General features: G+C 65.9%; 56 protein-coding genes and 1 pseudogene. 32 read left to right on the forward strand and 25 right to left on the reverse strand.

Translation table 11 applies throughout. The features are described from left to right. Positions 1-105: MCE family protein (locus tag A5764_RS27210; RefSeq protein ID WP_156664517.1), on the forward strand; the 105-nt coding region annotated here is incomplete at its 5' end. Positions 106-130: 25 nt separating this feature from the next. On the opposite strand, the gene A5764_RS05625 is transcribed toward A5764_RS27210, so the two are convergent. The 4 genes and pseudogenes from A5764_RS05625 to A5764_RS05640 all read right to left on the reverse strand — a co-directional run bounded on the left by A5764_RS05625 (position 131) and on the right by A5764_RS05640 (position 3,396). Beyond that, positions 131-460 (reverse strand): GNAT family N-acetyltransferase, encoded by a 330-nt coding sequence (locus A5764_RS05625; protein WP_067109866.1) that lies wholly within the window; start codon positions 458-460, stop codon positions 131-133. After that, positions 450-1,443, reverse strand: a pseudogene (locus A5764_RS05630) (pirin family protein); the annotation flags it as partial. The pseudogene A5764_RS05630 and the gene A5764_RS05625, both read right to left, overlap by 11 nt. Positions 1,444-1,501: 58 nt before the next feature. Next, a complete protein-coding gene (locus tag A5764_RS05635; RefSeq protein ID WP_067109871.1) occupies positions 1,502-2,884 on the reverse strand; it encodes an acyl-CoA dehydrogenase family protein in 1,383 nt (460 codons plus the stop codon). A 95-nt stretch (positions 2,885-2,979) separates the two neighbouring features. Next, positions 2,980-3,396 carry a WhiB family transcriptional regulator gene (locus A5764_RS05640; RefSeq protein WP_067109873.1) on the reverse strand — a complete coding sequence of 139 codons (417 nt, stop codon included), beginning with the start codon at positions 3,394-3,396 and terminating at the stop codon, positions 2,980-2,982. Between the two features lie 142 nt (positions 3,397-3,538). Here A5764_RS05640 and A5764_RS05645 point away from each other — a divergent pair, with 142 nt between their 5' ends. The 6 genes from A5764_RS05645 (at position 3,539) to A5764_RS05670 (ending at position 7,775) form a co-directional block, all read left to right on the forward strand. After that, positions 3,539-4,327 carry a helix-turn-helix domain-containing protein gene (locus tag A5764_RS05645; RefSeq protein ID WP_067109876.1) on the forward strand — a complete coding sequence of 263 codons (789 nt, stop codon included), beginning with the start codon at positions 3,539-3,541 and terminating at the stop codon, positions 4,325-4,327. Next, positions 4,324-5,145 carry a C40 family peptidase gene (locus A5764_RS05650; protein WP_067109878.1) on the forward strand — a complete coding sequence of 274 codons (822 nt, stop codon included), beginning with the start codon at positions 4,324-4,326 and terminating at the stop codon, positions 5,143-5,145. Before A5764_RS05645 ends, A5764_RS05650 begins: the two co-directional genes overlap by 4 nt. After that, positions 5,142-5,504 carry a DUF4226 domain-containing protein gene (locus A5764_RS05655; protein ID WP_067109881.1) on the forward strand — a complete coding sequence of 121 codons (363 nt, stop codon included), beginning with the start codon at positions 5,142-5,144 and terminating at the stop codon, positions 5,502-5,504. The genes A5764_RS05650 and A5764_RS05655 overlap by 4 nt, the downstream gene beginning before the upstream one ends. 147 nt (positions 5,505-5,651) lie before the next feature. Beyond that, positions 5,652-7,115, forward strand: a complete 1,464-nt coding sequence (locus A5764_RS05660) for a DUF4226 domain-containing protein (RefSeq protein ID WP_067109883.1) — start codon at positions 5,652-5,654, stop codon at positions 7,113-7,115. Positions 7,116-7,161: 46 nt separating this feature from the next. Continuing rightward, positions 7,162-7,479: an ESX-1 secretion-associated protein gene (locus A5764_RS05665; protein WP_067109886.1), complete on the forward strand. Its 318-nt coding sequence runs from the start codon at positions 7,162-7,164 to the stop codon at positions 7,477-7,479. Beyond that, a complete protein-coding gene (locus A5764_RS05670) occupies positions 7,476-7,775 on the forward strand; it encodes a DUF2694 family protein (RefSeq protein ID WP_067109889.1) in 300 nt (99 codons plus the stop codon). The genes A5764_RS05665 and A5764_RS05670 overlap by 4 nt, the downstream gene beginning before the upstream one ends. On the opposite strand, the gene A5764_RS28745 is transcribed toward A5764_RS05670, so the two are convergent. After that, positions 7,772-7,915: a hypothetical protein gene (locus A5764_RS28745; RefSeq protein WP_169924623.1), complete on the reverse strand. Its 144-nt coding sequence runs from the start codon at positions 7,913-7,915 to the stop codon at positions 7,772-7,774. The two genes, A5764_RS05670 and A5764_RS28745, sit on opposite strands and share 4 nt — an antisense overlap. Positions 7,916-8,103: 188 nt before the next feature. Here A5764_RS28745 and A5764_RS05675 point away from each other — a divergent pair, with 188 nt between their 5' ends. After that, positions 8,104-9,300, forward strand: coding sequence for a DUF5631 domain-containing protein (locus A5764_RS05675; RefSeq protein ID WP_369807278.1), 1,197 nt, complete (start codon positions 8,104-8,106; stop codon positions 9,298-9,300). 165 nt (positions 9,301-9,465) lie between these two features. Here A5764_RS05675 and A5764_RS05685 read toward each other — a convergent pair whose 3' ends face one another. Next, positions 9,466-10,221 (reverse strand): TIGR03084 family metal-binding protein, encoded by a 756-nt coding sequence (locus A5764_RS05685; protein ID WP_067109898.1) that lies wholly within the window; start codon positions 10,219-10,221, stop codon positions 9,466-9,468. Between the two features lie 33 nt (positions 10,222-10,254). Then, positions 10,255-11,574 carry an MFS transporter gene (locus tag A5764_RS05690; protein ID WP_369807280.1) on the reverse strand — a complete coding sequence of 440 codons (1,320 nt, stop codon included), beginning with the start codon at positions 11,572-11,574 and terminating at the stop codon, positions 10,255-10,257. An 87-nt stretch (positions 11,575-11,661) separates the two neighbouring features. On the opposite strand from A5764_RS05690, the gene A5764_RS05695 reads away from it, so the two are divergent. After that, complete coding sequence (locus A5764_RS05695; protein WP_067109900.1) at positions 11,662-12,291, forward strand: YqgE/AlgH family protein; 630 nt, start codon at positions 11,662-11,664, stop codon at positions 12,289-12,291. On the opposite strand, the gene A5764_RS05700 is transcribed toward A5764_RS05695, so the two are convergent. Genes A5764_RS05700 through A5764_RS05710 form a run of 3 tightly spaced genes read right to left on the reverse strand, consistent with a single transcriptional unit; the run spans position 12,288 to position 14,912 of the window. Then, a complete protein-coding gene (locus tag A5764_RS05700; protein WP_067110206.1) occupies positions 12,288-13,307 on the reverse strand; it encodes a bile acid:sodium symporter family protein in 1,020 nt (339 codons plus the stop codon). The two genes, A5764_RS05695 and A5764_RS05700, sit on opposite strands and share 4 nt — an antisense overlap. Before the next feature lie 25 nt (positions 13,308-13,332). Next, positions 13,333-13,674: a hypothetical protein gene (locus A5764_RS05705; protein ID WP_067109904.1), complete on the reverse strand. Its 342-nt coding sequence runs from the start codon at positions 13,672-13,674 to the stop codon at positions 13,333-13,335. A gap of 56 nt (positions 13,675-13,730) precedes the next feature. Further along, the gene (locus A5764_RS05710; protein WP_067109907.1) at positions 13,731-14,912 is read right to left on the reverse strand and encodes an LpqN/LpqT family lipoprotein; all 1,182 of its coding nucleotides are present in this window, start codon (positions 14,910-14,912) and stop codon (positions 13,731-13,733) included. Positions 14,913-15,097: 185 nt separating this feature from the next. On the opposite strand from A5764_RS05710, the gene leuS reads away from it, so the two are divergent. Continuing rightward, positions 15,098-18,010, forward strand: a complete 2,913-nt coding sequence (leuS, locus tag A5764_RS05715; protein WP_067110209.1) for a leucine--tRNA ligase — start codon at positions 15,098-15,100, stop codon at positions 18,008-18,010. A 156-nt stretch (positions 18,011-18,166) separates the two neighbouring features. Here leuS and A5764_RS05720 read toward each other — a convergent pair whose 3' ends face one another. The 9 genes from A5764_RS05720 to A5764_RS05760 form a co-directional block, all read right to left on the reverse strand. Beyond that, positions 18,167-18,841 (reverse strand): SDR family oxidoreductase, encoded by a 675-nt coding sequence (locus A5764_RS05720; RefSeq protein WP_067109910.1) that lies wholly within the window; start codon positions 18,839-18,841, stop codon positions 18,167-18,169. Positions 18,842-18,889: 48 nt separating this feature from the next. Further along, complete coding sequence (locus A5764_RS05725) at positions 18,890-19,393, reverse strand: MarR family winged helix-turn-helix transcriptional regulator (protein ID WP_067109913.1); 504 nt, start codon at positions 19,391-19,393, stop codon at positions 18,890-18,892. A 64-nt stretch (positions 19,394-19,457) separates the two neighbouring features. Next, positions 19,458-20,201, reverse strand: coding sequence for an amino acid ABC transporter ATP-binding protein (locus A5764_RS05730; RefSeq protein ID WP_067109914.1), 744 nt, complete (start codon positions 20,199-20,201; stop codon positions 19,458-19,460). Then, a complete protein-coding gene (locus A5764_RS05735) occupies positions 20,198-22,012 on the reverse strand; it encodes an ABC transporter substrate-binding protein/permease (protein WP_067110212.1) in 1,815 nt (604 codons plus the stop codon). Before A5764_RS05735 ends, A5764_RS05730 begins: the two co-directional genes overlap by 4 nt. A 37-nt stretch (positions 22,013-22,049) precedes the next feature. Beyond that, positions 22,050-22,790: a GntR family transcriptional regulator gene (locus A5764_RS05740; RefSeq protein ID WP_067109917.1), complete on the reverse strand. Its 741-nt coding sequence runs from the start codon at positions 22,788-22,790 to the stop codon at positions 22,050-22,052. 121 nt (positions 22,791-22,911) lie between these two features. Beyond that, positions 22,912-23,706, reverse strand: coding sequence for an LLM class F420-dependent oxidoreductase (locus A5764_RS05745; protein ID WP_067109919.1), 795 nt, complete (start codon positions 23,704-23,706; stop codon positions 22,912-22,914). 18 nt (positions 23,707-23,724) lie between these two features. Next, positions 23,725-24,651, reverse strand: a complete 927-nt coding sequence (locus A5764_RS05750; protein WP_067109922.1) for an alpha/beta fold hydrolase — start codon at positions 24,649-24,651, stop codon at positions 23,725-23,727. A gap of 90 nt (positions 24,652-24,741) precedes the next feature. Further along, positions 24,742-25,845, reverse strand: coding sequence for an inositol-3-phosphate synthase (locus A5764_RS05755; protein WP_067109925.1), 1,104 nt, complete (start codon positions 25,843-25,845; stop codon positions 24,742-24,744). A 62-nt stretch (positions 25,846-25,907) separates the two neighbouring features. Further along, positions 25,908-26,450, reverse strand: a complete 543-nt coding sequence (locus tag A5764_RS05760; protein WP_067109929.1) for a PadR family transcriptional regulator — start codon at positions 26,448-26,450, stop codon at positions 25,908-25,910. A 294-nt stretch (positions 26,451-26,744) separates the two neighbouring features. Here A5764_RS05760 and A5764_RS05765 point away from each other — a divergent pair, with 294 nt between their 5' ends. From A5764_RS05765 to A5764_RS05805, 9 genes are all read left to right on the forward strand, one after another. After that, positions 26,745-27,188, forward strand: a complete 444-nt coding sequence (locus A5764_RS05765) for a DUF5318 family protein (protein WP_067109932.1) — start codon at positions 26,745-26,747, stop codon at positions 27,186-27,188. A gap of 59 nt (positions 27,189-27,247) precedes the next feature. Further along, complete coding sequence (locus A5764_RS05770) at positions 27,248-29,833, forward strand: transglycosylase domain-containing protein (RefSeq protein WP_369807279.1); 2,586 nt, start codon at positions 27,248-27,250, stop codon at positions 29,831-29,833. Further along, a complete protein-coding gene (locus tag A5764_RS05775) occupies positions 29,830-31,494 on the forward strand; it encodes a glycosyltransferase family 87 protein (RefSeq protein WP_067109935.1) in 1,665 nt (554 codons plus the stop codon). Before A5764_RS05770 ends, A5764_RS05775 begins: the two co-directional genes overlap by 4 nt. Further along, entirely contained in the window at positions 31,491-32,132 is a 642-nt protein-coding gene (locus tag A5764_RS05780; RefSeq protein ID WP_197501213.1) for a DJ-1/PfpI family protein, read from the forward strand. The genes A5764_RS05775 and A5764_RS05780 overlap by 4 nt, the downstream gene beginning before the upstream one ends. Positions 32,133-32,248: 116 nt before the next feature. Then, positions 32,249-32,539, forward strand: a complete 291-nt coding sequence (gene rpsF, locus A5764_RS05785) for a 30S ribosomal protein S6 (protein ID WP_067109940.1) — start codon at positions 32,249-32,251, stop codon at positions 32,537-32,539. 84 nt (positions 32,540-32,623) lie between these two features. Beyond that, positions 32,624-33,145: a single-stranded DNA-binding protein gene (locus tag A5764_RS05790; RefSeq protein ID WP_067109943.1), complete on the forward strand. Its 522-nt coding sequence runs from the start codon at positions 32,624-32,626 to the stop codon at positions 33,143-33,145. 42 nt (positions 33,146-33,187) lie between these two features. Beyond that, positions 33,188-33,442: a 30S ribosomal protein S18 gene (gene rpsR / locus A5764_RS05795; RefSeq protein ID WP_067109947.1), complete on the forward strand. Its 255-nt coding sequence runs from the start codon at positions 33,188-33,190 to the stop codon at positions 33,440-33,442. 30 nt (positions 33,443-33,472) lie between these two features. Further along, positions 33,473-33,931: a 50S ribosomal protein L9 gene (gene rplI / locus A5764_RS05800; RefSeq protein WP_067109949.1), complete on the forward strand. Its 459-nt coding sequence runs from the start codon at positions 33,473-33,475 to the stop codon at positions 33,929-33,931. A gap of 528 nt (positions 33,932-34,459) precedes the next feature. Continuing rightward, positions 34,460-37,546 (forward strand): replicative DNA helicase, encoded by a 3,087-nt coding sequence (locus A5764_RS05805; protein ID WP_082951514.1) that lies wholly within the window; start codon positions 34,460-34,462, stop codon positions 37,544-37,546. Positions 37,547-37,779: 233 nt separating this feature from the next. On the opposite strand, the gene A5764_RS27215 is transcribed toward A5764_RS05805, so the two are convergent. The 4 genes from A5764_RS27215 to A5764_RS30005 form a co-directional block, all read right to left on the reverse strand. After that, positions 37,780-38,259 (reverse strand): Rieske (2Fe-2S) protein, encoded by a 480-nt coding sequence (locus A5764_RS27215; RefSeq protein WP_082951515.1) that lies wholly within the window; start codon positions 38,257-38,259, stop codon positions 37,780-37,782. A 24-nt stretch (positions 38,260-38,283) separates the two neighbouring features. Further along, positions 38,284-38,898, reverse strand: a complete 615-nt coding sequence (locus A5764_RS05810) for a DUF6529 family protein (RefSeq protein WP_067109952.1) — start codon at positions 38,896-38,898, stop codon at positions 38,284-38,286. A gap of 103 nt (positions 38,899-39,001) precedes the next feature. After that, complete coding sequence (locus A5764_RS05815; RefSeq protein WP_067109956.1) at positions 39,002-39,661, reverse strand: hypothetical protein; 660 nt, start codon at positions 39,659-39,661, stop codon at positions 39,002-39,004. 304 nt (positions 39,662-39,965) lie between these two features. Next, a complete protein-coding gene (locus tag A5764_RS30005; RefSeq protein WP_197501214.1) occupies positions 39,966-40,121 on the reverse strand; it encodes a helix-turn-helix transcriptional regulator in 156 nt (51 codons plus the stop codon). Between the two features lie 194 nt (positions 40,122-40,315). Here A5764_RS30005 and A5764_RS05820 point away from each other — a divergent pair, with 194 nt between their 5' ends. From A5764_RS05820 to A5764_RS05850, 7 genes are all read left to right on the forward strand, one after another. After that, positions 40,316-40,903 carry a TetR/AcrR family transcriptional regulator gene (locus tag A5764_RS05820; RefSeq protein ID WP_067109959.1) on the forward strand — a complete coding sequence of 196 codons (588 nt, stop codon included), beginning with the start codon at positions 40,316-40,318 and terminating at the stop codon, positions 40,901-40,903. Beyond that, entirely contained in the window at positions 40,900-41,409 is a 510-nt protein-coding gene (locus A5764_RS05825) for a nuclear transport factor 2 family protein (protein WP_156664520.1), read from the forward strand. Before A5764_RS05820 ends, A5764_RS05825 begins: the two co-directional genes overlap by 4 nt. A 498-nt stretch (positions 41,410-41,907) precedes the next feature. Then, the gene (locus A5764_RS05830) at positions 41,908-42,831 is read left to right on the forward strand and encodes an alpha/beta hydrolase (protein WP_067109964.1); all 924 of its coding nucleotides are present in this window, start codon (positions 41,908-41,910) and stop codon (positions 42,829-42,831) included. 4 nt (positions 42,832-42,835) lie between these two features. Next, complete coding sequence (locus A5764_RS05835) at positions 42,836-43,045, forward strand: hypothetical protein (RefSeq protein ID WP_067109966.1); 210 nt, start codon at positions 42,836-42,838, stop codon at positions 43,043-43,045. After that, positions 43,042-43,938, forward strand: coding sequence for an NmrA family NAD(P)-binding protein (locus tag A5764_RS05840; protein WP_067109969.1), 897 nt, complete (start codon positions 43,042-43,044; stop codon positions 43,936-43,938). Before A5764_RS05835 ends, A5764_RS05840 begins: the two co-directional genes overlap by 4 nt. A gap of 299 nt (positions 43,939-44,237) precedes the next feature. After that, a complete protein-coding gene (locus tag A5764_RS05845) occupies positions 44,238-45,791 on the forward strand; it encodes a GMC family oxidoreductase (RefSeq protein WP_156664521.1) in 1,554 nt (517 codons plus the stop codon). 69 nt (positions 45,792-45,860) lie between these two features. Then, the gene (locus A5764_RS05850) at positions 45,861-46,649 is read left to right on the forward strand and encodes an alpha/beta hydrolase (RefSeq protein ID WP_067109972.1); all 789 of its coding nucleotides are present in this window, start codon (positions 45,861-45,863) and stop codon (positions 46,647-46,649) included. A 226-nt stretch (positions 46,650-46,875) separates the two neighbouring features. Here A5764_RS05850 and A5764_RS05855 read toward each other — a convergent pair whose 3' ends face one another. Next, positions 46,876-47,682 (reverse strand): TetR/AcrR family transcriptional regulator, encoded by an 807-nt coding sequence (locus A5764_RS05855; RefSeq protein ID WP_067109975.1) that lies wholly within the window; start codon positions 47,680-47,682, stop codon positions 46,876-46,878. A gap of 342 nt (positions 47,683-48,024) precedes the next feature. On the opposite strand from A5764_RS05855, the gene A5764_RS05860 reads away from it, so the two are divergent. From A5764_RS05860 to A5764_RS05885, 6 genes are all read left to right on the forward strand, one after another. Continuing rightward, complete coding sequence (locus A5764_RS05860; RefSeq protein ID WP_197501215.1) at positions 48,025-49,578, forward strand: NAD(P)/FAD-dependent oxidoreductase; 1,554 nt, start codon at positions 48,025-48,027, stop codon at positions 49,576-49,578. Between the two features lie 43 nt (positions 49,579-49,621). After that, positions 49,622-50,473 (forward strand): SDR family oxidoreductase, encoded by an 852-nt coding sequence (locus tag A5764_RS05865; protein WP_067109978.1) that lies wholly within the window; start codon positions 49,622-49,624, stop codon positions 50,471-50,473. Between the two features lie 126 nt (positions 50,474-50,599). After that, entirely contained in the window at positions 50,600-52,384 is a 1,785-nt protein-coding gene (locus A5764_RS05870; RefSeq protein WP_067110224.1) for a hypothetical protein, read from the forward strand. Positions 52,385-52,816: 432 nt separating this feature from the next. Next, entirely contained in the window at positions 52,817-53,314 is a 498-nt protein-coding gene (locus tag A5764_RS28755; RefSeq protein ID WP_067109981.1) for a hypothetical protein, read from the forward strand. A gap of 34 nt (positions 53,315-53,348) precedes the next feature. Next, positions 53,349-54,455 carry a phosphotransferase gene (locus A5764_RS05880; RefSeq protein WP_067109984.1) on the forward strand — a complete coding sequence of 369 codons (1,107 nt, stop codon included), beginning with the start codon at positions 53,349-53,351 and terminating at the stop codon, positions 54,453-54,455. Continuing rightward, positions 54,455-56,752: a lanthionine synthetase LanC family protein gene (locus A5764_RS05885; protein WP_067109986.1), complete on the forward strand. Its 2,298-nt coding sequence runs from the start codon at positions 54,455-54,457 to the stop codon at positions 56,750-56,752. The genes A5764_RS05880 and A5764_RS05885 overlap by 1 nt, the downstream gene beginning before the upstream one ends. Before the next feature lie 74 nt (positions 56,753-56,826). Here the strand turns inward: A5764_RS05885 and A5764_RS05890 are convergent, their stop codons facing one another. Continuing rightward, entirely contained in the window at positions 56,827-57,189 is a 363-nt protein-coding gene (locus A5764_RS05890) for a DUF4383 domain-containing protein (RefSeq protein WP_067109989.1), read from the reverse strand. Positions 57,190-57,671 lie beyond the last annotated feature (482 nt).

Raw genomic sequence — 57,671 nt, forward strand, 5'->3', positions numbered from 1 at the left:
TCGGGCAACAGCATCGCGCCGTACAACCACCTAGAAACCGGGTCGCCGTACGCGATGGAGTACGTCTGGGGCCGCCAGGTCGGCGATAACACGATCAACCCGTAACTCGAACAGTCCCGTCGCGGGTCGCCTAACCCTGCACCCATCGCAGGACATCGGAAGTAACCGGATCGGTGATGTCGTCGAATTCGGGATGCTTCTTGAGCACCGTGACAACCATCGAGCACACCGGGACGATGCGCTTGCCCTCGTCCCGGGTCGCGGTCAGCGCCTCCTCGATGAGGATGCTCGCCAGGCCACGTCCGCCGTACGCCGGATCGACCTCGGTGTGGTAGAAGACGCGCTGATCGTCGCGATCGGCGAAATCAGCGAGCCCGACCGCTTTGCCCTCGACGGCAATGGTGTAGCGGCCCTCTTCCTCGGCGACGGTGGTCTGTGCGCCGGTCTTGTCGACAGTCATTCGTGCTCTCCCTTTCTTTCCGGTGTCGGTCGCGGCCGCAGCCGGGTGGTCGGCAGCGGCGGGGCGGGCAGTCGGGTGACCGATCCGCTATACCCCTGGACGGCGCCAAAGCGGTCGTCGCCGCCCTCCCACTGTCGGCGGTAGCCGACGATGTCGCTGTGGCTGCGCCCGACGAAGTTCCACCACATCACCAGTTGTTCGGTAAACGGCGTCCCGCCCAGCAGCAGTACGCGCGCGGGCCGGTCGCCAAGGTTCCGTAAATGCAGCGACGAAAAGCCGGGGCCTTGGTATCCGAGGTCTGCGACAACGAGGGTGGTCTCCCCCATCGCTACGGGCCCCACATCGCAAAGCACGCCATGCTCGAATGACGGATCCACGGCGACGTCCAGTTCAGCATTGACGTCGATATCGATCTGCGCGCCCAGTAGCGGGGTGAACGTACGCACCGGCGAACGGTGGCCTTCCAGCTCCCCGAGCAAAACCCGCCCCACCGCGCCGGGCAGCGAAAAAGGTGTGGGCACATAGTGGGTGAAGTCGCGGCCGGCGTCGCGATCGGAATCGGGCAGTGCCACCCACAACTGCGCGCCGTGCAACACTGCGGCAGGTTCCACGGAGACCTCGGAGTGACATATGCCCGCGCCCGCCGTCATCAGGTTCAGCTCGCCCGGCCGTATCAGGGCATGAACGCCGGCGCTATCGCGATGCTCCACGCCCCCGCTAAACAACCAACTGACCGTTTGTAATCCGGTATGGGGGTGGGGCGGGACGTCCATGCTCGCGGAGACCGGGCCGTAGTGGTCGATGAAACACCATGCGCCGACCAGTGAGCGCTTTCGTTGCGGAAGGGTGCGCTGTACTCGCAGCGCCCTCGGCCCGCCCAGCGGAACCTCGCGTGGCGGCAGCACTTCAACTGTCGGCAACGCGCCCCCAAATTGCGAACCGCCGTACTCGAGTTCGGCGGGGACGGCCTCCAGGTTGCTCATCATCCCCCCGTCGCGGCCGCGATTCAGCGCCGATACCGCGACAGTACCCCTGGCCCGCCTACCTGCCCGGCGGCCGCAGGACCTTCATGGCCAGCCGCATGACCGGTTCGGGCACGCGATCCTGCATCGACAACGCCGCGTCGGCGGCGCGGGACCGCAGTGGGGTGCCGCGACCGAAGACCCGGTTCAACGGTCCCCCGGTCGGTTCGATCACAACGTGCAGCGGCGGGGTCCCGACGGCGGCGCCCAGCGCGTTGGAGATGACCATCCGCTGAATCTCGCTGGTGCCTTCAAAGATGGTGTACAGCTTGGCATCCCGATACCACTTCTCAACCGGGTGATCGGTGATGTAGCCCCAGCCGCCCATGGTCTGGATGGCGCGTTCGGTGGCCTTGACGGCAACCTCGCTGGCCGCAAGCTTCGACATCGAGCCCTCGCCCCGCTCGAAGGGCACCCCATTGGCCGCCATCCACGAGGCACGCCAGGTCAGCAGCCGCGCACCGTCGATCTGGGTGGCCAGGTCCGCCAGCGGAAAAGCGATCCCCTGGTTGTCGATGATCGGGCCGCCGAACGCCTCGCGCTCGGTGGCGTACCAGGTCGCGTATTCCACGGCGGCTCGCGCAATCCCGATCGCCTGAGCCGCCACCATCGGGCGGGTCTGCTCGAAGGTGCCCAACGTGGCCGAACCGGAGCGCTGCCCGCCGGCCACAACCTCGCGGGCCTTGGCCAGCTTGTGTTCGAGCTTCTCTTGTCCCCCAAGCAGATTCGCTGCGGGAACCCGCACGCCTTCGAGCAGCAGCTCGGCGGTATGGGACGCCCGGCAACCAAGCTTGTCGAGTTTGCGCAACATCTTGAGGCCCGGTGTTCCGCCCGGCACCACGAACAGCGCCTGGCCGCGGTGCCCGAGCTCCTCGTCGACCACCGCGTTGACGACGTGCACGTTGGCGATGCCGCCGTTGCCGATCCACATTTTGTGGCCGTCGATGATCCAGTCGTCACCGTCGCGGCGCGCGTGAGTGCGAAGATTCCGTACGTCGCTGCCGCCCTCGGGCTCGGAGATCGCCAGCGCCGCAAGCTTGAGATCGCCTGGTGTGCCGAAACATTCGGGCGCCCACTGCAGCATCTGCTCGGGAGACGCCGCCTGGCCGATGGCCGACAGCGCCAGCGCCGGCATGACGATCGCCAAACCGATTCCGGCGCAGCCCCAAAACAGCTCCTCCATGAACATCGGCAGCGACAGACCGGTCGGATCACCGATCAGGTCCCGGTAAAACAGCGGGCTGTAGAAGCCGCGTTGGGCCGCCTCCTCAAGCACCGGCCACGGAAACTCCTGCCGCTGGTCGTAATCGAGCGCCACCGGGCGGACCACTTCCTCGGCAAACTCGTGGGTGCGCCGCGCCAAGTCATGCTGTGCCGCCGTCGGTGTCAGGTCGAACGTCATGGATGCGCCTTCGGGTCGATAGACTCGGTCGTGCCGAAGCCCGTCTACCCCGTCGGCTGGCTCAGCAAACTGCCCGCCAAAGCGCCGATGGGGTGTCAGGCGGCCGTGCGGGGCCCCACCTGCGCGGTCGGTAGATGCAGCACCACCGCGGAGACCGGGACGGCTTCGTGTTCATGGCGTGCCAGCAGGGCCGCGTTGTCGGCAAGCTGTCGCGAGTTGATCTCGCCGGTGGCGATGCGGCGCAAAACGTCGTGGGCCCGGGCGAGCTGTTCGCGCTTGCGGTACTGGCCGCCGGGCAGCTTGACGCCGGCCCAGACGCCGTATTCCTCGCGGTGGGCGATGGCGTGCTGGGCGCACCGGCGTTGCTGTGCCAAGGGACAGCGGCGCAGGCATTGGATCCGTGCCTCGGTGGCGGACCGCTCATAGGCGCGCGCCTTAGCCGCGCCGTCACCACCGTCGTCGTCGGGATAGCCGAACCATAATTCCGGGTTGGTTGCGCAGGGGTGTCCCATGTCGGTCTCCTTGTCACGGTGAAACGTAGGTGAAAGCGTATACGCGTATATGGTCCCTGCGCAAGAGAAACGTGACAGAAACGTATATCCGCTGGAGCGCGGCGTTGCGTGTGTAATATCCGGCCTATGGCCGGAGCGCGCGGTGAGCCGTGAATCTGCCGGTGCGGCCATTCGCGCATTGCGCGAGTCACGCGACTGGTCGTTAGCAGACCTCGCTGCCGAGACCGGCGTCAGCATCATGGGCCTGAGCTTTTTGGAGCGAGGTGCCCGCAAGCCACACAAAGGCACAGTTCAGAAGGTCGAGAACGGGCTCGGCCTGCCGCCCGGCACCTATTCGCGGTTACTGGTGGCCGCCGATCCGGAGGCGGAGCTGGCCCGGCTGCTGGCCGCGCAGCCGCCCGCCACCGCGTCCGCGATGCCTACCGGCAGCGTGGTGGTGGACCGTCACAGCGACACGGAAGTGCTGGAAGGCTACGCCGAAGCGCAGCTCGATGCACTCAAATCCGTCATCGATCGGCTGCCGGCGACGACATCAAACGAATACGAGACGTATATTCTGTCTGTGATCGCGCAATGCGTGAAGGCGGAGATGCTGGCCGCGAGCTCCTGGCGAGTGGCCGTGAACGCCGGCGCCGATTCGACGGACCGGCTCATGGGTCATCTGCAGGCGCTCGAGGCGACGCGCAGGGCTCTGCTCAAACGGATGCCCGCCAGCTTGAGCGCGCGGTTCGATCGGGCATGCGTGCGGTCGGAGTTGCCGGAGACGGTCATCGCGGCACTCGTCGGCGTGGGCACCGACGAAATGTGGGACATCCGCAACCGGGGGGTCATCCCGCCCGGAGCGCTCCCCCGCGTTCGCGCATTTGCCGAAGCGGTCGAGTCGACGAGTCAGGACAAGGCGCAACAGGACAGCGGCGAGGGGGAACAGTGATCGACAGCGAAGTCGAGGTGTTGAGCCGCGCTCATCAGCTGTTCACCGGCAGCACGTCGCACCCGGCGCTCGACGCCGGCACCGTGCGACGCGACCCAGCGCTGCAGCGGGCGGCCAGCCTGAATAGCGGTGTGGCACAAGGCGGTTACCCGCTCGCGGTCGAGCAGGCCCGGCAACGGCTGCTGTCGGCGGCCCGCACGGATGCCGCGGCGGTGGGCGTCATCGCCGACGCGCACCGGGACCGCGCACAGGCGCAGGAGCTCACGAAAGGCGTCCTCGACGAGGCGCGCGCCGATGCCGCGGTCGCCCCGGTTACGCCGATGGCCCAGCGTGAGGCGATGCGCCGGCGCATGGCGCGACTGCGCGCGCAACGGCAACATGTACTGGCGGCGCGCCTGCGGGCCCGGCAGCACGCCACGACCCTGCGGTCCCTGCAGTACCTGATGGCGCACCATCGTGATCGGCGATTGGCGGCATCAAACGCCCGCGCTGCAGTCGCGGTGCGGGCCGCGCTATCGCGGCTGGGCCGGCCCTATGTCTGGGGTGCGACCGGGCCCGACCAATTCGACTGTTCCGGGCTGGTGCAGTGGTCCTACGCGCGGGCCGGTATTCACCTGGGCCGCACCACGTATCAGCAAATCAATGACGGCATCCCGGTGGCCCGATCCCAAGTCCGGCCCGGCGATCTCGTCTTCCCACACGCCGGGCACGTGCAAATGGCGATCGGCAACAACCTGGTCGTCGAGGCGCCCTACTCGGGTGCTGTGGTGCGAATCAGTCCAATCGGCAACAACGTTACGATTCGGCGGCCGCTATGACGAGCAACGAACCCATGTCGGTAGGCGCCATCCAATCGAAGCAGTCGGCGCTGGCAAGCCAACACGGGGCGGTCGCCGACGCCGACCGCGTGCTGGCAGAGGTGGTCGCCAGCGCCCACGCCGCGACGCGAGAAAGCCTCAGGCGACTGGACGTGATCGCCGGGGAGATCGATCGCGCCGCCACCGGCCGCGCCGGTCTTGCCGTCGATACCCCCATCGGCGCGCGCGAATTCCAGAAGTTTCTCGTCACCAAGCAGCGCGAGATCGCGGCGGTGGTGGCCGATGCCCATGCCCTCAGTCACGCGAAAAGGGCTGTGCTGGAAAGCCTGCGGGCGCAGTACGCCTCCCCCGCGGGCTAGCCGGTCCCCGCTCGCGATGGTCCGCTCACAGACGCCCCCGGGTGAATTGTCGGCGCGAACGCGCCTCGGTACTGTCGCCCGGCATGGAAGGGTCGCGACCTCTCGCAGCAGGGCCCATCATGGGGCGCGGCGCCGTTGGCATAGACGATGTCGGCGTATGACGACCTGATCGACGCGATCAGATATCTCCAGGACCGCACCGGCGATGCGAACGCATGGCAGGCAGGCCTCGCGCCGGGCGAGGTGGTCGCCGTCGTCACCCCCACAACGCGGCCCGATCAGCTCGATGCGATCTTGCGCAAGATCCGCCAGCAGCATCCGGTCCTGTTCGGCGCCGTGGCACCGGGCGCATCGGCCGCAAGCCCGCCATCGGCGGGATCCGATCCCTCATCGGACCGAGAGCAGGGCGAAGCCGCCGAAGCCATGGCTGGCGCCGAAGCCGCTCTAGCACACCAGAATTCGGCAAGCTCGCAGCTCGACATGCAAGTGGTGGCGGCCATCCTGAATGCGCACCAGAAGGCTGTGGAGGGCAGGGATGCGCTGACCAAGCTGCAACGAGACATCGAAGCCGCGGTGTTGGGGCGATCCGACCTCGACACCCCCGCGGGAGCCCGGGATTTCCAGCGGTTCCTGATCGGCAAGCTCAAGGACATTCGCGCGGTGGTCCTCAATGCGAGTCTGGATGACACGTCGAAATCGGCCCTTATGGCCGCATGGACATCGCTGTACAACGCGTCAAAGAATGATCCCCCCGACCCCCCGCAGGCGGCGGCGGTTCCCGTCGCCCCAGCCGCGGGCACCACCGACCCAGGACTGGTCGAGGATCCCGCGATGGAGGGCGACCCGTTGCTGGATTCGATGTTCACCGACGACCCGGGACTACCGCCCGGAGACTCATCGGAGCCTGCACCGCCCGGGGCCGCCGCGGCACCGGTTTCGCCGCCAGCGCCGCTGATCCCACCCATTCCCAACCTTGGCGCCGGATCGGGGCCGGGGCTCGGCACGGCACCGGGCTCCTTGGCCGGCTGGAGCGCGCCCGGCGGGCTGCCGTTGCCGGAGCCGCGGGAGGGCAGCAGAACCGATGCGGCGCTGGATGATCCAAATGACGAGGGGCGGCCGGGATCGGATGACCCGGACGCGAGCGACGACGCTGACGGCCATGACGGCCACGAAGAGGTCTCGGCGGACAAGCCCGAGTCGCCGGCCGCCGGTCCGACACCGGTGACCTTGCCCGACGGCGATACCGTGACGGCTGCCAGCCCACAGCTCGCGGCGGCCATCCAAGCCGCGGTCGGAGGAGCGCCGATCGCAGATGCGTTCCATCGACAGGGAATCACCATCCCCACACCGGGAACGGCTGTTGCCAACCCGATCGAGCCCCTGCAGGCCGCGCCGGGAGACGTCGGCATCTTCACCGACCGACACGCGCTTGCGCTCGGCCACGAAAAAGCCCTTCTCGACGGCCAGATTCAACGCATCGCCACCGTGGGCGGGCCGACCTTTCTAGGCTGGGAGCATCCACCGGCGGCGACGGCCCCCGCGACGGCGCCTGCCAAGACCGACACACCGACACCCACCCGGCCGGCGGCGACGTCGACCACCCGACAATAGTGAATTCGCCGGCGCAATCCGGCGGCGCGTGAACAGGAGAAAGCAGATGGCAGACCAGATCCGTGTGGTGCCCGCGCACTTGCGTGAAGCCGCTGCGCATCACCAGGAGACCTCCGACTACTTGCGCACCGTGCCGTCGTCGCATGAGGCGATCCAAGGCAGCCTCGATTCGCTGGGGCCCATTTTCGGTGAACTGCGCGATGCCGGACGTGAACTGCTAGAGCGCAGGCGCCAGTGCTACGAGCAGCAGGCGGACGACCACGCCGATATGGCGGCGAAACTGACCGTGTCGGCGACGACGTGGGAGCAGCATGAGCACGGCGCGGCGCGAGATTTTCGCGGCCTCATTGACGGCGGTCGATGACGGACCCCAATCCCGCGTTCGACACCGTCCACCCGAGTGGGCACATCCTGGTCCGCTCCTGCCGCGGCGGATACATGCACAGCGTCGCCCTGAGTGATGAGGCGATGGAAACCGACGCCGAAACCCTGGCGCAGGGCATTTTGTTGACCGCCGACGTGTCCTGCCTCAAGGCATTGTTGGAAGTTCGCAACGAAATCGTGACTGCCGGGCACACGCCGTCCACCGAGGTGCCCACTCCCCGTGATCTTGATGCGGCGATCGAAAAGCTACTGGCGCACAAACTTCGGCGCCGCTAAAGCAGCCACCTCTTGGCGCTATCGGGATCGGGCGCGATATCAGTGGGTGGTTCGATCGGATTGGGGCCGAACAACTCTCGCGCGCGAGCCAGCAGGGCACGCACCTCGTCGAGTTGCTGCTGCAGCGCAGAATCAGCCATGGCCTCACGCTACCGAGGCCATCGCAGCTGCACAATTCACTTACTGAATAGACCACCCGGTACATCCCGGTAGGCTTAGCCAAGTGGCGATCTTCGGTCGGATGACGGCGCGTCAGCGCCTCCGGAGAGCTACCCGGGAATCACTGGCGATTCCGGCCTTCAGCTCTCCTGTCGATTGCACCCCGTGGGTGACAGGCGGGCTCTGGCCTGCCGAACTGTCGACGGTCACCGCCGAAACCGCCACGCTCGCAGAGTATCTGAGGGCAGACCTGCAGCGGATCACCCGGAGCGCCAACGACGAGCTGAAGATGATCAAGCTGGCGGGAATGCCGGACGTCGTCCGGCAGGCAGAAGAAGCCAGGGTTATCGACGAGGCGCGGGCCCTCGCCGTGCGACGGGTCGAATCGACGATGCGTCAGTTGGACGCGGTCAAGGCCGCGGCGCGCGCCGAACACCTGCGCCCGCCAGATTCCGAAAGTCAAGCCGTGGCCGATCTCGACGCGACGCAGATCATCCCCGCCGTCGAACCCGTCGAACCCCTCGCCGATGCCCCCACCGAGAGCGTTGCGCTTCCCGAAGAAGTCTTGGACCACGAACGCAACCATGCGCCGGTGGCTGACGCGGTCGCCGGCCCGGTAGTGGCTGAAGAGCGCGAGCCGGAGACTCCCGAGGGCCGGCATCGAGCCGGTGACGCCGAGAACACCGACGACGTAGCCTTCCCGGAGGCGCTGCAGGCCGTCGAACCCGCCGTCGCGAGCGAATCCGACGAGGAGCGGTTGTGGCGGCTGCTCGCGTTCGTGGTTCGTCAAGAGCCGCGGGTGAACTGGGCGATCGCCGACCGCAACGATGGGACCACCATTTTGGTCACCGACCTCGCGCACGGTTGGATACCGTCGGACATCGCGCTTCCGGCGGGCGTGCGGTTGCTGGAACCCGAGCGGCGCAGCGGAAAGGTATCCGCGCTGGTCGGCGCCAGCACTCGCATTGTGACCTACGCACCCGGGGATTCACTGGGCTGGCTGGACGACTTCGCCGGTGCGACAGCGTCAGTCCAGCCCCGCGAGCTGCCCCCGGTGGCCGACGTGGGCTGGGAGTTAAGCCAGGCCACGCACTGGCGCGACGGGCTGCCGCGGATGGTGCACACGTTGGCCCGGGCGGCCGCCGCCGGGACTGGCGTGGCCGAAGAAGAGATCGACTTGCTGCGAGTGCATCGCGATACCGCGCGCTATCAGCTCCTCATGCAGTATCCCAACGTCAACACCGCGCTCTTGCTCAACTGCCTGTTGTTGGCCGCCACCGAGGGCGCCGTTACCGGAGATTCGACATCGGCGAACTACCACTTGGCCTGGTTTCAGAAACTCAGTGGAGCGGCAGCCAGCCCTTAACGCGCTTCGCGCTCATCGCCCCGCGCTCGGTTTGATGGCCCCGGCTCTCTTCGCGCTTTGCACTCATCGCCCCGGGCTCGGGCTGGTGGCCCCGGCTCTCTTCGCGCTTTGCGCTCATCGCCCGGGGCTCGGTCTGGTGGCCCCGGCTCTCTTCGCGCTCCGCGCTCATCGCCCCGCGCCGGGCGGTCCCGCGAAGGCCTGCGCGATCCCCAACCAGCGCTCCGCGTCGGGACCCTGCGCCACGATGTCCAAGGAGCTCAGCGGGCGTCGCTGCGTCACCAGAAAGCAGAAGTCCTCGGCGGAACCGGTCACGCGCTGGGCTGCGTCCGAGGGTCCCCAGGACCACGTGTCGCCGCCGGGCGCGCGAAGCTCCACCCGGAACGGTTCACTCGGCGGCGCCAGATTGTTGACGATAAAGGCGTAATCGCGGGTGCGGACGCCGATGTGCGCGATCGACCGAAGTCGCTCGGTGGCGGGCCGTTCGACGGCCAGGGCGTCGGCGACGTCTAGGCCGTGGGCCCAGGTCTCCATCAACCGCGCGGTGGCCATCGACGCCGCGCTCATCGGCGGCCCGAACCACGGCAGCTTGCGGCCGTCGGGCACCGCCAGCAGCGCCTCGTGCAACCGCCCGCGGGTGCCCCGCCACTCGGCCAGCAGCTCGGCAGGCGCCAGCGCCGCCAGCTCCTCGGCGCCCGCGTCGACGAAGCCGGTCGGGTCGGCTTGCGCGGCTTTCAGCGCCTCGGCGAAGCCGGCCTCGTCGGCCACCGCGGTCAGGGCGACGCGGTCGGTCCACAACAGGTGTCCGATCTGATGGGCGATGGACCAGCCCGGCGCGGGCGTCGGCTCGGCCCAGCGGTTTGCCGGAAGTGGCGCCACCAACGCGTCGAGGTCGTCGCTTTCGGCGCTTAAGTCGGCCACCATCGGCGCGGCAGTCGGGGAAGCCACGTATGTACCTTAGCCATCGTTCGGTAGCCGGCCCCGGCGGCCGACGAAGCTGTGGACGGCCAGCCCAATCAGATACAACACCGATCCGAACAGCACAAACCCCGGCGCGCGTCCGTCGTCGGGAATGAACGACGCGGCCACCGTGATCGAAACGATGAACGATACCCAGAACAGCGCGTCCTGCACCGCGAACACGTGACCACGCAGGGCGTCGTCGACGTCCATCTGCATCGCCGAGTCGGCGCACAGCTTGACCATTTGCCCCGCCACGCCGAGCAGGAAGCCGCACAGGACCATCACCGGAAGCAGCAGCCCGGCGCCGGGCAGCTGGACGAGCCACGCCGCCGCGAGCGCGCCGTTTGCCGTGGCGTAGCGGCCCCAGCGGCGCACCACCGACGGCGTCAGCACGTTGGCCAGGAACGCCCCGATGCCGCTGGCGGCGAAGAACACTAACGCGGTCCCCAGGCCGCCGCCGGCGAGGGCGGGCATGTGGTGGACCAACAACAGCATCACCAGGGAGTTGATGCCGACCACCATCCGGTGTGCGGCTAAACCCGACAAGGTGGCCGCGACCGTCGGGCGCTGCGCGACCGTGCGCGCGCCGTGCAGCCAGCCGGTGATGACCGCGTAGACGACCGAACCATGGATCGCGCGCTTGGTGTCGTCGGGGCCGAGCACGCGGGAGCCGAACCGCCACGACAGAAGCAACGCGATCGCGACCGGGATCGCGGTAAGGAAGATGATCACCGAGGCACCCTTGTCGCCGGCGCCGACCACGAAGCGGGGCACCAGCATGAAGTTCGCGCCCACGAAGGCCGCGGCGGCGCCCACCGCGGTTGCTATCGAGTTCATCGTCACCACCTGCTCGCGCGGAACCACGTGCGGCAGTGCGGCCGACAGGCCGGAGGCCACGAACCGGGCCAGGCCGTTGGCGAACAGCGCCCCGATCAACAGAGGTATGTCGCCGGCGCCCACGGCCAGAATGGTGCCGATACCGGCGATGAGGATCAGCCGGCCCACGTTGGCACCGACGAGCACCAGGCGCCGATCCCAGCGGTCCATCAGCGCGCCGGCGAACGGTCCCAGCAAGGAGTACGGCAAAAACAGCACCGTGAAGGCGCTTGCGATGGCCATCGGGTCGGCTGCGCGGTCGGGGTTGAACAGCAGCGCCCCCGCCAGTCCCGCCTGGAAAAGACCGTCGCCGAACTGACTTGCCATGCGCACCTGCAACAGTCGCCAGAAATCCGGCAATCCGCGCACCGACCGCCACACGTCGCCGGCTGCACGCGACCGCGTACGGGCTTGAATCACAGAACCGACTTCCAGGATTGGGTTGGCACAATTGCCGCGGTCCACGCCGCCGCACCAACAGTACAAATATTCCTTTCGTGCCACGCAGGATCGCCCCGGCCGACGATGCGAAGGTGCGATGATAGTGGGGTGCCGCCACCCGAAGATCCAGAGGACTATGTCGCACCCGCCGCACAGCGGGTGCGTGCGGGGACTTTGCTGCTTGCCAACACCGATCTTCTCGAACCGACGTTTCGGCGCAGCGTGATCTACATCGTCGAGCACAACGACGGCGGTACGTTGGGCGTCGTCCTCAACCGCGCCAGTGAGACCGCCGTGTACAACGTGTTGCCGCAGTGGGCCAAACTATCGGCCAAGCCGAAGACCATGTTCATCGGTGGGCCGGTCAAGCGGGACGCGGCCCTTTGCCTGGCGGCGCTGCGAGTCGGTGCCGACCCGCAGGGCGTCCCGGGCCTGCGGCACGTTGCCGGCCGGATAGTGATGGTTGATCTGGACGCCGAGCCCGATCTGATCGCACCCCTGGTGGAGGGCGTGCGCATTTACGCCGGATACTCCGGCTGGACCATCGGTCAGCTGGAAGGCGAGATCGAGCGCGACGACTGGATCGTGTTGTCAGCGTTGCCATCTGACGTGCTGGTCGGGCCGAGGGCCGATCTGTGGAGTCAGGTACTCCGCCGTCAGCCGCTGCCGCTTTCACTGCTTGCCACCCACCCGATCGACGTCAGCCGAAACTAGGGCTCCTCCCCCACCTCCAGCGTGGAAACCTCGGCCGCCGAGGCGGTTTCGTCGGCGCCCCGCCCGAGCCTGCTCGCGATCACGGCGCACACCACCAACTGGATCTGGTGAAAGATCATCAGCGGCAACATGGTCAGCCCGACCGTGGCGGCGGGAAAAAGCACCAGCGCCATCGGAAGTCCGGATGCCAGGCTCTTCTTCGAGCCGCAGAACAGCAGCACGATCGCGTCGCCGCGATCGAGTCGCGCCAGCCGGCCGACGACCGTGGTGCCGGCCAGCACCACCGCCAGCAGCACGGTCGCGACGATGGTCACCGAGATCAGCCGCCATCCGTCGACGCTGCGCCAAATCCCCTTGACGACCCCCATCGCGAACGCCGTGTAGACAACCAGCAGGATCGACCCCCGGTCGACCACCTTCAGCACGGCCGCATACCGGGCGATCGTCCCGCCGAGCCAGGGCCGCGCCAGCTGGCCCGCCGCGAACGGCAGCAAAAGCTGCACCATGATGTCGCGGACCGCACCGGCGTCCACGCGGGGCGCGCCGCTGGTATTCATCAGCAGCACCACCAACAGGGGAGTCAGCACCACCCCGAGGATGTTGGACAACGATGCGCTGACGATGGCAGCCGAGACGTGGCCTCGCGCGATCGACGTGAACGCGATAGACGACTGCACCGTCGAGGGCACCAGGCATAAAAACAGCAGGCCGTTATAAAGGTCAATGGTCAGTACCGAGGGAACCAGCGTCCGAGCGGCCAACCCCAGCACTGGGAACAGCACGAACGTCGTGGCCAGCACCAGCAGATGCAGCCGCCATTGCCGCACACCGTGCCAGGCCTGCTGGGGTGACAGCCGCGTGCCGTAGAGGAAGAACAGCAGCGCGATCGCCGCTTTCGCCGCGATCGATACGGCGTCGGCGGCGTTCCCATGGGCGGGCAGCAGGGCGGCCAGGGCCACCGTGGCCGCCAGCGCGAGCAGAAAAGAGTCGATCGGGATCGCCGACAGCCGCTTCAACATGCCGGCCTGTCCAGCAGGGGGGTCAGTGGCAGGACTGCGTGCAGACGGCGCAGGCGCCGGCACAGCCGGGCGCGGCCGCTTCCTGGCGTAGCGCGAAGCGCGCGCTCTGCCACGAGCCGGTGGCCAGCGTCCCCAGGGCGCCCACGACACAGACGACCAGCACGACCAGGGCGGTGTGCGGGGAAGCAGCGAGTGCCACCACCCCGCCGGCGCCGAGCATCACCGCGGCGGCCAACTGGGTCGGCGCCATCGCGCGCAGCGCCAGCTGCGTGGTGTCAGCATCCTGGCTGTGGGAAAGCGACCACGTCCCGAACCCGGCGGAGGCCACCGCCGCACACATGCACAGCACGCCCGCGATCAACATGGGCCTCACAATACGAGGCCGCCTGCGCATGCGCGCGCCCGGCACCAGCCGGCTTGTTAGTGCCCCTGAAGGAACGAGAAGTTCGGCAGCGGCGGCAGCCCCGGCACCATCGTCAGCAGGTTGGGCCGGGGCGCGGCCACCTGGTTGGGCGCGGCCGGCTGCGCGGGAAGCCCGACCGCCGCCGTTCCGGGCGCCTGCGCGGGAAGCCCGGCCGGCGCCGTTCCGGGCGTCTGTGCGGGAAGCGCGACCGGCGCCGTTCCGGGCGTCTGTGCGGGGACCCCGACCGCCGCCGTTCCGGGCGTCTGTGCGGGAAGCGCGACCGGCGCCGTTCCGGGCGTCTGTGCGGGTACCCCGACGGGGGCGGTGCCGGCTGTAAGGGCCGGAGCAGGGGCGACGGCGCCGGGTGCGGTCACCCTGAATCCGTTGACGATCGCGTCAGTGGCCGGTGCGTCGGCGACCGCCACCGCACGGTCGGTCGTCACCGCGAACGAGACCAGGTATTTGTCGTGGCCGGACGTGGCGATGACGTTGCGCCGCGAGGTGTTCAGCGTCATGTCGCCATCGCGGTAGGTGCCCTCGATGATCGAAGACGGGAAGCCGCCGAAGTCGGCCATGGACGCGTTGGTCGTCTGCCAGGCAAGCAGTTTCTGGCTATCGACGTAGCCGTGGCTGATGGCCTCCTTCGGATCGAAGTTACCGACCAGCTTGTACACCACCACCTGCGCGTTCGATGTGTAGACGCTGCTGCCCTGCCGGTCGGCGATCACCGCGAACGCATCGGGGACGTTGGGATCGGGCACCTGGGTCCACCGGGGCGGCACCGGCAGCGTGATGTCGAGCGCCTTGAATCCCTGGGGCTTTTGCGGCTCCAGCCTGACGCCCTTCGCCTGCAGGTATTCCCGGATCGTGCCGGAGACCGCGGGGGTCAGCGTCGGCGGCATGGGCGCTGCCGGCACGGCGGCGGCGGCGGGCGCGGGGGTGGCGGGCGCTGCGGCGGCGTTGGGCGGCGTCAGTGTGTTCGTCGCCGGCGGGGTGGCGAGCAACCTGCTGCTGGGAAGTTGTCCGGGCGCGGCGATGACGTTCTGGGGGGCCGTCACCGGCGCGGGCACGACCGGGGCGGGCGGTGCCGGAAGCAAAGGATCGGCCGATGCGGTGGCGGCGGAGAACGCCGTCACGCCGATCGCGCCGGCGACCAGACCTCCTGCGAGTACCCGCAACGGACGGGCGATCTGAATCATCTGCGTCGGTCCTTCCAATGGCTGGGGTACCAGCTCCCATGGCTAGAGGCTGACTGTAACCAGTGGTCAAACGCGGTGAACAGGCTCGACACAGAGCTGGGATGAACCTCTGATCGGTGCGCAACGGAACCGAGACCAACCTGTGGCCGGCGGAGCCGTCCCGGGCGCCCTTATACCCTGTTCAGGTGACCGAATCCCCGCCCGCCGTGCCCGGGAATAACCCCGGTGCCCCCGCGCCGGAGCCCGATGCGCCGCCCTACCGCTACACCGCGGGGCTGGCGGCCCGCATCGAGAGCACCTGGCAGGGCAACTGGGCCAGGCTTGGGACGTTCCACGTCCCCAACCCGGTTGGCGATCTCGCGCCGGCGGACGGAAGCGGGGTGCCCGACGACAAGTTGTTTGTGCAGGACATGTTCCCCTACCCGTCGGGGGAGGGCCTGCACGTCGGCCACCCGCTGGGCTACATCGCCACCGACGTCTACGCCCGTTACTTCCGGATGACCGGGCACAATGTGCTGCACGCCTTGGGCTTTGACGCCTTCGGGCTGCCCGCCGAGCAGTACGCGGTGCAAACCGGCACCCACCCTCGCACCCGGACCGAGGCCAACATCGTCAACTTCCGTCGCCAGCTCGGCCGGCTGGGTCTGGGTCACGACAGCCGGCGCAGCTTCTCGACCACCGATGTCGAGTTCTACAAATGGACGCAGTGGATCTTCCTGCAGATCTACAACGCGTGGTTCGACACCGCGGCGAACAAGGCCCGTCCGATCGACGAGCTGATCGCCGAATTCGATTCGGGTGCGCGCCGTCTTGACGGTGGACGAGAGTGGGCCGAGCTGTCGGCGGGGGAGCGGGCCGACGTGATCGACGGCCATCGACTGGTCTACCGGGCTGACTCGATGGTCAATTGGTGTCCGGGGTTGGGCACGGTGCTGGCCAACGAGGAGGTCACCGCCGACGGCCGCAGCGACCGCGGCAATTTCCCGGTATTCCGGAAACGGTTGCGGCAGTGGATGATGCGCATCACCGCCTATGCCGATCGGCTGCTCGACGACCTGGACTTGCTGGACTGGCCGGACAAGGTTAAGACGATGCAGCGCAACTGGATTGGCCGGTCCACGGGGGCGCAGGCGCTGTTTTCCGCCGCCAAACGCAATGGCTCCCCGGTCGACATCGAGGTCTTCACCACCCGGCCCGACACGTTGTTCGGCGCCACCTACCTGGTGCTGGCCCCCGAGCATGACCTGGTCGACGACCTGGTCGCCGCCGCGTGGCCCGACAGCACGGACACCCGTTGGAAGTATGGCGCCGCCACCCCGGGTGAGGCTGTCGCCGCCTATCGCCACGCGATCGGTGCCAAGTCGGACCTGGAGCGCCAGGAGAGCAAAGAGAAGACCGGCGTCTTCCTGGGCAGCTACGCCACCAACCCGGCGAACGGCAAACCGGTGCCGATCTTCATCGCGGACTACGTGCTGGCCGGGTACGGCACCGGGGCAATCATGGCGGTTCCGGGGCACGACCAGCGCGACTGGGACTTTGCTCATGAGCTGGGCCTCCCGGTCGTGGAAGTCATTGCGGGGGGCGATGTTTCGCAGGCCGCTCACGCGGGCGACGGCGTGCTGGTCAACTCGGGCTACCTCGACGGGATGGACGTGGCGGCGGCCAAGCAGGCCATCACCGCCCGTCTGGAGGCCGAGGGCCGTGGCCGGGCCCGCATCGAATTCAAGTTGCGCGACTGGCTTTTCGCGCGGCAGCGCTATTGGGGCGAGCCGTTCCCGATCGTCTACGACGGTGACGGCCGCGCCCACGCGCTCAACGAGGTCGCGCTGCCCGTCGAGTTGCCCGACGTGCCGGACTATTCGCCGGTGCTGTTCGACCCCGACGACGCCGACAGCGAGCCGTCGCCGCCGCTGGCCAAGGCGACCGACTGGGTGCATGTCGAACTGGATCTCGGCGACGGCCTGAAGCCTTACATCCGTGACACCAACGTGATGCCGCAGTGGGCCGGCAGCTCCTGGTACGAACTGCGCTACACCGATCCGCACAACTCGGAGCGGTTCTGCGCCAAGGAAAATGAGGCTTACTGGATGGGCCCGCGGCCCGCGGAGCATGGCCCGGACGACCCGGGCGGCGTCGATCTGTACGTGGGGGGCGCCGAACATGCGGTGCTGCACCTGCTGTATTCGAGGTTCTGGCACAAGGTGTTATACGACCTGGGCCACGTCAGTTCTTGCGAGCCCTACCGCAGGCTGGTCAACCAGGGCTACATCCAGGCCTTCGCCTACACCGATTCCCGTGGATCGTATGTGCCTGCCGAGCAGGTGGTGGAGCGCGGCGACAAGTTCTCTTACCCCGGTCCCGACGGGGAGATCGAGGTCTTTCAGGAATTTGGGAAAATCGGTAAGAGCCTGAAGAATTCGATATCACCGGACGAGATCTGTGACGAATACGGCGCGGATACCTTGCGGGTGTACGAGATGTCGATGGGACCGCTGGAGGCGTCCCGGCCCTGGGCGACCAAGGATGTGGTGGGTGCCCACCGCTTCCTGCAGCGGGTCTGGCGGTTGGTGATCGACGAGCAGACCGGCAAGACCCGGGCGGCCGACCAAGGCGACCAACAGAGGCTGGACACCGCTACGGTGCGGGCGCTGCACCGCACCATCGCCGGAGTATCCGAAGACTATGCTGCACTGCGCAATAACACCGCGGCGGCCAAGCTAATCGAGTACACGAATCACCTGACCAAACAGCACCGCGACTCAGCGCCCCGCGCGGCGGTCGAGCCGCTGGTGCTGATGCTGGCGCCGCTGGCCCCGCACATGGCCGAAGAGCTCTGGCTGCGGCTCGGACACACCACATCGTTGGCGCACGGGCCCTTCCCGCAGGCCGACCCCGCTTACCTCGTCGACGACACCGTCGAATACCCGGTGCAGGTCAACGGCAAGGTACGGGGGCGAGTGGTAGTGGCAGCCGACGCCGATGACGACGCGCTGAAAGCCGCTGCCATGGCTGACGACAAGGTCCAGGCGTTCTTGGCGGGTGCGACGCCGCGCAAGGTGATCGTGGTCCCCGGCCGGCTGGTCAACCTGGTCGTCTAGGCCCGTGTAGGCCGATGGTGGCGACCCGCTGCGCCCGGCTGCGCCGTGCTAGCGATCGCCACGAGTCGATGGTGGCGACCCGCTGCGCTCGGCTGCGCCGTGCTAGCGATCGCCACGAGTCGATGGTGGCGACCCGCTGCGCCCGGCTGCGCCGTGCTAGCGATCGCCACGAGGCCGAAGCAGCACCTCGTGGACGTGCCCGTCGGGCGGCGTGGCCACCGCATTGGCGACCGCCGCCGCGACGGTCTCGGGCTCGAGGAACTTGGCGGGGTCGTACTGGCCACCTTCGAAGGCGACCAGTTCGCGTTGCATGCCGGTGTCGGTACGACCGGGATAGATCGTGGTCACGCGCAGGTCCGGCTCGCTATCGCGCAGGGAGTCGGCGAACGCGCGGAGCGCAAACTTGCTCGCCGAATAGGACGCCATGTTCGGCGATGCCCTGCGTCCTGAGCCGGAGTTGATGAACACCACCTGACCGCCCGCGCCGCGCAGAGCCGGCAACAGAGCCAACGTAAGAGCCACCGCCCCAAAGACATTGACGGCGAAGGTGGCACGCCACTCGTCGACGTGCGATTCGGCGACGCGGCCGGGAATGGACACCCCCGCGTTGTGCACCAGCACGTCGAGCTCATCGACGATTTCGCAAGCGGACTCGATCTCGTCGGGGTCGGTCAGGTCCAGCGGAAACGTGGTGGCGTCGAGCCGCTCCGCGACGGCGTCGAGCCGGTCAGAGGGCCGACCGGCCAAGAGGAGCGTATGCGTTGGCGCCAGCGCCGCGGCGATGGCGGACCCGATGCCGCCGCTCGCGCCGGTGATGAGTGCAGTTGGCATGTGCTTCAGTTTACGGATAATTCTGATTCCATTGAGAATCAGGCACTTTCACGCTTGCTTGCGCTGCTGCGGCTCTCCCGCTGGGCCGGACGTCGGTTCGCCAGAGGCCAGGCGTTCCAGCGGCGCCAGCGCCTTGGTCAGGGTCTCCAGGTCGGACCCCGGCAGCTGGCTGAGCATCGCGGCCAGCGCGGAGTGCCGGTTCGCCAGCGACTCACCGTGGACGGCCCGGCCCCGAGACGTGATGTCGACCAACACGGCCCGCAGGTCGGACGGATCGCGGGAGCGTTTGACCAGCCCGATCTTCTCGAGCCGGCGGATCGCGACGGTCGTGGTCGGGGTCCGGACCCGCTCGTGCGCGGCCAGGTCGGTCATCCGCATGGGCCCCTGATCCAGCAACGTGACCAGGATCGACAACTGCGCCAGGGTCAGGTCGCCGGCGACCACCCCGCTCGGGTCCCCGCGCCGCAGAATCGAAAACAGTTTGGACAGCGCACGGTGCAAACCTTCCGCAAGCTCCGTCACATCGGGTGCGGTGGATTCGCTGTCCGCCATAAGTCGGCAGTCTAACCCGATATGTGTGGCGTACAACGTAGCTATCGCGGGTCAGTTATAGACATCAAAGCACTTGGGACAGGAAGCGCTGCAGTCGCTCGGTCTTAGCGGCATCGAATATCTGCTCGGGAGGACCGGATTCCACGACTTTGCCGTGGTCCATGAAAACGACCGTATCCGACGCCGACCGGGCGAAGCCCATTTCGTGGGTGACTACAACCATGGTCATGCCGTCGGCGCCGAGGTCGGCGATGAGTTGCAAGATTCCCTTGACCATTTCGGGGTCCAGCGCCGAGGTCGCCTCGTCGAAGAACATGACCTGTGGGGCCATCGCTAGGGCGCGGGCGATCGCGACCCGCTGTTGTTGGCCGCCGGACAGCATCCCGGGCCGTGCAGCGGCCTTGTGCTTCAGGCCAACTCGGTCCAGCTGAGCCAATGCCAGCTCCCGGGCGGCGTCACCGGACAGTCCCCGCAGTTTTCGCGGCGCCAGCGCAACGTTTTTCAGCACGCTGAGATGCGGGAAGAGATTGAAGTGCTGAAACACCATGCCGATGCGCTCGCGAAGATGGTTGGGGTTGTCGCGCAACACCGACCGGCCGTCCAGCAGGATGTCGCCACTGTCGGGCTCGTGCAGCCGGTTCAGCGTGCGCAACAGCGTCGACTTACCCGAGCCGGACGGGCCGACGATGGCGACCGTAGTGCCCGCGGGGGCCTCGAGGTCGACGCCGCGCAGCACCGCCGTACCACCCAGGGTCTGGTGAATCCCCTTGGCTTGCAATGACACTGGCGCACGGGCGGCGGCGGTCACGTGATCTCCTGGCCGAAGGTGGGGTTGAGGATGTGGGTCTGCTCGTCCTCGGCAGCGCCGCTGCCGCGGCGAAGGCGGGTGTCGATGTAGTTCACCAAATGCGTTAACGGAATGGTCAATATCAGGTAGAAGAGGCCGGCGGCCACCAACGGCGACAAGCTACCGGTCTGCGCGTTGAGGTCCCGGCCCACCTGAAAAAGCTCGCGCTGATCGGCGATCAGGCCAAGGAAGTACACCAGCGCGGAGGCCTTCAACAGTCCGATGGCCTGGTTGACCAGTGCCGGCAACACCCGCCGTATTCCCTGCGGCACCACCACCAGCCGCATCGCGGCCGCATAGCTGAATCCCAAGGCACGGGAGGCTTCCAGTTGACCGGGGTCGACGCTCTGAATGCCCGCGCGCAGAATCTCGCCGATGTAGGCGGCGGCCATTAACCCCAAGGCGACTATCCCCAACGGGTAGGGATTGTTGTTCGTCAGCCCGCCCACCAGCGGCCCGAGGCCCATCCCGATGATCAGGATGATCACCACCTCGGGAAGGCCGCGGAAGATATCGGTGTAGACCCGCGCGGGCCAGCGCAGCCAGCGTGAGTTCGAGATCCCGGCCATTGCCAGCACCATGCCCAGCGCCAGGCCGATGACGAGGGCGCTGTTGGTCAGGATCAGCGTGTTGGGGAGCCCCGTGGTGAACAAGGTGGGGATGGCCTGCCGGTACAGATCCCAATCGAGAAAGGAATCGCGCAGCTGGGCCAGCGTCGACTTCGGCGCGGCCGGGCCGACCTGCTTGTGGTGCTGGCTCGCGGCGATCGCGGCGAAGTCCGGCAGGTTGGGAGCAGGAGCGGCTTGCGATCCGGGTTTCCACCCGGGTGGCAACGTCCGGGGCACCCACTGGGAGTACAGGTTCGCCCACGTGCCGTCGGCGATGACGGCATCGAGCCCCGAGTTCAGGGCGTCGACCAGGGGCTGGTTTTCCTTCGCGACCGCGTAGGCCACCGGGTCACCCGGAGTGAAGGTGTTCGCGGCCACCACCGCCGGGTCGCCCGGCCGCATCAAGTTGGCCGCCAGGGTGCCGGGCGCCACCCACGCGTCGAGCTGTCGCATCTTGAGGTTGGCGTAAAGCGTCGCGAAGCCCGGGTACTTCACCGGTTGCAGGTGCAAAGTGTTGACGACGTAGGACTCCTCGACGGTGCCCTGGACCACGCCGATGCGCTGGCCGGCCCGAAGATCACCGAAGTTGTGGATCGCCGAGCCGGAGGGCACCACCAGCGAGTAGAAGCCGAAGTCATAGCCATTGGTGAATGCGACGGTGCGACGCCGCGCGTCGGTGGCCTTCACCGAAGCTGAGCCGACGTCGAAGCGCCGGGACGCCACTTGGGCGAGCAGCGCGGAGAAATCCGTGCTGACAAAGCGGACCTGCAGCCCGAGCTTGCCGGCAACGGCTCGCAGCAACTGGTTGTCGAAACCGCTGAATTCGCCGGTGGGATTGACGCAGACGCTGGGCGGGGCGTCCGACAGCGTGCCCACGGTCAGCACCCCCGGGGCACCCAGGCCCAACGCGTCGACGTTGACCGCACTCAACGGTTCGACGGTCTGTGTCGTGTGCTGGTCGTCTCGACCCACGGACGGGGCCGCGGTCAGATCCTTGGGCAGGGCGGTCGCGGCATTCAATCCCGCTGGCGCGCATTGGTTTATGTCGGCGCGCGCGGGCGCCGCCAGTGGACTCAACGCCACACCGCACACGACCATCGTCGTCGCGGCCAGTCCGAGGAGCCTTCCGCGGCGCGTGGCGCGCCGGCGCACGCATAAATTCATCACCGCCACCGTATCGGCAGACCGGCGGCGCGGCTCGTTAAAGCGCGATCGACGGCTCGCCGCGGGTCCGGTCGGTGTCCGCGAAGACCCCGAGCTCGCCCGGAACCACTTGGCCGATGTCGTCGGGCGCCGAAAAGACCCTGCGCCGAAATAGTTCGGCAAGCATCGTCTGGGCCATCAGGTTCGATCGGCCGACGCACGCGGCGCGCGCGGCTTCGGGGTCACGCCGGTGCATCGCCGAGGTCTCGTCTTCGTAGAACGGCAACGTGTCGTCGCGGCTGCACTGGTAGGTCATCCAGAAGACCCGGGGGATGAGGTTTTGCGAAGCGCGGATAGTGGCGTGTAGGCGCGGACCGGCGTATTCGTCGTTGATCGTGCGTCGGTATTCCGCAGCGATTTCGGAAAAGGCCCGTGCTTCCTTCGCCGAGCGCAACGATCGCATGAGCGCATCGAGCTGGCCCAGGATCCGTGGCGTGGGGTTGGCGGCCGCGCGCGCCGAGGCGATGCCGTTGAGCAGGCCATCGAGCTCGTGATGTTCGAGCACGGTGGCTTCGTCGAACCGCTCAACAAACGCGCCCCGGTGGTATCGGGTGGACACGATCCCGTCGTGTTCGAGCTGGACCAGCGCCTCTTGAATCGGGACGCGGCTGACCCCCAAGCCGACCGCGATCTCGTTGCGGTCGACGCGATCACCGCTGCGCAACTTTCCGGTCAGCACCAGGTTGAGAATGTGCGAAACAACCTGGTCCTTTTCTTTGACCCCGTATTTCTTTGGCATCCGCTTCTTGAGTGCCTTCCACACGTGATTTCGCTGATCTAGCGCTGAGAGTTTCTCATGACTTGGCGCGAGCGTTCAGATATTTGGTGGATGAAGCGCAGGCAAACGGGAGCCAACCTGGTTAACGACCATCCCGCCAGTTGCACAGCGCCTCGGCGGCGGAGAGGTCGTAATCCGGACCGTCGCAACCGACGGTCAGCAGCCGGACCCCCAGGACGACCAGCGTTTCGGCGTTGGAGATCAGGCCGCCGCCTGCAAGGCTCCCGTCGACCGCGGCCGAGTGTTCGATGCTGGCCGGGTCCCGACCGACGTCGGCGCAGTGCCGGTCGAGCACGGCCGACTTCGCGGGAAACTCGTCGGCGGAGGTGAAGCTGTGCCAGATGTCGGCGTGCTCGGCCACCAGACGCAGGGTCTTGCGTTCGCCGCCGCCGCCGATCAGCACCGGGATGTCCCGGGTCGGCCGCGGGTTCAGCTTGCCCAGCCGCTCCTGGATCCGGGGCAGCGCGGCAGCCAGGTCGTCAAGGCGGCCGCCCGCGGTGCCGAATTCGTAGCCGTACTCGTCGTAGTCCTTTTGTTTCCAGCCGGAGCCGATCCCGAGGATGAGCCGGCCGTTGGAAATGTGGTCGACGGTTCTGGCCATGTCGGCCAGCAGCTCAGGGTTGCGGTAGGAGTTGCACGTCACCAGGGCACCGATCTGGATGCGCGACGTCTGTTCGGCCCACGCCGCCAACAGGGTCCAGCATTCGAAGTGCGGGCCGTCGGGATCACCGGAGAGCGGGAAGAAGTGGTCCCAGTTGAAGGCGACGTCGACGCCCAGGTCCTCGCAGCGGCGAACGGCGTCGCGGATCTGGCGATAGTGCGGCGCGTGCTGCGGCTGCAGCTGCACGCCGATACGGATGGGAAGCGTGGTAGTCATACGACCACCGTAGGACGCTCAGCGCGCGTCGAGCACCCCGCGCAGGAGGTCGATGAGGGCGAGCGGCTGGTCGCTCTGCACCGAGTGGCCCGAGTTTTCGACGACGTGCGCAGCGCGGAAATTAGTTGCCCGCCTGCCGAGTTCGGCCGCGTCCTCGTCGGTGACGAAGCCCGATGAGCCACCGCGGATGAGGGTGATGGGCGCGGACAGCCTGTCCACGTCGTCCCATAGCCCGTCGAAGTCGGGGAAGGTGCGGATGGCGTCGTAGCGCCATGTCCACTTGCCGTTGTCGAGCCGGCGCGAATTGTGGAAGACGCCGCGGCGCAGCGCCTTCACCTCGCGGTGCGGTGCGGCGGCGATGGTCAGGTCCAGCATGGCCTGAAAGCTCGGGAATTCCCGTTCGCCGTGCATCAGCGCCACCGTGCCCTGCTGTTCTTTGGTGAGCTCGGAGTGCCGCTGCAACGCCGACGGGGTGACGTCGATCAGCACGAGTTCGTCGACCAGCTCGGGCGCCAGCGCCCCCAGCCGAATAGCGGTCAACCCGCCCAGCGACATGCCGACCACGAGTTCGGCGCTCGGCGCGTGCTCACGCAGCGCCGGCAGCAGGGCCTGGGCGTTGAGCTGCGGGGAGTAGTCGCCGTCCTCGCGCCACGCCGAGTGGCCGTGCCCGGGCAGGTCGACGGCCAGCGCCGGCTCCCCGAGACCGACGATCACGGTGTCCCAGGTGTGGGCGTTCTGGCCGCCGCCGTGCAAAAAGACGATGCGTGGCGTGCCTCCCGGTGAGAGGGCGCCCCAGCGCAGCGCGCTGATTCTGCCTTCCCCGGTGCCAGACTCGACCCGCTCTACGTCCGGCACGGCACCCGTGACGCCGGCCTGCTCGGCGTTCTCCGACAGCAGCGAGAATTCGGACAGCCCGGCCAGTTCGTCTTCGGAGATCTCGGTCACAGAGACCAGGCTAGCGGCCCACGAAAGTGCAACTAGCGGCACGTATCCCGAGAAGAGCCGGCCCCAGTTGCACTTTCGCGCGGCGGAGAGTTACCCCTCGATGAACTCTTCGAGCTGGGCGCGCGCGACGTCGTCGGGCAACTGCTTCGGCGGGCTCTTCATCAGGTACGCCGACGCGGGGACCACCGGTCCGCCGATGCCGCGGTCCTTGGCGATCTTGGCCGCCCGCACCGCGTCGATGATGACGCCCGCCGAGTTCGGCGAGTCCCACACCTCGAGCTTGTACTCCAGGTTCAGCGGCACGTCGCCGAAGGCGCGGCCCTCGAGCCGCACGTAGGCCCACTTGCGGTCGTCGAGCCAGCCCACATGGTCGGACGGCCCGATGTGCACATCCTTGGTCTTGAACTCGCGCTGCAGGTTCGAGGTGACGGCCTGGGTCTTGGAGATCTTCTTGGATTCCAGCCGCTCGCGCTCGAGCATGTTCAGGAAGTCCATGTTGCCGCCCACGTTGAGCTGCATGGTGCGGTCCAGCTGGACGCCGCGGTCCTCGAACAGCTTGGCCAGCACCCGGTGCGTGATGGTCGCGCCGACCTGGCTCTTGATGTCGTCACCGACGATCGGCACCCCGGCGTCGGCAAACTTCTTGGCCCACACCGGGTCGGAGGCGATGAACACCGGCAGCGCGTTCACGAACGCGACGCCGGCGTCGATGCAGCACTGCGCGTAGAACTTGTCGGCCTCTTCGGAGCCCACCGGCAGGTAGGACACCAGCACGTCGGCCTTGGCTTCCTTCAGCACGTGCACCACGTCGACGGGCTCGACGTCGGACAGCTCGATGGTGTCGGCGTAATACTTGCCGATGCCGTCGAGGGTGGGGCCGCGCTGCACCACCACGTTGGTGGGCGCCACGTCGGCGATCTTGATCGTGTTGTTCTCCGACGCAAAGATCGCATCGGACAGGTCGAAGCCGACCTTCTTCGCGTCCACGTCGAACGCCGCCACGAACTTGACGTCGCGAACGTGGTACGGGCCGAACTTCACGTGCATGAGGCCCGGTACCGTCGACGTCTCGTCGGCGTTCTGGTAGTACTCGACGCCCTGAACCAGCGACGAGGCGCAGTTTCCGACGCCGACGATGGCGACTCGTACCTCGGACTGCGCCTCCGGCGCCCCAAACGGCTTGTGGTCACTCATAGGGCGTTCTCCTCACTCATTGCTTCTTGCCTCGGGTTCTCATGTCGGTTCGTGCAGGGGTTCTACGTCTGTTCGGAAAGGCCTGGCATGGCTCGCTCCGCGGCGATCAACTCGTTGAGCCACTTGACCTCACGCTCGCTGGACTCCAGCCCCAGCTGATGCAGTTGGCGGGTGTAGCGGTCGAACGAGCTGCTCGCCCGCGCCACCGCTTCCCGCAAACCTTCGCGGCGCTCCTCGACCTGACGCCGGCGGCCTTCCAGGATGCGCATGCGCGCCTCGGCCGGTGTGCGGTTGAAGAACGCCAGGTGCACTCCGAAGCCGTCGTCGGTGTAGTTGTGCGGACCGGTGTCGGCCACCAGCTCACCGAAACGATGACGGCCCGCATCGGTCAGCTGGTAGACCCGCCGAGCGCGCCGCACCGGGGTTCCGGCCGGGGCGGCATTCTCGGCGATCAACCCTTCGGTCTGCATGCGCCGCAGGGCCGGGTAGAGCGATCCGTACGAGAATGCGCGAAAGGCGCCCAGCAAACCCGTCAGCCGCTTGCGCAACTCGTAGCCGTGCATGGGCGACTCGATAAGGAGCCCCAGGATGGCGAGCTCAAGCATCGATTCACCCCCTTTGCATGGCCTGTTACGACGGTCCGACGCCTCGCGCAATAGTATCGTTTCGATATATTCGCCACAACACTACCTGCTGTTGGTGCGATATTAGTCACCGCGTTGCCGGGTTTTAAACGCCCACCGGGCCGCCGAATGATGTCGCCTCGCGGACGATCGCAGCGGTCCGCGTTGGTTCGGCACGGGGATGCGCCGCCCGATCGCTGCGCCTCGGGCCGGCTCGGTACGGCAACGGCATCGGTTGCGTGTCGGCCATGCGGACGGCCACGTACTCTGGTCAGCGTGCGACTGCAGCGACAGGTGGTGGACTACGCGCTTCGGCGGCGCTCGCTGCTTGCCGAGGTCTACTCGGGCCGCACCGGTGTGTCCGAGGTGTGTGACGCCAACCCATATCTGCTGCGCGCAGCGAAGTTTCACGGGAAAACCAGCCAGGTGATGTGCCCGATCTGCCGGAAGGAGCCGCTGACCCTGGTGTCGTGGGTATTCGGCGACCACCTGGGTGCGGTCTCGGGCTCGGCCCGCACGGCCGAAGAGCTGGTCCTGTTGGCGACCCGCTACGAGGAGTTTTCGGTCCATGTGGTGGAGGTGTGCCGAACCTGCAGCTGGAATCACTTGGTGAAGTCGTACGTGATGGGTGCGGCGCGCTCGGCCCCTCCTCCCCGGGGCACCCGGACTACTACGCGGACGGCGCGCGACAGCGCCCGGACGGCCGCTGAACCAAATTGAATAACGAAGGGCGCCACGACCCGCCGTCCCGTGATGTGAACGGAAAGGCGACCGAGGACGTGGGCAAACATACCAACGCCGGTCGGCCGGGCAATTCTGGCCGTCCGGTACCGCCCGACGACCGGTTGACGACGATCCTGCCGCCCGTCGTCGACGATCGGTCCCCCCGGCGGCGCGACCCGATCGAAGAAGTGAAGGCCGCGCTGGACACCCCGGCGCCGCAGCGGGACCCGCTCGATGAGGTCAAGGCCGCGCTGGACGGGCGCGCGGCAACGTCTGCGCGGCGCGCCGGGCCGATGCCGGGCAGCCGCCCACCGCAAGGGCCGCCGCCCCCACCCGGGCTTCCCGACGGGCCCGGCGCGCCGGGCGGGAGGCCGCCCCGGCCGGGGGCCGAATGGGTGCAGCAGATCAACTGGTTGTGGGTGCGACGAGCGGCGTACCTGTCGGCGGCGGTGCTGGTGCTGTTGCCGATTGTCACCTTCGCGATGGCGTACTTCATCGTCGACATCCCCAAGCCGGGAAACATCCGTACCAACCAGGTTTCGACGATCCTGGCCAGCGACGGCTCGGAAATAGCGAAAATCGTTCCGCCCGAAGGCAATCGGGTGGACGTCAATCTCAATCAGGTGCCGGTGCACGTGCGCCAGGCGGTGATCGCCGCGGAGGACCGCAACTTCTATTCCAATCCGGGCTTCTCGTTCACCGGCTTCGCGCGGGCGGTGAACAACAACCTGTTCGGCGGGGGCGACCTGCAGGGTGGCTCCACGATCACTCAGCAATACGTGAAGAACGCGCTGGTCGGTTCGGCGCAACACGGGCTCAGCGGCCTGATGCGCAAGGCCAAGGAATTGGTCATCGCCACCAAGATGTCGGGGGAGTGGTCCAAAGACGATGTCTTGCAGGCGTACCTGAACATCATCTATTTCGGCCGCGGTGCCTATGGGATTTCGGCCGCGGCCAAGGCCTACTTCAACAAGCCGGTCGAGCAGCTCACCGTGTCCGAGGGGGCGCTGTTGGCGGCGCTGATTCGGCGGCCGTCCTCACTGGACCCGGCCGTCGACCCCAAAGGCGCGACGGATCGCTGGAACTGGGTGCTCGACGGCATGGTGGAAACCAAGGCCCTATCGCCGAGTGACCGTGCGGCACAGGTGTTTCCGGCGACCGTGGCGCCTGATCTGGCCCGCGCGCAGAACCAGACCACCGGCCCCAACGGGCTGATCGAGCGCCAGGTGACCAAAGAGCTGATGGAGCTGTTCAACATCGATGAGCAGACCCTGAACACCCAGGGGCTCCAGGTCACCACCACGATCGATCCCAAGGCCCAACAGTCCGCGGAGAAAGCGGTGTCGAAGTACCTCGACGGCCAGGACCCGGACATGCGCAGTGCCGTTGTTTCGATCGACCCGCACAACGGCGCGATACGCGCCTACTACGGAGGTACGGACGCCAACGGATTCGACTTCGCCCAGGCGGGGCTGCAGACGGGATCGTCGTTCAAGGTGTTCGCCCTGGTGGCCGCGCTCGAACAAGGCATCGGACTGGGTTACCAGGTCGACAGCTCCCCGCTGACCGTGGACGGCATCAAGATCACCAACGTCGACGGCGAGAGCTGTGGCACGTGCAATATCGCCGAGGCGCTTAAGCTTTCGCTCAACACCGCCTATTACCGGCTGATGCTCAAGCTGAAGGGCGGCCCGCAGGCTGTCGCCGACGCCGCTCATCAAGCCGGTGTGGCGACCAGCTTCCCCGGCGTGGCGCACACACTCTCCGAGGACGGCAAGGGCGGACCACCCAACAACGGGATCGTGCTGGGCCAGTATCAAACCAGGCCGATCGACATGGCCTCGGCGTATGCGACGCTCGCCGCGTCCGGCGTCTATCACCGGGCGCATCTGGTGCAGAAGGTAGTCAACGCGGAGGGGCAGGTTCTTTTCGACGCCGGCGGCTCGGACAACGCCGGCGAGCAGCGCATCGACAAGGGCGTGGCGGACAACACCACCGCCGCGATGCAGCCGATCGCCGGCTATTCGCGGGGCCACAGCCTGTCCGGCGGTCGTGCGTCGGCGGCGAAGACCGGCACGGCGCAGTTGGGTGACACCAAGTCCAACAAGGACGCCTGGATGGTCGGGTACACGCCGTCGCTGTCGACAGCCGTGTGGGTGGGCACAGTTTCTGACAACGTGCCGCTCGTAACGGCCTCGGGCGCAGAGGTTTACGGCTCCGGCCTACCGTCGGACATCTGGAAGTCGACGATGGACGGCGCGCTGAAGGGCACGTCCAACGAAAGCTTCCCGAAGCCGAGCGAGATCGGCGGCTACGCGGGCGTGCCCGCCGCGCCGCCACCACCGCCCGCTGCCCCTTCGGAGACAGTCATCCAGCCCACGATCGAGGTCGCGCCGGGCATCACGATTCCCGTCGGCCCCCCAACGACAATCACCAATGCGCCGCCACCGCCGGGTGGCTATCAGCCGGGCGGAACGCAACCGGGCGGGACCCAGCCCGGGGGCCCCTTCCAGGGTGGCAACCAGCCGGGCGGTCCCTACCAGGGTGGCAACCAGCCGGGCGGTCCCTACCAGGGCGGCAACCAGCCGGGCGGTCCCTACCAGGGCGGCGTCCCGCCGGGTGGCCCGCAAGCTCCGCCGTGACCGGAGCCCACCCGGATAGCGCGACCATTTCACCGCTGCCCTTGGCCGCCGATCTCCGTAGCGCCGACAACCGGGATTGCCCCAGCCACACTGACGTTTTGGGCGCGGCTTTGGCGGATGTCGTGGGTGGACCCGTCGGCCGGCACGCGCTGATCGGGCGAACCCGAGTGATGACCCCGGTGCGGGTCATGTTCTTGATCGCGCTGGTGTTCCTGGCACTGGGCTGGTCGACGAAGGCGGCGTGCCTGCAGAGCACGAGCACGGGGACGGGCGATCAGCGCGTGGCCAATTGGGCAAACCAGCGTGCGTATTACGAGTTGTGCTACTCCGACACGGTGGCCCTCTACGGCGCCGAGTTGTTGAACCAGGGCAAGTTTCCGTACAAGTCCAGCTGGATCGAGACCGACACCAGCGGCGCACCACAGACCCGCTACGACGGGCAGCCCGCGGTGCGATACATGGAGTATCCGGTGTTGACCGGCGTCTATCAGTACGTGTCGATGGCATTGGCGAAGACCTACACCGCGCTGAGCAAGGTCGCACCCCTTCCGGTGGTCGCCGAGGTGGTGATGTTTTTCGACGTCGCGGCGTTCGGGTTGGCGTTGGCCTGGCTGGCGACGGTGTGGGCAACCGCTGGGCTGTCGGGCCGGCGAATCTGGGACGCGGCCCTGGTGGGCGCCTCGCCGCTGGTGATCTTTCAGATATTCACCAACTTCGATGCTCTGGCAGCGGCGTTCGCGATGGGCGGCCTGTTGGCATGGGCGCGGCGCAAACCCGTGCTCGCCGGCGTTCTGATCGGCTTGGGCGCGGCGGCCAAGCTCTTCCCGCTGTTGCTTCTGGGTCCGATGTTGGTGCTGGCTATCCGGACCGGGCCCGTCGCGGCCCTGGGGCGCACCGCGGGGACGGCGGTGGCGACGTGGTTGTTGGTCAATCTTCCCGTGCTGGTGCTGTTTCCGCGGGGGTGGTCGGAGTTTTTCCGACTCAATACCCGCCGCGGCGACGACATGGACTCGTTGTACAACGTGGTGAAGTCGTTTACCGGCTGGCGTGGTTTCGATCCGAACCTGGGCTTCTGGGAGCCGCCGACAATGCTGAACGCCGTCGTCGCCGTGCTGTTCGCATTGTGTTGTGCGGCAATAGCCTACGTCGCGTTCACCGCTCCGCGGCGGCCGCGGGTGGCGCAGCTGGCGTTCTTGGTGGTGGCGGCCTTCCTGTTGACCAACAAGGTGTGGAGCCCACAGTTTTCGTTGTGGCTGGTGCCGCTCGCGGTGCTGGCTTTGCCGCATCGGCGAATCCTGTTGGCGTGGATGACGATTGACGCGCTGGTTTGGGTGCCGCGGATGTATTACCTGTATGGCAATCCGAACCGCGGGCTGCCCGAACAGTTCTTCACCATGGCGGTGTTGCTGCGTGACATCGCGGTCGTGGCGCTGTGCGCCTTGGTAATCCGGCAGATTTACCGGCCCGCCGAGGATCTGGTGCGCTGGGACGGACGGGTGGACGACCCGGCGGGCGGCCCCTTCGACCGCGCCCACGACGCACCGCCCCGTTGGCTGCCGGGCTGGTTGCGTCCGCACCGGGCACGGCGGCCGTCCGCCGCAACGCCACCCGAAACGGAGAGCGGGACCGACCCGGTGGGCGTGACCGGCGCCGGGGCATGATGCAGGTCGCGATCCCGCTGTTCCCCCGGTTCACCGCGCTCGACGCGGTGGGTCCATACGAAGTGCTGCAGCGCATTCCGTCATTCGACGTGGTTTTCGTCGGACACCGCCGGGGTGAGGTGCGAACAGAGAACGGGATGCTCGGCGTCAGCTGCGACGCCACCTTCGACGAAGTCGGCGCTCCCGACGTGGTGGTGTTTCCCGGCGGCATCGGAACCCGCCAGCTGATCCACGACGAAGACGTCCTCGCCTGGCTCCAGTCGGTTCACCCGAACACCACCTTCACCACCTCGGTGTGTACCGGCGCGCTGTTGCTGGCCGCGGCCGGCCTGCTCGACGGGCTCACCGCGACGACCCATTGGCGCGCCGCGGAGCTGCTCAACCAGTTGGGTGCGCGGTACGTGCCCGAACGCGTCGTCGAGCACCTACCACAGCGGATCGTCACCGCCGCCGGTGTGTCCAGCGGCATCGACATGGCGCTGCGGTTGGTCGAGCTGCTCGTCGACCGCGAGGCCGCGCAGGCCGCGCAGCTCCTCATCGAATACGACCCACAGCCGCCGTTCGACGCGGGTGCGCTGAGCAAGGCCGATGACGCCACCGTGGCCAGGGCCAACGAGTACCTGCGGTCCCGGCAGTAACCGATTTAGCGGGGCAACCGCGCATCCGGTACCCTGGGGCGGTTGCCGACGCAGGCGACCCTCCTGCCACGGACCGACCGTGGCCGCTTGAGACCAGAGGAGGTGGTGAGGTTTCCATGCGTCCATACGAAATCATGGTCATTCTTGACCCCACGCTCGACGAACGCACCGTGGCCCCATCCTTGGAGACGTTCCTCAACGTCGTCCGCAAGGATGGCGGAACCGTCGACAAGATCGACATCTGGGGCAAGCGCCGCCTGGCCTACGAGATCGCCAAGCACGCCGAGGGCATTTACGTCGTCGTCGACCTGAAGGCCGAGCCGGCGACGGTATCCGAGCTCGATCGCCAGCTGAGCCTGAACGAGTCGGTGTTGCGCACCAAGGTGATGCGCACCGACAAGCACTGACTGCCGACTGTCGGGATGGCTGCGTAGGCTCAGCGAAAACATTCATGACTCTCCACCATCTCGCGGCGGAACGAGGAGGAACCTGTGGCTGGTGACACCACCATCACCGTTGTCGGCAACCTGACTGCGGACCCCGAACTGCGGTTCACTCCGTCGGGCGCTGCCGTGGCGAATTTCACCGTCGCCTCGACGCCTCGGATCTATGACCGGCAGAGCGGGGAATGGAAAGACGGCGAGGCGCTGTTCCTGCGCTGCAACATCTGGCGAGAGGCCGCGGAAAACGTCGCCGAGAGCCTGACCCGTGGCGCCAGGGTGATCGTCACCGGGCGGCTCAAGCAGCGTTCCTTCGAGACGCGCGAAGGTGAGAAGCGCACCGTCGTCGAGGTCGAGGTCGACGAGATCGGGCCCTCCCTTCGGTACGCCACCGCCAAGGTCAACAAGGCCAGCCGCTCCGGCGGCGGAGGCGGCGGCTTCGGTGCCGGTGGCGGCGGTGGTGGCTCTCGCCCGGCGCCCGCGCAGGCGCCCAGTGCCGCGGGCGACGACCCGTGGGGGAGTGCTCCGGCTTCGGGGTCATTCGGCGGCGGCGACGACGAACCGCCGTTTTAACGACAGAACTTCACACCAGTAAGAAACGAAAGAAAGACAGGCATGGCCAAGTCCACTAAGCGGCGCCCGGCTCCGGAAAAGCCGATCAAGGCGCGCAAATGCGTCTTCTGCGCAAAGAAGGGTCAAACAATCGACTACAAGGACACCGCATTGCTGCGCACATACATCAGTGAGCGCGGCAAGATCCGGGCGCGGCGTGTCACCGGCAACTGCGTGCAGCACCAACGCGACGTCGCGATCGCGGTGAAGAACGCCCGCGAGGTGGCTCTGCTGCCGTTCACCTCCTCGGCGCGTTAACCCGCCATACCAACCGAAAGTACGTAAACGATGAAGCTGATTCTGACGGCTGATGTCGACCACCTCGGCACCGTCGGCGACACGGTCGACGTGAAGGACGGGTACGGCCGCAACTTCCTGCTCCCGCGTGGCCTGGCAATCGCCGCCTCGCGTGGCGCGGAGAAGCAGGCCGAGGAGATCCGCCGGGCCCGCGAAACCAAGACGGTACGCGACCTCGAGCACGCCAACGAACTCAAGGCGGAGATCGATGCGCTCGGCCCCGTCCCGCTGCCCGTGAAGGCCGCCGGCGACTCCGGCAAGCTGTTCGGCTCGGTGACGGCCGGTGACGTCGTCGCGGCCATCAAGAAGGCCGGCGGCCCAAACCTCGACAAGCGGATCGTCCGGCTACCCAAGACCCATATCAAGGCTGTGGGCACGCATCGGGTGTCAGTGCACCTGCACCCGGAGGTCGACGTCGAGGTCGCGCTCGACGTCGTCGCGGGCAGCTAACCAAGTAGCGTTTGCTCGATCGAGGCGGCGCCCCTGTTCGGCCGCCGCCGCGGTTTGCGGGCTGTGAGCATACCTTGAGTGGGCTTAGGGCCCGGCCACCGACGGCGGCCCTGGCGAACTTTTTCACCGGGGTCCCCGTATGACCCCCTTAACCACCCCGTAACGCGGCGAAAATATGGCCGAAAGCCAACACGCCCGACGCAGTAACCTGGCCCGACACGCCGTACGAATTCCTGTCCACACGAGACGCGCCGGGGTGTACTGCTCTTATCAGCGCAGATGTCGCAGGGCCTCCAATTAATCCACAGGTTCTCCACACCCCGCTCAACACAGGTGTCGACGGATATGCACACACCATGCACAGGCTTATGAACAGCGGGCCCTTTAAGTCCGCGCCAGCAACGTTTACCGTCGTCCCGGCGCTAGGCAACGTGGGTGCTTGGTCGGGGTTGTCGCCACCTTGACTTACCCTCCGGGTGTCGGCTATCGAATGTATGTTCGGATGGGTGTCCCAGGGGGAGGAGAACCGTGGCGGTCCTCGATGACTTGGCGCCGGGCATGGACGCTTCGCCGCCCAGTGAAGAGTTCGGCCGGCAGCCTCCGCAGGATCTGGCCGCCGAGCAGTCGGTGCTGGGCGGGATGCTGCTCAGCAAGGACGCCATCGCCGACGTGCTGGAACGGCTCCGGCCCGGCGACTTCTATCGGCCAGCGCACCAGAATGTCTACGACGCGATCCTGGACTTGTACGGGCGCGGTGAGCCGGCCGACGCGGTGACGGTGGCGGCGGAGCTGGACCGCCGTGGCTTGCTGCGCCGCATCGGCGGAGCACCCTATCTGCACACCCTGATTTCGACGGTGCCGACGGCCGCCAACGCCGGCTACTACGCCGGCATCGTGGCCGAGAAGGCGCTGCTGCGCCGGCTGGTGGAGGCTGGGACGCGGGTGGTGCAATACGGCTACGCGGGCGCCGAGGGCGCCGACGTGGCCGAGGTGGTGGACCGGGCGCAGGCCGAAATCTATGACGTCGCCGATCGCCGGCTCTCCGAAGACTTCGTTCCGCTCGAGGATCTGCTGCAGCCGACGATGGACGAAATCGACGCCATCGCCTCCAGCGGCGGACTGTCGCGCGGCGTGCCCACCGGATTCACCGAACTCGACGAGGTGACCAATGGGCTGCATCCGGGTCAGATGGTCATTGTGGCGGCCCGCCCGGGTGTGGGGAAGGCGCTTGGACTGGGCACGCCGCTGCCCACGCCGAGCGGTTGGACGACGATGGGGGACGTGGCGGTCGGCGACGAGTTGCTTGACGCCGACGGGCGGCCGACGCGGGTGGTGGCTGCCACCGATGTGATGCTGGGGCGGCCGTGCTACGCGGTGGAGTTCTCTGACGGCACAGTCCTTACCGCCGACGCCGCGCACCAGTGGCCGACGACTCGCGGAATCCGGACATCGGCGCAGTTGCGGAGCGGTTGGGACACGATCGCTCCGGCCGGGTCGATGCCGCGCTACGGCTCGCTCGGCATGACGACTGACTTGTTGGCTCCCGTACTGCAGATCAACTCGGTGCGCCGCGTGGAAAGCGTGCCGGTGCGTTGCGTGCAAGTGGACAATGCCGCGCGGCTTTATCTGGCCGGGCCGGGAATGGTGCCGACACATAATTCCACCCTGGGCCTCGACTTCATGCGGTCGTGTTCGATCAAGCACCGCCTCGCCAGCGTCATCTTCTCGCTGGAGATGAGCAAGTCCGAGATTGTGATGCGGCTACTCTCGGCGGAAGCGAAAATCAAACTCGCCGATATGCGTTCGGGTCGCATGAACGACGACGACTGGACTCGGCTGGCGCGGCGGATGAGCGAAATCAGCGAGGCGCCACTGTATATCGACGACTCGCCCAACCTGACCATGATGGAGATCCGGGCCAAGGCGCGCCGGCTGCGGCAGAAGGCCGACCTGAGGCTTATCGTGATCGACTACATGCAGTTGATGACGTCGGGGAAGAAGCACGAATCGCGTCAAGTGGAAGTATCTGAATTCTCGAGGCATCTCAAGCTTTTGGCGAAAGAGCTTGAGGTTCCGGTGGTGGCGATCAGCCAGCTCAACCGTGGCCCCGAGCAACGGACCGACAAAAAGCCGATGCTGTCCGACCTTCGCGAGTCGGGCTGTCTGACCGCCGCCACGCGAATCCTGCGTGCCGACACCGGTGCCGAAGTCAGTTTTGGCGAGCTGATGCGAACGGGTGAGCGGCCGCTGGTGTGGTCTCTGGATGAGCGGCTGCGGATGGTCGCCCGGCCTATGACGAACGTGTTCCCGAGCGGCCGCAAGGAAGCCTTCCGGCTGCGGCTGGCCTCGGGCCGCGAGGTCGAGGCCACCGGCAACCATCCGTTCATGAAGCTCGACGGCTGGACTCCGTTGGAGCAACTGAAGATTGGCGACCGGATCGCCGCGCCGCGCCGGGTGCCCGAGCCCGTCGACACGCAGCGAATGGATGATTCCGAGGTCATTCTGCTCGCCCACATGATCGGCGACGGGTCGTGCGTGAAGCGGCAACCGATCCGGTACGCATCGGTGGACGAGGCGAACCTGGCCGCGGTGACGGTGTCCGCCGCGCACATCGGCGTGACCGCGGTCCGCGACGACTACCCAGCGGCGCGGGTTTCGACGCTGCGGTTGCGTGCGCCAGAGCGGCTGGCGCGCGGCCGGCGCAATCCCATCGCGGCCTGGCTCGATGGTCTGGGCCTGTTCGGATGCCGGAGCTACGAAAAGTTCGTGCCGCAGGCCGTATTTCGTGCGCCTAATGATCAGGTGGCGTTGTTCCTGCGTCACCTGTGGGCCACGGACGGCTCTGTCAGGTGGGATGCTAAGAGGGGCCAAGCCCGGATCTACTACGCGTCAACGAGTCGACAGCTCATCGACGATGTGACTCAGCTGCTATTGCGGGTTGGCGTTTTCGCGAGGATCAAGTACGCACCAAAGCTTGGGTACCGCGACTCGTGGCACCTGCACATTTACGGCGCGGAGAACCAGACGCGATTCCTTAACCACGTCGGCGTGCATGGCATGAAACAGGTGGCCGCGCAAGAGGTCCTGTCTCATCTCGAGAGCGTGGTACGCAATACAAATCTGGACACCGTCCCGAAGGAGATATGGGCGCGCGTCCGGGATGTGCTGTCTGCCAAACAGATGACGCATCGCCAGTTGGCCTCGGCAATGGGCACGCAGTTCTGCGGGTCTGCAATGTGGAAGCGCTCACCAAGCAGGTCACGAGTGCATCGTGCCGCTGCACTGCTGGATGATCCCGAGATTCACGCGCTGGCCACCAACCACGTGTATTGGGACACGGTTGTTGAGATCACCAGCCTTGGCGAACAAGACGTCTACGACGGAACCGTAAGTGGGACACACAACTTCGTCGCGAACGGCATCAGCGTGCACAATAGTTTGGAACAAGATGCCGACGTCGTGATCCTCCTGCACCGGCCCGATGCCTTCGAGCGCGACGATCCGCGTGGGGGAGAGGCGGACTTCATTCTCGCCAAACACCGCAACGGCCCGACGAAGACTGTCACCGTCGCGCATCAGCTGCACCTGTCGCGATTCGCAAACATGGCGAGGTGAGCCAATTTATTATGCCGGCCGGTTGTCTGTAGCTTGCTCAAAGCGCTGACCAGATCTGATCCGAAACGACCACACCTGCCCATGGTCACCGACGTGAGCCAGTCGGGTAACTTGCCCACATACGCACGACGCTCGGCACTGCGCCCTCGAGCATGAGCCGGACGATTACGTTGGATCGAAGGAACATTTGCGACGGACTAGGTGCCATGTTCCATAACTGGGGCACCGGCATCTCATGCTGGGACGATTGAGTCGCCCTGCACCGCAATCGCCTTCGCTGCGAGCGGTTGAGATGCCGGACCGTTGGCCACTGAGCCGTCGAGCCTGAATCGGCTGCCGTGACACGGGCAACTGATCGTCCCCCCTCGGACTTCGTTCACCTTGCACCCTGCGTGCGTGCAGGTGGTCGAAAAGCCATGAAAGTCGCCGCTGGCAGGCTGCGTGATCACGACGTCGCCAACGATCACACCCGATCCGACCGGGACATCCGCAGTCTTGGCCAGTGCGTTGGTCGGCGCCCTCGCTGCAGGGGGAGTTCCGGGGGTGCTCGGCGGCTGAGCACCGTTGGGGCTGGGCGCTTGAGCCGGCGAGGGTGCACCGATTGAGCCGGGCTTCTTGCCGTAGGTCGTACAAGCCGCAACCATGGCGGCGCCCACAGCCAACCCAGCGACTAGAAATGTCTTGCGCGAGACGGGCAACTCTGCCATGTGCATGACCTCTTTCTCAGGGCAAGAATGCTAAAACATCACGCCCTTGGTCTGGAAGAACCACAATGCGGACGTCAACCAGATGAAAACCAGACCGAAGAACACAAGACCTCCGACGATGGGGACGACCCAGGCCCGGACACCTTTTCGGGTCAGCACCAGCATCTTCGTCACGAACGCGCCGTAGAAGAAACAACCCAGGATCGAATGCGCGAGGACCCGCGCGTCATAGGACTGAAAACCCAACGCGTACAAGCAATGCACGGCGACGGGCACTGTACTGAGGACCGCGAGCCGACCGGACCAGACGTGGAAGGCGCCGATCCACGGCGGGGCCTTGATTCGTGGGACTAAGCCGTACATGACGAATGCCGAGCAAAGCTGCAGCACCGCCAGTAGCAGTGCGATCGTCGCCAGCCATGCCTTGACCGAGGTTCCGCTAGAGAACCCAGCGACGTTTATTGCGTAGAACCTGGGTTCGTGCACCTTGGCGAACACGCCCAGCCCGACTGCGGCCGCGGCGCCCAGGACGACGGCGATCAACACCGCGGCAGTCGCGTTGCCCGTCTTCGGCGGAGGTGCGGGCGCATGACTTGATGGCACCGGTACGTGCTGGGTTGGCGCCGCATCCCTTTGCGGCGACATATTGGAGAATCGGCGTGGTCCCTGCGGCCGTCCGGGTGGCCCAGGCCGACGTCCCGGCGGCGCCGGAAAGCGATCGGCCGGGCCGGGTCGACGCGCTGGCGGATCAAACGACATTGCTGTTGCCTTCCACTCGAGTCGCGGTGATTGTCTTGTCGTTGATGACCGCCGTTCCATTGATGGAAAGGGTGGGCGCCGGTGACTTGGATCCGTCCGGGCGTCGAACGACGCCGGTGACGCCGTTGTTCTGGTCGATGATCCAGCTGTCACGGCTGCCGTTCTCGAGGTACACATATAAGCCCGCAGGTGGTTGTGCGGGAGCAGCGGTGAAATTCCACTGGTCTTGATCGATCGACAGAACGCCGGTAACGCTGCCCCCGACAAGATGGCCGGTGAGATGGCTCGTCCTGTCCTTATTGTCAAGAGACACAGTGCCGTTCACCGCGCTCCCGCGTAGCCACACTTCAACCGATTTGCCATCGCATGCATAGGCAATGGCTTTGTCTCCTTCCACCGTGATCTCCAATGTCATGACACCGCGGTGGATCGGGATCTTGCCGACGTAGTCGGCCTTGGCCGGAAACGCCTCTGGCGGTGACTGAGTCGGGCTTTGGGGTGAACCGGGAGATGCGGACGCGGACACCGACGGAGCCGACGGCGTGGTTGATTGCGGCGGCGAGGACTCGTTGGAGATATTGGCTAAGAGCAGTGCGGCCCCCAACACGGCGACAGCGCCCAGCGTCAACAAAGGGCCCTTAGTGCTCATCTAGTCTCCTCGCCGGCTGCAGTGAGCGGTTGGCCCAACACCGACGCCCGTGCTAAACGGCCATGCTAGCGGCTCACCGCGGTTGCGAAGCGTCCTCCGTGTACGTGATGTAGAGGGCATCCGCAAAGCGCGCATGCCCCCTTGACAACCCTAGGCCTGGCGGCCGGCCTCGCGATATAAGGGATTTCCCTATTGCTCCACCGACCGCCGACGGCAAGACATACGCGCGGCCGGGCTCCCCGAGCAGGGCGCTGCGGTGTACCAAGTGATTGGGTCCCGCGTCAGAGTGCCTCTATGCGTCTTGCTAACCGGCGCGCCTGTGGATGCCAAGCTTGCGGTAGGCACGGGAAAGGTGGACCTCAACAGTCTTGGGACTGACGAACAACACCCTGCTGATCTCCCGGTTCGACACTCCGGTCGCGGCGAGATCGGCGATCCGGCGTTCGGCCGCTGTGAGCACGCCGGTGTGGGTCGGCCCGGCGCTAGTGCGATCGACTAAAGCTCGGGCCCACGCTGCCCACAGTGGCGTGTTCAGTGCCGCAAACCCAGCCAGCGCTTCTCTGATGATGCTCGTCGACGTGCTTTTCCTCCGCTGTAGGAGATCCCCCTTCGCGAGCGTAAGATATCGATGGTTATGCTACAAATGTACTTGTCATGAGATATCCGGCAGACCAGAAGGCCAAGGCACGCGCCGCGCTGCTGCGTGCCGGCACGCGGTCGATGAAGGTCGCCGGCTTCAACGGGATCGGGGTGGACGGGCTGGCCGCCGCGGCGGACGTGACGTCGGGGGCGTTCTATTCGAACTTCGCCAATAAGGAAGCGATGCTGGAGGCGATCGTCGAGGCCGCCGTCGGTGAGCCGTTCGTTTCCGACACGGAGTCCGGCACCAAGACCGAGCGCCGGTCGAAGCTGAAGAACTTTGTCGCGGAATACCTCAGCGCCTACCACGTGGAAAACCCGGCCGACGGATGCGTGATGCCGACGCTGAGCGCCGACGTGGCGCGGTCGGGAGCGTCCACTCGGGAGGCGTACGAACACAAGATCGTCGCGCTGGCGGGGCGGATGGCGGAGGTGCTCGACGGCGCCGACCGGGAGCGCCGGGCGTGGAGCGTCGTCGCGCTGATGGTGGGGGCGGTGTCGATCTCGCGCGCGATGTCCGACGCCGCCACGCAGGCAGAGGTGCTCGGCGCCGCGAGTGAGACCGCGGACAGGCTCATTTCACCCGGCAAGCAACGCAAATGACCGCAGGCGGCATGGGGGCTTCGAGTGGTTGGAAAGCCGCCCTGGCAGGTGCGGGTATCGCCATGGCGATGGTTTGCGTTGTGCCAGACGGCAATTCGGCCGCCGCGCCGGACGATGAAGCTGCGGCCACGCAGCAGCAGCGGGCCGTCGTCGGCGCTTTCGCGACCGCCATCGTGCACGACGATCATGCGGGGATCGCGGAACACGCAACACCCGACATTGTCTGGACCATCCCCGGCTCCAGCGTGGTGTCTGGCCGGACGACCGGAATCGATGACGTCACCCGACTGGCCGACACTTTCGCCCAGTACGGGCTGCACATCTCGCCGCAGGGATTCGCTTTCGGCCGTGACACCGTCGCGGTCACGTTGCACGACACCGGTGAGCACAATGGCAAGCGGCTCGAACAGGACGTGGTCAACGTGCTAACTATCCGTGGCGACAAGATTTCAGAGGTCACAGCGCATTTGACCGACATCGGTTCGTTCGACGCGTACTTCTCCTAACCGAGGTGCATCGTGAACCAGTCCCGCGCGGGCGCGACGCCAGCTCGAACCCGTTGCCGGTGTAGGCCGCGAAGTGGCTGCCGGGGATGGAGACGATCCTTTTCGGTTCGGCGGCCGTCTGGTACGCGGTGGCTGCGCGGTTCCCGCCGGTGAGCCCGTCTTTTGCGGGCGACGATCATCAGCAGCGGGGTCGGCGTGATCCCGGCTGGTAGCGGGCCGGTTCGTAGCCGGAATGTTTTCGGACTTCGTACGCGTCCGCCTTCGGCAACCTATCGGCTCGCTAGGTGTCGAACGATACATTCTCGCGCGGGGTCCTCCACCGCCACTTGAAATCGCTTGTGCCGGACGATGTTTCTATCGGTCTGGCGCGCGCCGTCCTGCACCGAATCTGCCGCTGCGGCCGTACCCTCAAGGCGTCACCGAGTCGGGGCTAGCCGTAGGATAGCGATCGGTATATAGTGATCGTTATTCTATGAATCACGACCGGAAGGAAAGTGCGTGGCAAGCAAGCAGGCGGTCGAGTTCGCCGATTTCTTGGCGGACATCGGCAGGCGAGTCTCTAATCCCAACTTCGAGCTGGAGACGATTCGCGACGTCATCGAGAACATCCATCTGGCGACGAAGGAACCCGAGGGAGTCACCTACGCCGAGGTCGACGCCGGCGGTGTCGAGGCCCTGTGGTGCATTCCCGTCGACAGTGACCCCGAATCGGTGCTGCTGCACACGCATATGGGCGGCAGCGTGCTGATGTCGATGCACTCCGACCGAAAGGCGGCCGCGCATATCGCGAAAGCGGCCGGCGCGTGGTCGTTGGTGCTGAACTTCCGGCGATCCCCGGAGCACAAATACCCGGCGCAGGTCGAAGACGTGGAAACCGCCTACCGTTGGCTGCTCGATCAGGGCTACCGGCCCGACAAGATCGGCAGCGTCGGCCATTCGATCGGTGGCTTCCTCGCGGTCGAACTTGCGCTGCGGCTGCGTGATCGGGGAGAGGCGCTGCCCGGCGCCGTGCTATCCATTTCGCCCTGGACCGATGTCACGCTGTCGGGGGAAACCATCGAGACCAATGCCGAGCGGGACAAGCTGCTCACGCGGGGATTGCTCGAGCTGTTCCGGTCGTGCTGGCTCGACGGAACCGCCGTGGAATACACCGACCCGCGGGTGCATCTGCTCGGGGCCGACCTGTCCGGGCTGCCCCCCATCGCGGTGTACTACGGCGAGTACGAACTGCTCGCGTCGGACGCCGTCGCCTTCTCCCAAAAGGCAAGGGAGGCGGGCAATGACATCGTCGTCCGGCAGGTCGACGAGGGGCAGCACTCCTTCATCATGGGGGCGGGCCGCGTCGACGAGGTCGACCGCGCGATCGCCGAAATGGGTCGCTGGCTGCACTCGGCGCTCGGCGTTCATACGGCGGTGGTCTAGCGTCATGCAACCGTTCGAACTGACCTTGGCCGCGGCCGTACAGCAGATCAGGGCCAAGGCGCTGTCGCCGGTCGAGCTCACCGAGTCCGTGCTGGCCCGCATCGACGCGGTCAACCCGCAGATCAACGCGTTCAGCAACGTCACCACAGAATTGGCCGCCGGGGCCGCGGCGCTGGCGGAGCGCGAGATCGCAGGAGGAGAACAACATTCATGAGCACATTTCTGGTGACCGGACCGACAGGAGTTGTCGGCCACTACCTCACCCACCTGCTCTTAGAGCGCGGCCATCAGGTACGCGCGCTGGCGCATCGGGCTGACCAGCGCTCCGAGGGACTCAGGAAGGCAGGCGCACACGTCGTTGTCGGCGACCTGCTGGACCTGGCGGCGATGCGCGCCGCGACCGAAGGCGTCGACGGCGCCTACTTCAGCTACCCGATCATGCCGGGACTGTTGGAGGCCACCACCATTTTCGCCCAAGCCGCCACCGAAGCCGGCGTCGGGATCATCGTCAATATGAGCCAAAAGCCGGCTCGGCCCGACGCGGGAAGCAATGCGTCGCGCCAACATTGGCTGTCCGAGCGGATCTTCAACAACTTTCCGGTGCCGACGGCCCATATCAAGCCGACCTTATTCGCCGAGTGGCTCATCCAGTTCCTCGACGCCGATAACATGTTGCGGCTGCCGTTTGCCGACGGCCGCCATGCCCCCATCGCCGGGGAGGATCAGGCCTACGTCGTGGCCGGGATCCTGGAGCACCGGCAAAACCACGACGGCAAGGAATACCCGCTGTATGGGCCGGTGGAGATGAACCACTTCGAGATCGCCGAGGAACTCAGTAACACACTCGGTGTTCCGTTCACCTACGAACCGGTGAGCATAGATGCCTTCGCGGACACCATGAGGCGCCAGGGCTTCCACGAGCACACCATCCAGCACATCGAGAACATCGCCCAGGACTACCGCGACGGGATCTTCGCCGGCACCAACGACGTGGTGGAAAAGATGGGCGACAAAACACCCACCAGTGTCAGCGAATTCGCGCTGCGCAACAAAGAATATCTCGTCGACAAGCAGCGGTGGGGCTATTGGTTGTCAGCGCGCAGCTGACCTCAGCCACAGTGAGGCCTGCCTGAGGACCGAAGACGACTGCATCAACGGCCAGGGCCCAACGACAGGCATGGCGACACGTAGCAGACAGACCTGCCCAATAGGGCTGGGCCGGATCGACGGCGTGACCAAACCGAAGATGTCTACATCGAGTACACAAGTACTCGCGACCGCATCGGTTCGTATCCAAGAAATCGGCCAACGTGCCACACATTTCTCGAATTAGATTGAACCGCTCAGCTCTTCAGCGCGTGAAGCTAGATATATCGACCTATACCCAGCAAAGGTAGGAGGCCTGCGTGGATATTGTGTTGGAGCCGCGTTACGACGTCATCGTGTGTGGTGCTGGTTCGTCGGGATCGGTGATCGCCGGCCGACTTGCCCAGAACCCCGACGTGAAAGTCCTACTTTTGGAGGCCGGCGGCAGCGACGACGTCCCCAGCGTGACCGACGCAAGCCAGTGGCCATCTAACCTTGGCAGCGAACGTGATTGGGGATTCATCTCCGAGCCGGACCCGCGGCTTCATGGGCGCGCGATCGCGTTTTCGATGGGCAAAGTGCTCGGCGGCGGGTCCAGCATCAACCTGATGATCTGGGCGCGAGGACACCGCAGCGACTGGGACCACTACGCTTCCGAATCCGGCGAGCCGGCCTGGGGATACGAGCCAACCCTCGATCTGTACCGGCGGATCGAGGACTGGCAGGGCGTCGGCGAGCCAAATCATCGGGGCAGGGGCGGGCCGGTGTTCGTACAACCAGCACCGGCCGCGCATCCGCTCGCCGCGGCGACCCTTGAGGCGGCGAGGGCCATCGGGATTCCCACCTACCAGAGCCCCAACGGCCGCCTGATGGAGGAGACCCGCGGCGCCGCCATCACCGATCTGCGCTGGCGCGACGGAAAACGCCTATCGGTGTTTCGCACCTACACCGCCCCACATCAGCAGCAGACCAACCTGACCGTGGTCCCGCACGCACTGGTCACCCGCGTGATCTTCGACGGCATCCGAGCCACCGGTGTCGAGGTTGTCCATGGGGGCACCGTGCATCGTGTGTCGGCCGACGCTGAGGTCGTGTTGTCGCTTGGCACCATTCACACACCGAAGGTGCTCATGCAGTCCGGCATCGGAGACGAAGACGAATTGCGTCGAGTCGGCGTCACCGTCCGCCAGCACCTGCCCGGCGTCGGGCGCAACCTTCAGGATCACTTCGGGTTCGACTGCGTATGGGAGTTTCCCGAGACCATCCAGGGCAGCACTCAGGTGGGGGCGGCACTGTTCTGGGACTCCGGGGCTGCCGATGTCCGCGGACCGGACCTGTTCGCATGTTCAGGGTCCTTCCCGAAAGCCACTGCCGAAAACGCTGCGAAATACGGCCTGCCGCAAAACAGCTGGACCCTGTTCGGCTCACCGACGCAGCCTCACAGCCGCGGTCGGCTCCGGTTGTCAGGCAACGGCCCGACCGATCCCATTCGGATCGAAGCCAACGCGCTATCGGACCCCGAAGACCTGAAGACCGCCATCGCCTGCATCGAAACCATGCGCGAGATCGGCAACTCCGCAGATCTTCGATCTTTCGTCGCGCGCGAGGTCATGCCGGGCGACCTAACCGGCGCCGAGTTGGAGACGTATCTGCGTGACGCCGTCACCACCTACTGGCACGAATGCGGGACAGCAAAGATGGGCCGCGACCCCATGTCCGTGGTCGACGGACACCTCAAGGTCTACGGCATCGAGGGCCTGCGCGTCGCCGACGCCTCCATCATGCCCCGCATCAGCGCCGCCAACACCATGGCGCCCTGCGTCGTCATCGGCGAGCGCGCCGCACAATTCATCCAAGCCGCACACCGAATCTGACTCATGCGCACGGCACTACAGCCGGCCGGGTAGCTGAGGAGCCAAACATCACATGCAAGGAGCAGTCGCATGCTGGAAATGATCGATAAGGGACAAGCCAGCGATGAACATCCACACCCCCTGCTCTTTGTCCACGGCGCCTGGCACAGCGGATGGTGTTGGAATGAACACTTTCTCGACTTCTTCGCTGGCCGAGGCTTCCGTGCCCTAGCGCTGAGCCTGCGGGGCCACGGCACTAGCCCAATCGAGAAATCGCTGCGCAGGTGCTCGATTTCAGACTTTCTCACCGACTTGAGCTCGGTCACGCAAAACCTTCCAACGCCCCCAGTGCTAGTCGGTCACTCCATGGGCGGCTTCCTAGTCCAAAAGTACTTGGAGACTCATGACATTCCAGCCGCGGTACTTATCGCCTCGGCGCCACCGCGGGGACACCTGCGCTCCTTGCTGCGGTCGATGCGCCGACATCCATACCGCAGCAACAAATTTGCGCTTACCGGCGATCCCGCTCACCTGTACGGCTCAACGGCAGGCGCTCGAGAACTCTTGTTCGGTGGCAAGGCTCCCGATCCTCTCGTCGACGCGGTCACAACGCGACTCCAGCCGGAAAGCACACGCGCCATCCTCTTCGACATGGTGGCCGCCAACTTGGTCGACACCAGGAAGATCAGCACACCGATGCTCGTCATGGGCGGACAAAACGACCAAATCTACGCCGCCAGCGACATACGCCAGACCGCCAAGGCCTATAACACAGAGCCCGTCTTCATCCCCGAGATGGGACACGAGCTCATGCTAGAACCAGGATGGGCCATGGTTGCCGACACGATTACGTCCTGGCTGGGCAAGCAACGACTATGACCCTCGACGCCTCCTATCACTGGATCCAAGCGAGTCGAGGTCACCGGCCCGCGGATGTGGCAGTGATTCACTCGACCGGCAATGCCTTTGCTTTACAAGGCATCCCACGCAGTTTGAAAACCTACAGTTTCTTTTCCCCCACCCAAATAATTTCTGCAATTACTCGTTCGCGCGGCTTCAGCGCGTGTCCAGCGGGCCGGTAGTGACACGGGTCCGTCCAGGACAGCTACGGCACGTCGGTCGAGGGTTCCGGTCGCGGTGCAACGGCGCGAACGAACGCGTCGGCGAAGATGTCGCAGCATTCATCAAGGTCTGGCATCGCGATCTGGGGCAGGTTAGCCAACGATGGCCGCAACATGCAGTGCACCACGATGGGGCTGATCAGCTGTTGCGACAGCAACGGGCGGGGAACATCGCGAATGTGGCCAGCCGCAACCTGGTCTTCCAGCCAGCGATCCACGGCAGCGAGGCTGCCCAACACGCCATGCTCAACCAACACCTGCCCAGCTTGTCCCGTCGGATGGGCCATTGCGTCGACGAGCACGGCCAACAGCACGCGCGGCTCGCGGAGGTAGAGCTCTGCAAGCGCCCGGTAGATCCGGCGCACCGCCTCAATGAGATCGGGCCCCGAGCTAGCGAAGACACCGTGGAGATCGGGCGAGATCGGGATATAGCGGTCACAGACAGCCTGCAACAATTCGTGACGTCCACCGAAGACTGCATAAAGACTGTGCACCGAGCAGTCGGCTTTCGCGGCGACCGCCTCGAAAGTCGCTGCGCCCACGCCCCGGGCGCCGATGAGCGCCGCCGCCGCCTCTAGGGCGCGGACCCGCACCGGAGGGCGTCCACCTGGATCCACACCGGAGTCGCGTACGGCGTCGTCGAGTGCTTTACGGGTACCACCGAGCTGGCGCAGCAGAGTGCTCCGTGACACCCCAAGGGCATGAGCGATCACGGCGATCGGCACATCGGCGACGTCCCTGCCTAGCCGCTCGGCCGACGACAGTGCGGCCTGGATAGCCTCTGCCGGCACCGCTCTCGACCGGCGAGACCTGCGTTGTGACACAGATGTCTACCTAGCTTGTAAACAAGTTTCAAAATGGACTAGACCGGAGATCTACCGTCTAGTAATTTTTGCAACAGCAACATCAATGTTAGGCGACGAATACAGGGGGCGGAGAGGAGCATCCGATGGCTGGATGGCGCCTCTCGGCAGGGCGGACCGGGGTGTGGTGGGCTCGGTGGACGAGGATCCACGAGCAAACCTCAAAGGATGGCTACAAATTTGAGGCTTTCGACGGAGGCTTCCACCGGATAGGGGTAGCGGCTCCTTAATACCCCTCACCACGGTGAGCGCTGAACAAAGGAGGATGCCTTGACTGACGCATCGACGGCACAGCAGCCTTCGGATCGCGCGGCCCGCCATACGCACATCGCCATCATTGGTAGCGGCTTCTCCGGCTTGGGCGCGGCGGTCAAATTGGATGCGGCCGACAACCGCGACTTCCTCGTGCTCGAGCGCGGTAACGACGTCGGTGGCACCTGGCGCGACAACACGTATCCCGGTGCGGCATGTGATGTGCCCTCCCACCTGTACTCGTACTCGTTCGCGTTAAACCCCGATTGGACCAGATCGTTTTCGAGCCAGCATGAAATCCAGGACTATATCCGTGGCGTCGCGCGGGGCGCGGGGGTTCTGGATCGGCACATCTTCGGGTGCGAAGTTAAGAGGGCGGTGTGGCAAGAACAGCACCATCAGTGGGAGCTAACGACGAGCCACGGAACCATCACTGCCGATGTGCTTATCGGCGCGTTCGGCGCGCTGGCCGAACCGGCGCTGCCAGACATACCCGGTGTCGACAGCTTTGACGGCGAGTTATTTCACTCGGCCCGGTGGAACCACAGTGCCGACCTGAGCGGTAAGCGTGTCGCTGTGATTGGCACTGGCGCCTCCGGCATCCAAATCGTGCCAGCGATCGCCGATACGGTAGCCCGCCTCGATGTCTACCAGCGCACCGCGCCATGGCTGCTGCCACGATTCGATCGGCCCTTTACCCGCGCCGAGCGATGGGTGTTTCGGAAGATCCCTGGCGTGCTGTGGCTGGCGCGTGCCGGCATCTACGCGGCCCGCGAGACTCAAGTCGTCGGCTTGGCGAAGAACCCGCGCTTGATGAAGCTTTTCGAGTGGATCTCGCGCTTCAAGATCCGCACGGAGATTAAAGATCCTGCGTTGCGGCGCAAGGTGACACCGAACTTCCGCATTGGGTGCAAGCGCATGCTCATCGCCAACGATTGGTATCCCACGTTGGACCGTGAGCATGTCGAGCTGATCACGGACGGCATTAAGGAGGTCGACGGCCGGCGCATCATCACCAAAGACGGAACGGTGCGGGAAGTTGACGCGCTCGTCGTCGCGACCGGCTTTCACGTCACCGACTCCCCGATGTTCGACACGATCTGCGGCAGCCACGGACGCAGTCTCAGTCAGTGCTTCGCCGACAAAGGGATGCGCGCCTACAAAGGCACCACCATCGCCGGTTTTCCAAACATGTTCGTACTCATAGGGCCGAACACGGGGCTCGGCCACACGTCCATGGTCTACATGATCGAGTCTCAACTGAATTATGTCGTCGACGCCATCAGCACCATGCAGAGTCGCGCCATCTCCCGCATCGACGTTCGACAGGATGTACAAGACGACTACAACGAACAGCTGCAGTGCAAGCTGGCCGGATCGGTGTGGATGACGGGGGGCTGTGCCAGTTGGTATTTGGACGCCCACGGCAACAACACCACTCTCTGGCCCGACTTCACATTCCGGTTCCGCCGCATGACCAAGCGATTTGACATTGATGCGTACGAAACGTCATCGCCACGCGAGTCGCGGGCCGGTGTAGCGGCCAAGCGTAAGCCCGGTCGAGCTAACTGAGTCGCCGCAACCCAACTGATTGGTCCGAAGGGGGATTGACACTGTGGGGTCGATTAAGGGCAAGGTTGCGGTGGTCACCGGCGCAGGCTCGGGCATCGGTCGGGCGCTGGCCGTCGGATTGGCGGGCCGTGGTGCACGCGTGGCGATCTCCGATGTCAGCGAAGACGGCTTGGCAGAGACCGCGGAACGAGTTGAAGCCCTCGGTGGTACGTTCCATGTCGAACCGCTCGATGTCAGCAACCGTTCGGCAGTCCAGGCCTACGCCGCGTCCGTGGCGGCGCACTACGGAGTGGTGCATCAGGTCTATAACAATGCCGGAATCGCCAGCGGCGCCGCGTCGGTAATCGACTGCGACTACGACATGTACGAGCGCATCATCGCCATCAACTTGTGGGGCGTTATCCACGGAACCAAGGAGTTCCTGCCGTACCTGGTTGAGTCCGGGGATGGACACGTGGTGAATATCTCAAGCCTCAACGGGTTGATGGCTCAAGGATCCATGACTGGATACTGCACCACCAAATTCGCGGTCCGCGGCTTTACCGAATCCCTTCGGGCCGAGATGCTTTCGGCGAAGTGCCCTGTGCGGGTCACACTAGTACACCCCGGCGGTATCGCCACGAATATCGCCACATCGGCGCTCGACGACGCCGAGCGCGAAGGGCGCGAGATCACCGAGGCGCAGCGGCTGCGCGCACAGGCGTACAACACAAAGCTGCTGAAGATGTCCCCGCGTCAGGCCGCCGACATCATCTTGGCAGGTGTGGAGGCGAACCGCAGCCGAGTGTTGGTGGGCAAAGACGCGAAAGGCGTCGATCTGCTGGTGCGGCTACTTCCGCGCGCCCATCCGCGGCTGGTCCTGTGGTGGGAAAAGCGCATCTTTGGGCAGCAGTGATCATGCGCGCCCGCGACCGACCTCGACTGGCCTTGTCTCCGACCGAACATCGCTGAGTCGCACACGAAAGGAGTTTGTCCAGTGGATCGGATAGTGACGGCGGATGCGCCGGCGGGCGGTGCCGGTATCAATCAGGTCATTGGCCTGTCGATCGCCGCGGTGGTGATCGGGGCGGCGATGTTGGCGGTGGGGTATATGCACCGGACACATCGCATCAGCTGGCTGACCCGGCTTGCGGATGTCCCCGCGCGCAAGTTCAAGCGGCCACCCTGGGTGGCGCTACAGGTCTTGGTCTTCGTGTCGTCAATCATCTGTGCCCTGTTCGGATTTATCTGGGACGTGAGCTGGCACATCGGAAATGGGCGCGACCCCGGCCCCTTGGCTAACCCCGCGCACTACTTCATCATTGTGGGCTTATTCGGAATCTTCGTCGCCGGCATGTTGGCCATCGTCGTGCCCTACGACAAACCGGGACCCGCGGCGATTCGCATCACCAGGCACTGGTACGCCCCAGTCGGGGGCGTACTGCTCGCGGGCTGCGGTCTCTATGCGTTGATCGGTTTCCCCCTCGACGACATCTGGCACCGACTCTTTGGGCAGGACGTCACATTATGGGGGCCGACACACTTCATGATGATCGGCGGCGCGTGCTTTTCGCTGTTCGCCTTGCTGATGCTCGAGTATGAGGGCCGCCGCACGATGCCAGACCCGCCTGATGACGGACGGTTCGTAAAGTTTCTGCGCTACTTGTCCTTTGGCGGCTTACTGATTGGCCTGTCCGTTTACCAGATTGAATACGACTTTGGTGTGGAGCAGTTCCGTCTGGTGCATCAGCCGATGTTGATTGCCGCGGCGGCCGCGCTGGCACTCGTGGCGGCGCGGATCACGCTCGGGCCATGGGCGGCGATCGCGGCTGCGCTGCTAGCGGCCACGCTGCGCGGCATCGTCGCGTTGCTCGTGGGGCCGATACTGGGGGCGCCCACCACCTGGTTTCCGCTCTATCTCGGCCCGGCGATCGTCGTCGAGTTGTTAGCGCTGACACCGCTACTCAAGCGGCGGGTGCCATTTGGGGCCGTCGCCGGTCTGGGGGTGGGCACCGTTGGGCTATGGCTGGAATCGCTGTGGATTGGTGCGGTCTATCCCTATTCGTGGCCAATGAGTATGTGGGGCGAAGCCCTCGCGATGGCTGTGCCGGTCGCTGTGTTGACGGGTGTCTGCGGTGGACTGCTCGGAATGGTGCTTATCGGCCGACGGTTACCACGTGGGGCCATCGGTGTGGGCGCTGTGGTGCTCGCGGTCGTGGCCATCGGCATCGCAGTCGTCAGCGGTCTACACATCGTTGTCCCGAAGCAAGGCTCGGCGACGATCACTCTCGCTGAACAACCCAGCACCGACGGCAAGCGCATGGTGTCGGCCGACGTGCAGATCAATCCGCCGACGTTGGTAAGTGATGACCCCCAGTGGGTATCGATCCTGTCGTGGCAGGGCCGCATGGAAAACAACCGTGGACTCGTGATCGACCGGTTGGAGAAGATTGGGCCTGGCCATTACCGCTCGACACAGCCGGTTCCGGTGTGGGGATCGTGGAAGACGCTGGTGCGAATCCAGGACGGCACCACCATGACGGCGGTGCCGATCTTCATGCCAGCTGACTCGGCCATCCCCGCTCCAGAGGTCCCCGTTGAGATGTCGAGCACAAGGAAGTTCGTGCCGGAGATCACCATCCTGCAGCGCGAACGCAATCAGAACAGTCCGACCTGGTTGTGGAACGTTGGATCGGGGCTGGTGTTGATGTTCACTCTGATGGTGGTCGCCGGCCTCACGTGGGGAGCCGGTCGTATCAATGCGACCGAGCTCGGGGTAGAAGAACAAAGCAGTGCGCCCCTTCGAGAGCCGACACCCCAGGCATGATCTCCGGGCGACTTGAACGGGAACCGCAACCGGCGCTCGTGCGGGAATCATCGCAAGCCGTACACGCTTCGCTCGAAGCCAAGCGGTGGAGTTGTAATGGCTGAGCCTAAGACGCTGGCACAACCCAACCCGGGGCAGTAGCGGCGGACGAGCTGATCTCGGCGTGAGCTTTGCCAAGACAAATCCGGCTTGAACTTCGGGCGACAAAAAGTCATCGCAGTCGCATCGGACTTGGGCGAGTGTCAAGAAGAGAGAGTTCGTCAGCCCGCGTCGTGCGCTAATTCGGTCTGCGTATGCATGACCACCGCCGTGGGAAGGTAGCTGGTCACAACCTGCGAGCCACGCGTGCTCGGGAATTCGGCAACGCCGAGGTTCCCGGCTGATAACATCCTGTTGGCACCGGTCAGGTTCATCCCCAGGGATTGGAGAGCCGTGAGCGCTGACAAGAAACGCAACGAGATCGACCTCACCGTCCACCCACTGGCGCCGTTGAACCCCGAGGCGATGCCGCGGTCGACGAACACGACGCAGATCATCGGGTTCGTCGGGCCCTCCGACGTTGAGGACCACTTGCGCATCTACACGGATCTGTCGTTCTCCACCTTCTACGACATCGACGAGACCGACGTGGTGCGGGCCGCACGCGTAGACACCCAGGACGGCAACAGTCCAACCGTGGTCCACGTCGACAGCTCAGCTCACATCGAGTTCGTGTACACCAGCCGCATCGCCGGCGGCGCCGACTACGTCACTGGCGCCGTGGCGCGGCTGTATGCGCAGGTTGTCGAGACCGACGACAAGACGCGGGTGTGGACTCCTGGGCCGGCGCCGCGTCCTCGGCCCACTGTGTGGGAGTGTGCGACCCAGCCGCCCCGTTGCACGCCGATCTTCTGCCCGACCCAGGCCGGATCGGGTTGTCAGGCGGTCTGAAGCATCGCGGCCCGGCAAGAAAGGCCGCCGCCGGGTGAATATCGATGCCAGCCCGGTTGCCCTGAGCGTCGAGGGCGCGGCTGACTACCTACTGGGACACGGATTCATCGACGCGGCGGCAATCCTCGACGGCGGACTTTCGATCACCGCCGTTGCGCGGCGCAACCGCAACCTCATCGTGCAGGGAGGCGATCGCCGAGGCTTTGTGCTCAAACAGCCCGAACCGGCTGCGCCCGCCGGCAATCGGAACTCCATTGCCGTAGAAGCACGGTTCTACCTTGGTCTGCGTGATAACAAGCACGGCGACCTGGCATCGCTGGTTCCGCGGTGCATCGCGTTCGACCCCGACAGTGCGCTGCTGGTCATCGAATACCTGCACGAGCACCAGACGCTGGCGGCGCGCTTCGGCTACATCGAGCCCGAGCACCTACCGATCGCGCTGTGGCGCCGGGTCGGCGCCGCGGTCGCCGCAGTCCATGAGAGTTCGTACCCCGCGGCGGGTCACCACGATGACGAACAGCGCAGTGCGCCGGCGGCATTCGGCGCGCATCAGCCGCCGCCGATTTGGTTGCAGACGGCGACTTCTGCCGCGCTGACCCTCCTGGGCGCCGTGCAGTCCTCCGTCGCTATCTGCGAGGGCATCACGGCCAGCGCGCAGAGGTGGCGCGACGATGCGTTTATCCACGGCGACATGCGCCTAGACAACATCCTTTACGCGCCGGAGGACTTGCGGCTGATCGACTGGGAACTGTGCCAGCGCGGCGACAGCACGTGGGACGTCGCGTCGGTCATCGCCGACCTCATTGTGTTGTGGCTGCACGGCGCGCACCCCCACGGCGCGGCCCGCGTCGAACCGACGCTCGATACAGGCAGCTGGTCGGTGTATCAGGCCGCGATCCGGTCGCTGTGGTACGGGTATTCGGCGTCGCGAGAAGGCGGCCGACGGCCACCTACGGACAAGCTGGCAGGATACGCCGCTGTTCGCCTCGTGCAGACGGCCTTCGAGTGGGCCGCGGTCAGCGCCGACCGTCTCCCGTTCGCCTTCACGCTGCTGCAAGTCGCCGAGAACATTCTCATCGATCCGCACAAGGCCGCAACACAATTGTTGGCGATCACCGCGCCGGATCTTGGCGGCCGGTGATGCACCCCGACTTTGTCGAAATCGCCGAGTCGACTGCGGCCACCACGCACGCGGGCGCGACGCATCGGATGCTCGGTGATCTGGTGGCACCTCGCACCGCAAGGCCCGCCGGTTCTGATGATGGCGAATCACGTTTAGCCGCTGCCCTTTATCACCACTCCTACATTCGGCCCCCCGCTGGCGGTGCAGGCGCAGACGATCTCATCAGCGAACGCGACTTCGTCGCCGCGCTCACGCGGGCCAATCACACCCCGCGGACGTGGGTACCCGGATGGGTGATCACCGGCACGGTCGACCAGCGGATCGCCGTGAGCCGCAACGGCGTAGCGTTGTTCGCCCGCGCAGAGGAAGTGCGTCCGGCGGTCGCCGCCGGCCCCAACTGTGAAGTGCTGTTGCCCACCGAACGGCGAGGGATATCGGCGGGCTTCTACCAATTTGTCGGCGAGTCCGCGCCGGCAGGCGCCGATGATGTAGCGCGTGCCCGCCTCTACTGGCACCTCACCGCGGCAGCGGGTCCTCAGTTCGTCGCTGCGGTCTCGCGCGTGCTCAACTCATCCGAAATCCCCTTCCAGGCCAAGGTGATTGACCGTCCTGGGGGATACCGTCGTGCCGACGCGGGGGTGCTGTATCTGGCGGTGACGGATCTGAGCAGAGCGCAAGACGCGATCGCTGACATCTACGCTGAACTCGCAGCGGGGCTGCGCGAAAGCGTGCCGATGTGGACCAGAAAGCTAGCGCCAGGCCTGTCAATCGCTTGTGATCCCGGAGACGGCACCAGCTTCGGGCAGGCCATATGCACCATAATCGCGCACGCCCTGGCGGCCCATCATCGTGACCGCCCCCGGGCAGCCGAAATCTGCTCGAATGCAATGCGTTTGGACGCGATCGGCGCGGTGCTGACCGCCCGACAAATTGATGTACAGCGGCCCTACCTGTATCGGGCGACCGGGGCAGTCGCTGAGGCGATCTGCCACTTCGACCCGCTGGCGGCGCGCCTTGAGAGTCGGCCACCACCGCCGCCGGTTTCGATGTCAGGAGGCGACCGCGATCGAGCGGTGATCCAGGGCGCGGCCATCGACGTGGGGGAGACGTTGCTGCAACGAGCGGTCTTTAACCCCACTGGCACACTGTGCAATTGGGTCTGCCGAGTGCCGCTGGTCCCCGGCGACCCAGAGTTCGGCCACGGGGTCCGCGCGGCGGCGATGGGATCGGCGCTCTACGACGGTCTCAGCGGTGTCGCAGTGTTTTTGTCGGAGCTGTCCTTAGCAACCGGAGACGATCGGTTCGGGCGGGCCGCCTGTGCGGCGATGCGCTGCGCACTGAGGCAGCTGAGTTTTCCCGCGGCGCGCCGTCGCCCCGACGGGTTTGGTCTGTACTCCGGAGCGGCCGGGGTGCTGTTCGCCGCCGAGCGACTGCGGCGCGACATCGGCTTCGAAGACGACGACATGGTGCTCGACCAGTTCCTGCGCGCCGTGAATGCCTACAACCTAGAAAATGACCACGACCTGATCTCGGGACGGGCCGGGCTCATCATGGCGCTGTTGGGATTATCAGCAGATCGCCGTTCACCCGAATGTGAGCGGCTCGCGACCGCCCTGGGCGCCGAGCTGGCTTGCTATGTTGACGAAGCTATCGGTCAAACGGAATGCCCGGCAGCCGATCTGGGCCCGATCTCGGGGATCTCGCACGGCGCGGCTGGGATGGGACTTGCTCTGGCGGCGCTGCACGCGCGCAGCGGCGACCCGTGTTTTCTATCGGCGGCCCGCGCGGCGTTCACCTACGAGTATTCGCTGTTCGACGAGGCCGAACAGAACTGGCCGGACCTGCGCTCGGCGCCGGCTGCTCCGGACGTGCACAGCGGTCGGCAGTTCCTCATCACCTGGTGTTACGGAGCGCCCGGCCTCGCGCTGGCGTTAGGGGCCACCAGCCGCCTCGATACCGTGCGAGAGGCTTGGTACCTGAATCAAGCGAGGGTGGCACTCGAGTCGACCGCTGCATCGCTGCCGGGCCCGGATTCGGTGAGCGCCTGCGACGCCAGCCTGTGCCATGGGGTGGCCGGTCTGATCGATGTGTTGCTGTACGGCGCGACCGAACTGGCGATGCCCGAGTACCGATCAGTGGCTATGACAGCCGGCGCGAGGTTGGCGCGTGGGTGGCTGGACAACCGCGTCCTCACCTACGGCGCCTCGTCCGGCGGTCCGAATTACTCACTGATGCTGGGCCTTTCCGGTATTGGCATGGCCTGGCTGCGGTTGGCGGATCCCGGAGTCAAGAGCCCGCTGCTTCCGTTGCCTTGACCGGCCAGCGTGCGCTCGACCCATTTCTATGACGACCTCGTGCAGGCAGGGATCGCGGACTCGCCGCACGGCGGTCAAGTGACTGCGTCGGCTCGACGCCATGCGAGCAACAACGTCAGCGCCGCAACAATCGCCAGCAGCGGATGCACGATCCCGTCCCGCATGTCGACCGGAACAATCCCGAACAGGTCGTCGCCGTGAAACGCGTCCAGCCCAGTCGCCACCGCATACACCACCCCGACCACCGCGACGGACGGCCACGCCGCACGCGGCCGCGCGACACCGATCAGCATCAGAGCCGCCAGCACCAACTGCCAAATTGCCCGCCATCCGTTGCCCGGCAGTTCGAAATTCGCGCCGACCGCCAATGTCGACGCCGCCCGCACCGCCAGAAACAACCCGACGACGACGCAATACCACTGCGACGCACGAACCACGCCAACCCAACCTGCACGAACCCGACGCTACCGCTTGAGCGAGACAACGAGCGGCCCCCACTGTGCCGCCATCGGCGCTTTGCAGCCCCACCATCAGAGCGAGCAGCACGATCGCTTCAACCGCTGGGGATCCGTTACACGGGCTAAAGCCATTACGTGGGAGAGCTTTTCGCTTGCTAAGGCTCGGGGTCCCACTCTATTATCAGCAGCCTTCGCACGGGGCTTTGTCGCAACAGAGATTGATGGTCGCGGCGACCACGCTACGCCCGCGCCTGCACGTCCGAATGAAGTTCCCGTATCCGTGGCCGCCGCATCTTCGAGGTCGCCCACCGCGGAGGCGTACTCAACGGGAGCCGGCACGACCTCAAAATGCCGGGGACATTGTGTTCGGCTCCGTTGCCTGCGCGAGTCACACTGCCTAAGCCAGACGTTAAGACTCAATTTCAACGTGGGACGTCATCGGTCGGCGGCGAATTCACGCC

Origin of the sequence: Mycobacterium sp. 852002-51057_SCH5723018, assembly GCF_001667035.1 — a bacterium.
GTDB lineage: Bacteria > Actinomycetota > Actinomycetes > Mycobacteriales > Mycobacteriaceae > Mycobacterium.

Excerpts from the sequence above, each read along its gene's own strand:
- A5764_RS05625 (WP_067109866.1), bottom strand. The coding sequence starts at position 460 with ATGACTGTCGACAAGACCGGCGCACAGACCACCGTCGCCGAGGAAGAG.
- A5764_RS05635 (WP_067109871.1), bottom strand. The coding sequence starts at position 2,884 with ATGACGTTCGACCTGACACCGACGGCGGCACAGCATGACTTGGCGCGG.
- A5764_RS05640 (WP_067109873.1), bottom strand. The coding sequence starts at position 3,396 with ATGGGACACCCCTGCGCAACCAACCCGGAATTATGGTTCGGCTATCCC.
- A5764_RS05655 (WP_067109881.1), top strand. The coding sequence starts at position 5,142 with ATGACGAGCAACGAACCCATGTCGGTAGGCGCCATCCAATCGAAGCAG.
- A5764_RS05660 (WP_067109883.1), top strand. The coding sequence starts at position 5,652 with ATGTCGGCGTATGACGACCTGATCGACGCGATCAGATATCTCCAGGAC.
- A5764_RS05665 (WP_067109886.1), top strand. The coding sequence starts at position 7,162 with ATGGCAGACCAGATCCGTGTGGTGCCCGCGCACTTGCGTGAAGCCGCT.
- A5764_RS05670 (WP_067109889.1), top strand. The coding sequence starts at position 7,476 with ATGACGGACCCCAATCCCGCGTTCGACACCGTCCACCCGAGTGGGCAC.
- A5764_RS28745 (WP_169924623.1), bottom strand. The coding sequence starts at position 7,915 with ATGGCTGATTCTGCGCTGCAGCAGCAACTCGACGAGGTGCGTGCCCTG.
- A5764_RS05685 (WP_067109898.1), bottom strand. The coding sequence starts at position 10,221 with ATGGTGGCCGACTTAAGCGCCGAAAGCGACGACCTCGACGCGTTGGTG.
- A5764_RS05695 (WP_067109900.1), top strand. The coding sequence starts at position 11,662 with ATGCGAAGGTGCGATGATAGTGGGGTGCCGCCACCCGAAGATCCAGAG.
- A5764_RS05705 (WP_067109904.1), bottom strand. The coding sequence starts at position 13,674 with ATGTTGATCGCGGGCGTGCTGTGCATGTGTGCGGCGGTGGCCTCCGCC.
- A5764_RS05710 (WP_067109907.1), bottom strand. The coding sequence starts at position 14,912 with ATGATTCAGATCGCCCGTCCGTTGCGGGTACTCGCAGGAGGTCTGGTC.
- A5764_RS05720 (WP_067109910.1), bottom strand. The coding sequence starts at position 18,841 with ATGCCAACTGCACTCATCACCGGCGCGAGCGGCGGCATCGGGTCCGCC.
- A5764_RS05725 (WP_067109913.1), bottom strand. The coding sequence starts at position 19,393 with ATGGCGGACAGCGAATCCACCGCACCCGATGTGACGGAGCTTGCGGAA.
- A5764_RS05735 (WP_067110212.1), bottom strand. The coding sequence starts at position 22,012 with ATGAATTTATGCGTGCGCCGGCGCGCCACGCGCCGCGGAAGGCTCCTC.
- A5764_RS05740 (WP_067109917.1), bottom strand. The coding sequence starts at position 22,790 with ATGCCAAAGAAATACGGGGTCAAAGAAAAGGACCAGGTTGTTTCGCAC.
- A5764_RS05745 (WP_067109919.1), bottom strand. The coding sequence starts at position 23,706 with ATGACTACCACGCTTCCCATCCGTATCGGCGTGCAGCTGCAGCCGCAG.
- A5764_RS05755 (WP_067109925.1), bottom strand. The coding sequence starts at position 25,845 with ATGAGTGACCACAAGCCGTTTGGGGCGCCGGAGGCGCAGTCCGAGGTA.
- A5764_RS05760 (WP_067109929.1), bottom strand. The coding sequence starts at position 26,450 with ATGCTTGAGCTCGCCATCCTGGGGCTCCTTATCGAGTCGCCCATGCAC.
- A5764_RS05780 (WP_197501213.1), top strand. The coding sequence starts at position 31,491 with ATGATGCAGGTCGCGATCCCGCTGTTCCCCCGGTTCACCGCGCTCGAC.
- rpsF (WP_067109940.1), top strand. The coding sequence starts at position 32,249 with ATGCGTCCATACGAAATCATGGTCATTCTTGACCCCACGCTCGACGAA.
- rpsR (WP_067109947.1), top strand. The coding sequence starts at position 33,188 with ATGGCCAAGTCCACTAAGCGGCGCCCGGCTCCGGAAAAGCCGATCAAG.
- rplI (WP_067109949.1), top strand. The coding sequence starts at position 33,473 with ATGAAGCTGATTCTGACGGCTGATGTCGACCACCTCGGCACCGTCGGC.
- A5764_RS27215 (WP_082951515.1), bottom strand. The coding sequence starts at position 38,259 with ATGCACATGGCAGAGTTGCCCGTCTCGCGCAAGACATTTCTAGTCGCT.
- A5764_RS05810 (WP_067109952.1), bottom strand. The coding sequence starts at position 38,898 with ATGTCGCCGCAAAGGGATGCGGCGCCAACCCAGCACGTACCGGTGCCA.
- A5764_RS05815 (WP_067109956.1), bottom strand. The coding sequence starts at position 39,661 with ATGAGCACTAAGGGCCCTTTGTTGACGCTGGGCGCTGTCGCCGTGTTG.
- A5764_RS05820 (WP_067109959.1), top strand. The coding sequence starts at position 40,316 with ATGAGATATCCGGCAGACCAGAAGGCCAAGGCACGCGCCGCGCTGCTG.
- A5764_RS05825 (WP_156664520.1), top strand. The coding sequence starts at position 40,900 with ATGACCGCAGGCGGCATGGGGGCTTCGAGTGGTTGGAAAGCCGCCCTG.
- A5764_RS05835 (WP_067109966.1), top strand. The coding sequence starts at position 42,836 with ATGCAACCGTTCGAACTGACCTTGGCCGCGGCCGTACAGCAGATCAGG.
- A5764_RS05840 (WP_067109969.1), top strand. The coding sequence starts at position 43,042 with ATGAGCACATTTCTGGTGACCGGACCGACAGGAGTTGTCGGCCACTAC.
- A5764_RS05850 (WP_067109972.1), top strand. The coding sequence starts at position 45,861 with ATGCTGGAAATGATCGATAAGGGACAAGCCAGCGATGAACATCCACAC.
- A5764_RS05885 (WP_067109986.1), top strand. The coding sequence starts at position 54,455 with ATGCACCCCGACTTTGTCGAAATCGCCGAGTCGACTGCGGCCACCACG.